General features: G+C 68.8%; 54 protein-coding genes and 3 pseudogenes. 24 read left to right on the plus strand and 33 right to left on the minus strand.

What is annotated here, in order from left to right; all coding sequences use genetic code 11:
- Together ACIPEK_RS12420 and ACIPEK_RS12425 are read right to left on the minus strand one after the other, a co-directional pair.
- Positions 1-825, minus strand: a pseudogene (locus ACIPEK_RS12420) (hypothetical protein); the annotation flags it as partial.
- Positions 826-1,043: 218 nt separating this feature from the next.
- Positions 1,044-1,637 carry a hypothetical protein gene (locus tag ACIPEK_RS12425; RefSeq protein ID WP_114249273.1) on the minus strand — a complete coding sequence of 198 codons (594 nt, stop codon included), beginning with the start codon at positions 1,635-1,637 and terminating at the stop codon, positions 1,044-1,046.
- A gap of 222 nt (positions 1,638-1,859) precedes the next feature.
- Between ACIPEK_RS12425 and ACIPEK_RS12430 the strand changes: the two genes are divergently transcribed.
- Positions 1,860-2,363 carry a DinB family protein gene (locus ACIPEK_RS12430; protein WP_401994207.1) on the plus strand — a complete coding sequence of 168 codons (504 nt, stop codon included), beginning with the start codon at positions 1,860-1,862 and terminating at the stop codon, positions 2,361-2,363.
- A gap of 76 nt (positions 2,364-2,439) precedes the next feature.
- Here the strand turns inward: ACIPEK_RS12430 and ACIPEK_RS12435 are convergent, their stop codons facing one another.
- The 4 genes from ACIPEK_RS12435 to ACIPEK_RS12450 all read right to left on the minus strand — a co-directional run bounded on the left by ACIPEK_RS12435 (position 2,440) and on the right by ACIPEK_RS12450 (position 5,123).
- Complete coding sequence (locus tag ACIPEK_RS12435) at positions 2,440-2,595, minus strand: hypothetical protein (protein ID WP_401994210.1); 156 nt, start codon at positions 2,593-2,595, stop codon at positions 2,440-2,442.
- Between the two features lie 67 nt (positions 2,596-2,662).
- Complete coding sequence (locus ACIPEK_RS12440) at positions 2,663-3,772, minus strand: PP2C family protein-serine/threonine phosphatase (RefSeq protein ID WP_401994213.1); 1,110 nt, start codon at positions 3,770-3,772, stop codon at positions 2,663-2,665.
- Positions 3,766-3,942 carry a hypothetical protein gene (locus tag ACIPEK_RS12445; protein ID WP_401994216.1) on the minus strand — a complete coding sequence of 59 codons (177 nt, stop codon included), beginning with the start codon at positions 3,940-3,942 and terminating at the stop codon, positions 3,766-3,768. The genes ACIPEK_RS12440 and ACIPEK_RS12445 overlap by 7 nt, the downstream gene beginning before the upstream one ends.
- A 311-nt stretch (positions 3,943-4,253) precedes the next feature.
- Positions 4,254-5,123, minus strand: coding sequence for an LLM class F420-dependent oxidoreductase (locus ACIPEK_RS12450; protein WP_401994219.1), 870 nt, complete (start codon positions 5,121-5,123; stop codon positions 4,254-4,256).
- A gap of 482 nt (positions 5,124-5,605) precedes the next feature.
- On the opposite strand from ACIPEK_RS12450, the gene ACIPEK_RS12455 reads away from it, so the two are divergent.
- Together ACIPEK_RS12455 and ACIPEK_RS12460 are read left to right on the plus strand one after the other, a co-directional pair.
- A complete protein-coding gene (locus tag ACIPEK_RS12455) occupies positions 5,606-6,163 on the plus strand; it encodes a hypothetical protein (protein ID WP_401994222.1) in 558 nt (185 codons plus the stop codon).
- Between the two features lie 241 nt (positions 6,164-6,404).
- Positions 6,405-7,220 (plus strand): GPP34 family phosphoprotein, encoded by an 816-nt coding sequence (locus tag ACIPEK_RS12460; RefSeq protein ID WP_401994224.1) that lies wholly within the window; start codon positions 6,405-6,407, stop codon positions 7,218-7,220.
- A 33-nt stretch (positions 7,221-7,253) separates the two neighbouring features.
- On the opposite strand, the pseudogene ACIPEK_RS12465 reads toward ACIPEK_RS12460, so the two are convergent.
- A pseudogene (locus tag ACIPEK_RS12465) lies at positions 7,254-7,355 on the minus strand (IS5/IS1182 family transposase); the annotation flags it as partial.
- Positions 7,356-7,509: 154 nt separating this feature from the next.
- Here ACIPEK_RS12465 and ACIPEK_RS12470 point away from each other — a divergent pair.
- The 6 genes and pseudogenes from ACIPEK_RS12470 to ACIPEK_RS12495 all read left to right on the plus strand — a co-directional run bounded on the left by ACIPEK_RS12470 (position 7,510) and on the right by ACIPEK_RS12495 (position 10,859).
- Entirely contained in the window at positions 7,510-8,262 is a 753-nt protein-coding gene (locus ACIPEK_RS12470; protein ID WP_401994227.1) for a serine/threonine-protein kinase, read from the plus strand.
- Positions 8,262-9,299, plus strand: a complete 1,038-nt coding sequence (locus tag ACIPEK_RS12475; protein ID WP_401994683.1) for a hypothetical protein — start codon at positions 8,262-8,264, stop codon at positions 9,297-9,299. Before ACIPEK_RS12470 ends, ACIPEK_RS12475 begins: the two co-directional genes overlap by 1 nt.
- Before the next feature lie 41 nt (positions 9,300-9,340).
- Positions 9,341-9,817, plus strand: a complete 477-nt coding sequence (locus tag ACIPEK_RS12480) for a hypothetical protein (RefSeq protein WP_401994230.1) — start codon at positions 9,341-9,343, stop codon at positions 9,815-9,817.
- On the plus strand, positions 9,793-10,209 hold the full coding sequence (locus ACIPEK_RS12485; RefSeq protein WP_401994232.1) for a type II toxin-antitoxin system VapC family toxin: 417 nt from the start codon (positions 9,793-9,795) through the stop codon (positions 10,207-10,209). Before ACIPEK_RS12480 ends, ACIPEK_RS12485 begins: the two co-directional genes overlap by 25 nt.
- A 171-nt stretch (positions 10,210-10,380) precedes the next feature.
- Positions 10,381-10,656 (plus strand): annotated as a pseudogene (locus ACIPEK_RS12490) (Scr1 family TA system antitoxin-like transcriptional regulator); the annotation flags it as partial.
- A gap of 11 nt (positions 10,657-10,667) precedes the next feature.
- A complete protein-coding gene (locus ACIPEK_RS12495) occupies positions 10,668-10,859 on the plus strand; it encodes a hypothetical protein (RefSeq protein WP_401994235.1) in 192 nt (63 codons plus the stop codon).
- Between the two features lie 225 nt (positions 10,860-11,084).
- On the opposite strand, the gene ACIPEK_RS12500 is transcribed toward ACIPEK_RS12495, so the two are convergent.
- The 3 genes from ACIPEK_RS12500 to ACIPEK_RS12510 form a co-directional block, all read right to left on the minus strand.
- The gene (locus ACIPEK_RS12500; RefSeq protein WP_401994238.1) at positions 11,085-11,654 is read right to left on the minus strand and encodes a hypothetical protein; all 570 of its coding nucleotides are present in this window, start codon (positions 11,652-11,654) and stop codon (positions 11,085-11,087) included.
- 19 nt (positions 11,655-11,673) lie between these two features.
- Complete coding sequence (locus ACIPEK_RS12505; RefSeq protein ID WP_401994241.1) at positions 11,674-12,405, minus strand: DUF6193 family natural product biosynthesis protein; 732 nt, start codon at positions 12,403-12,405, stop codon at positions 11,674-11,676.
- A 211-nt stretch (positions 12,406-12,616) separates the two neighbouring features.
- Positions 12,617-13,156: an ATP-binding protein gene (locus ACIPEK_RS12510; RefSeq protein WP_401994244.1), complete on the minus strand. Its 540-nt coding sequence runs from the start codon at positions 13,154-13,156 to the stop codon at positions 12,617-12,619.
- Between the two features lie 320 nt (positions 13,157-13,476).
- On the opposite strand from ACIPEK_RS12510, the gene ACIPEK_RS12515 reads away from it, so the two are divergent.
- The 4 genes from ACIPEK_RS12515 to ACIPEK_RS12530 all read left to right on the plus strand — a co-directional run bounded on the left by ACIPEK_RS12515 (position 13,477) and on the right by ACIPEK_RS12530 (position 16,352).
- The gene (locus tag ACIPEK_RS12515) at positions 13,477-14,328 is read left to right on the plus strand and encodes a DUF5753 domain-containing protein (RefSeq protein WP_401994246.1); all 852 of its coding nucleotides are present in this window, start codon (positions 13,477-13,479) and stop codon (positions 14,326-14,328) included.
- 11 nt (positions 14,329-14,339) lie between these two features.
- A complete protein-coding gene (locus ACIPEK_RS12520) occupies positions 14,340-14,531 on the plus strand; it encodes a hypothetical protein (RefSeq protein WP_401994249.1) in 192 nt (63 codons plus the stop codon).
- 321 nt (positions 14,532-14,852) lie between these two features.
- On the plus strand, positions 14,853-15,227 hold the full coding sequence (locus tag ACIPEK_RS12525; protein WP_401994252.1) for a hypothetical protein: 375 nt from the start codon (positions 14,853-14,855) through the stop codon (positions 15,225-15,227).
- A gap of 558 nt (positions 15,228-15,785) precedes the next feature.
- A complete protein-coding gene (locus ACIPEK_RS12530; RefSeq protein WP_138906991.1) occupies positions 15,786-16,352 on the plus strand; it encodes a dihydrofolate reductase family protein in 567 nt (188 codons plus the stop codon).
- Positions 16,353-16,634: 282 nt separating this feature from the next.
- Here the strand turns inward: ACIPEK_RS12530 and ACIPEK_RS12535 are convergent, their stop codons facing one another.
- The 14 genes from ACIPEK_RS12535 to ACIPEK_RS12600 form a co-directional block, all read right to left on the minus strand.
- Positions 16,635-17,285 (minus strand): OmpA family protein, encoded by a 651-nt coding sequence (locus ACIPEK_RS12535; protein ID WP_401994686.1) that lies wholly within the window; start codon positions 17,283-17,285, stop codon positions 16,635-16,637.
- Between the two features lie 8 nt (positions 17,286-17,293).
- Positions 17,294-17,911: a hypothetical protein gene (locus ACIPEK_RS12540; RefSeq protein WP_401994255.1), complete on the minus strand. Its 618-nt coding sequence runs from the start codon at positions 17,909-17,911 to the stop codon at positions 17,294-17,296.
- 31 nt (positions 17,912-17,942) lie between these two features.
- The gene (locus tag ACIPEK_RS12545) at positions 17,943-18,560 is read right to left on the minus strand and encodes a pilus assembly protein TadG-related protein (RefSeq protein ID WP_401994258.1); all 618 of its coding nucleotides are present in this window, start codon (positions 18,558-18,560) and stop codon (positions 17,943-17,945) included.
- Positions 18,560-18,790 (minus strand): hypothetical protein, encoded by a 231-nt coding sequence (locus ACIPEK_RS12550; RefSeq protein ID WP_401994261.1) that lies wholly within the window; start codon positions 18,788-18,790, stop codon positions 18,560-18,562. Before ACIPEK_RS12550 ends, ACIPEK_RS12545 begins: the two co-directional genes overlap by 1 nt.
- Positions 18,791-19,035: 245 nt before the next feature.
- Positions 19,036-20,145, minus strand: coding sequence for a response regulator (locus ACIPEK_RS12555; protein ID WP_401994264.1), 1,110 nt, complete (start codon positions 20,143-20,145; stop codon positions 19,036-19,038).
- A gap of 84 nt (positions 20,146-20,229) precedes the next feature.
- On the minus strand, positions 20,230-21,546 hold the full coding sequence (locus tag ACIPEK_RS12560) for a sensor histidine kinase (RefSeq protein ID WP_401994267.1): 1,317 nt from the start codon (positions 21,544-21,546) through the stop codon (positions 20,230-20,232).
- Between the two features lie 51 nt (positions 21,547-21,597).
- Positions 21,598-22,485 carry a DUF5936 domain-containing protein gene (locus ACIPEK_RS12565; protein ID WP_401994689.1) on the minus strand — a complete coding sequence of 296 codons (888 nt, stop codon included), beginning with the start codon at positions 22,483-22,485 and terminating at the stop codon, positions 21,598-21,600.
- A 14-nt stretch (positions 22,486-22,499) separates the two neighbouring features.
- Positions 22,500-23,438 (minus strand): type II secretion system F family protein, encoded by a 939-nt coding sequence (locus tag ACIPEK_RS12570; protein ID WP_401994270.1) that lies wholly within the window; start codon positions 23,436-23,438, stop codon positions 22,500-22,502.
- Between the two features lie 10 nt (positions 23,439-23,448).
- Positions 23,449-24,786 carry a CpaF family protein gene (locus ACIPEK_RS12575; RefSeq protein WP_401994273.1) on the minus strand — a complete coding sequence of 446 codons (1,338 nt, stop codon included), beginning with the start codon at positions 24,784-24,786 and terminating at the stop codon, positions 23,449-23,451.
- A 69-nt stretch (positions 24,787-24,855) separates the two neighbouring features.
- The gene (locus ACIPEK_RS12580) at positions 24,856-25,251 is read right to left on the minus strand and encodes a TadE/TadG family type IV pilus assembly protein (protein ID WP_401994276.1); all 396 of its coding nucleotides are present in this window, start codon (positions 25,249-25,251) and stop codon (positions 24,856-24,858) included.
- A gap of 3 nt (positions 25,252-25,254) precedes the next feature.
- On the minus strand, positions 25,255-25,716 hold the full coding sequence (locus ACIPEK_RS12585; protein ID WP_401994279.1) for a TadE family protein: 462 nt from the start codon (positions 25,714-25,716) through the stop codon (positions 25,255-25,257).
- A gap of 3 nt (positions 25,717-25,719) precedes the next feature.
- Positions 25,720-27,024: a CpaE family protein gene (locus ACIPEK_RS12590; protein WP_401994282.1), complete on the minus strand. Its 1,305-nt coding sequence runs from the start codon at positions 27,022-27,024 to the stop codon at positions 25,720-25,722.
- 7 nt (positions 27,025-27,031) lie between these two features.
- The gene (cpaB, locus tag ACIPEK_RS12595) at positions 27,032-27,739 is read right to left on the minus strand and encodes a Flp pilus assembly protein CpaB (RefSeq protein ID WP_401994285.1); all 708 of its coding nucleotides are present in this window, start codon (positions 27,737-27,739) and stop codon (positions 27,032-27,034) included.
- Between the two features lie 75 nt (positions 27,740-27,814).
- Positions 27,815-28,681, minus strand: coding sequence for a hypothetical protein (locus ACIPEK_RS12600; protein ID WP_401994288.1), 867 nt, complete (start codon positions 28,679-28,681; stop codon positions 27,815-27,817).
- Between the two features lie 764 nt (positions 28,682-29,445).
- Here ACIPEK_RS12600 and ACIPEK_RS12605 point away from each other — a divergent pair.
- From ACIPEK_RS12605 to ACIPEK_RS12625, 5 genes are all read left to right on the plus strand, one after another.
- On the plus strand, positions 29,446-31,113 hold the full coding sequence (locus ACIPEK_RS12605; RefSeq protein ID WP_401994692.1) for a chitinase: 1,668 nt from the start codon (positions 29,446-29,448) through the stop codon (positions 31,111-31,113).
- A gap of 552 nt (positions 31,114-31,665) precedes the next feature.
- Complete coding sequence (locus ACIPEK_RS12610) at positions 31,666-32,172, plus strand: SigE family RNA polymerase sigma factor (RefSeq protein WP_383075434.1); 507 nt, start codon at positions 31,666-31,668, stop codon at positions 32,170-32,172.
- An 11-nt stretch (positions 32,173-32,183) separates the two neighbouring features.
- The gene (locus tag ACIPEK_RS12615) at positions 32,184-32,684 is read left to right on the plus strand and encodes a hypothetical protein (protein ID WP_401994291.1); all 501 of its coding nucleotides are present in this window, start codon (positions 32,184-32,186) and stop codon (positions 32,682-32,684) included.
- 68 nt (positions 32,685-32,752) lie between these two features.
- Positions 32,753-33,976, plus strand: a complete 1,224-nt coding sequence (locus tag ACIPEK_RS12620) for a glycosyltransferase (RefSeq protein WP_401994294.1) — start codon at positions 32,753-32,755, stop codon at positions 33,974-33,976.
- Positions 33,973-35,253, plus strand: a complete 1,281-nt coding sequence (locus ACIPEK_RS12625) for a glycosyltransferase family 39 protein (RefSeq protein WP_401994297.1) — start codon at positions 33,973-33,975, stop codon at positions 35,251-35,253. Before ACIPEK_RS12620 ends, ACIPEK_RS12625 begins: the two co-directional genes overlap by 4 nt.
- A gap of 262 nt (positions 35,254-35,515) precedes the next feature.
- On the opposite strand, the gene ACIPEK_RS12630 is transcribed toward ACIPEK_RS12625, so the two are convergent.
- The 3 genes from ACIPEK_RS12630 to ACIPEK_RS12640 all read right to left on the minus strand — a co-directional run bounded on the left by ACIPEK_RS12630 (position 35,516) and on the right by ACIPEK_RS12640 (position 37,817).
- Positions 35,516-35,926 carry a RidA family protein gene (locus ACIPEK_RS12630; protein WP_093897317.1) on the minus strand — a complete coding sequence of 137 codons (411 nt, stop codon included), beginning with the start codon at positions 35,924-35,926 and terminating at the stop codon, positions 35,516-35,518.
- A gap of 6 nt (positions 35,927-35,932) precedes the next feature.
- Positions 35,933-36,691, minus strand: a complete 759-nt coding sequence (locus ACIPEK_RS12635) for an IclR family transcriptional regulator (protein ID WP_327273255.1) — start codon at positions 36,689-36,691, stop codon at positions 35,933-35,935.
- Between the two features lie 73 nt (positions 36,692-36,764).
- Entirely contained in the window at positions 36,765-37,817 is a 1,053-nt protein-coding gene (locus tag ACIPEK_RS12640; RefSeq protein WP_401994302.1) for a sugar kinase, read from the minus strand.
- 146 nt (positions 37,818-37,963) lie between these two features.
- Between ACIPEK_RS12640 and ACIPEK_RS12645 the strand changes: the two genes are divergently transcribed.
- The 3 genes from ACIPEK_RS12645 (at position 37,964) to ACIPEK_RS12655 (ending at position 42,767) form a co-directional block, all read left to right on the plus strand.
- Entirely contained in the window at positions 37,964-39,319 is a 1,356-nt protein-coding gene (locus ACIPEK_RS12645) for an amino acid deaminase (RefSeq protein ID WP_401994305.1), read from the plus strand.
- 96 nt (positions 39,320-39,415) lie between these two features.
- Positions 39,416-41,038: an amidohydrolase family protein gene (locus ACIPEK_RS12650; RefSeq protein WP_401994308.1), complete on the plus strand. Its 1,623-nt coding sequence runs from the start codon at positions 39,416-39,418 to the stop codon at positions 41,036-41,038.
- Positions 41,039-41,234: 196 nt separating this feature from the next.
- Positions 41,235-42,767 carry a S8 family serine peptidase gene (locus ACIPEK_RS12655; protein WP_401994311.1) on the plus strand — a complete coding sequence of 511 codons (1,533 nt, stop codon included), beginning with the start codon at positions 41,235-41,237 and terminating at the stop codon, positions 42,765-42,767.
- 265 nt (positions 42,768-43,032) lie between these two features.
- Here the strand turns inward: ACIPEK_RS12655 and ACIPEK_RS12660 are convergent, their stop codons facing one another.
- Positions 43,033-43,884: a siderophore-interacting protein gene (locus ACIPEK_RS12660; protein ID WP_401994314.1), complete on the minus strand. Its 852-nt coding sequence runs from the start codon at positions 43,882-43,884 to the stop codon at positions 43,033-43,035.
- 84 nt (positions 43,885-43,968) lie between these two features.
- On the opposite strand from ACIPEK_RS12660, the gene ACIPEK_RS12665 reads away from it, so the two are divergent.
- Complete coding sequence (locus tag ACIPEK_RS12665; protein WP_401994317.1) at positions 43,969-44,790, plus strand: TetR/AcrR family transcriptional regulator; 822 nt, start codon at positions 43,969-43,971, stop codon at positions 44,788-44,790.
- A 259-nt stretch (positions 44,791-45,049) separates the two neighbouring features.
- Here the strand turns inward: ACIPEK_RS12665 and ACIPEK_RS12670 are convergent, their stop codons facing one another.
- From ACIPEK_RS12670 to ACIPEK_RS12685, 4 genes are all read right to left on the minus strand, one after another.
- Positions 45,050-45,910 carry a serine protease gene (locus tag ACIPEK_RS12670; RefSeq protein WP_401994320.1) on the minus strand — a complete coding sequence of 287 codons (861 nt, stop codon included), beginning with the start codon at positions 45,908-45,910 and terminating at the stop codon, positions 45,050-45,052.
- A gap of 172 nt (positions 45,911-46,082) precedes the next feature.
- On the minus strand, positions 46,083-46,949 hold the full coding sequence (locus ACIPEK_RS12675) for a GyrI-like domain-containing protein (protein WP_401994323.1): 867 nt from the start codon (positions 46,947-46,949) through the stop codon (positions 46,083-46,085).
- A gap of 30 nt (positions 46,950-46,979) precedes the next feature.
- Positions 46,980-47,876: a DUF3626 domain-containing protein gene (locus ACIPEK_RS12680; protein ID WP_401994326.1), complete on the minus strand. Its 897-nt coding sequence runs from the start codon at positions 47,874-47,876 to the stop codon at positions 46,980-46,982.
- 60 nt (positions 47,877-47,936) lie between these two features.
- Positions 47,937-49,859, minus strand: a complete 1,923-nt coding sequence (locus ACIPEK_RS12685) for a SpoIIE family protein phosphatase (RefSeq protein WP_401994329.1) — start codon at positions 49,857-49,859, stop codon at positions 47,937-47,939.
- Positions 49,860-49,982: 123 nt separating this feature from the next.
- Between ACIPEK_RS12685 and ACIPEK_RS12690 the strand changes: the two genes are divergently transcribed.
- The gene (locus ACIPEK_RS12690; RefSeq protein ID WP_401994332.1) at positions 49,983-54,287 is read left to right on the plus strand and encodes a HAMP domain-containing protein; all 4,305 of its coding nucleotides are present in this window, start codon (positions 49,983-49,985) and stop codon (positions 54,285-54,287) included.
- Positions 54,284-55,012, plus strand: coding sequence for a response regulator (locus ACIPEK_RS12695; RefSeq protein ID WP_401994335.1), 729 nt, complete (start codon positions 54,284-54,286; stop codon positions 55,010-55,012). Before ACIPEK_RS12690 ends, ACIPEK_RS12695 begins: the two co-directional genes overlap by 4 nt.
- Before the next feature lie 22 nt (positions 55,013-55,034).
- Here the strand turns inward: ACIPEK_RS12695 and ACIPEK_RS12700 are convergent, their stop codons facing one another.
- A complete protein-coding gene (locus ACIPEK_RS12700) occupies positions 55,035-55,382 on the minus strand; it encodes a winged helix-turn-helix transcriptional regulator (RefSeq protein WP_401994338.1) in 348 nt (115 codons plus the stop codon).
- Positions 55,383-55,390: the final 8 nt, after the last annotated feature.

Raw genomic sequence — 55,390 nt, forward strand, 5'->3', positions numbered from 1 at the left:
ACCCGAATCCGTACCACCGGACGCAACCGCCCCACCCGAATCCGTACCACCGGACGCAACCGCCCCACCCGAATCCGTACCACCGGACGCAACCGCCCCACCCGAATCCGTACCACCGGACGCAACCGCGCCACCGGAGTCCGAGCCGCCCGAGCCCGAGCCGGGCCCGCCGGATTCCGTACCCCCGGAATGCTCCCCGTCCCCCGCCACCACATCGCCCCCGGGCGCAGGGCACGCGCTTCCGGTCAGCCGGCAGATCGCGTTCTGCATCTGGCCGGTCAGCTGGGCGCCGATCCCCGTGGCGATGAGTCCGCCGATGAGAGCCACGACCACCAGGACCATGCCCAGGTATTCCATCGCGGTCTGACCGCCGTCGTCGCGGCGCCATTTGATCATCCGCGCGATGCTGAACGGCCGGTGCGGCAAGCGCTGTTCGAGGGGAAGCTCGAACCAGTCGCGCGAGCTCGGCCGGAACAGCATGATGACAACGGCGACGGGCATCACCAGTTGCGTCACGCCTCGCCCGCCGCCGTCCCCGCCGAGGGTCGCCAGCGCGCCGAGGGTGAGCCAGACGTGTACGGCCAGGAGTCCGCGCCAGATCCAGATGCCACCGGTCCGCAGATACAGCGAGAGCACGAACGCGGTCACGCTCGGCAGCGCCGCGTACAGCAGCAGACCGAGCAGCTGGCCGTCGACCTCATTGACCGCCGACGCCACCGTCAGCACACCGGCGCCGCCCAGGACCGCGGCCGCGAAGAGGACCCGGACGAGGATCAGCACCGCCTGCAGCGGGCGCGGCAACGACTGCCTGCCCTGCTGAGCCACGGCAGCACCTCCACCGGCGCCGCCCGAAACCGCAAATCCGCCTATGCCAGACACGACGAGTCCCCCAGCTTGCCGGTGTGCAGCCACAGTTCAGCCACTCCACGCATCCGACCACATCGGCACCCTTCGGGCATGGGCCTCAGGACCCAATGCGAGGCTCAAAGTTGCTGATTCCACCCGGAGTTGCAGATACCCGGAAGGTCAGGGAACCGCCTCCGCTACCGGCTGGGGACCTCACTCCCGAACAGCATCCAAGGAGACTGGTCGAATGAAGCCACCCCGGACAACTGCGGTTGCATCGCGGCGATTTCATGCCGCACGGCAAGCGTGTCGGGCCAACTGTCGAAGAATGTCGTGCCGTTGATGACGACACCGCTCCAGTCGGTTGCCGCGGAAGCGCCCTCCCGGTCGACCACGAAGCCGATACAGAGCACGGAAGCCCTCCCTATCGCCTCCCTGATCGCCCGCGCGGCCACCTCCTGCTCGTCCCGCGTCAGCCGTCCGAATCCGAATTCGAGTGCGACGACTCCGTCCCCCATCCGCCGGATGCGCGCCGGAACTTCGGCTCCGCTGTTCACCCACAGCAGGAAGTCGACCCTGTCGAGCCGCTGCAGGCCGGCCAGGAGTACGAGCTGCTCCCTGGTCACCCACGACGGAGTGCCCCACGGGTCCGGTCCCGGGCCGAGGAGCGTGACCCGCCTCGTGACGGGATGTCTGAGCCGCAGTCCTGCCGCGTCGAGATCACCGAAGAGCGACTCGGCATCCGGGCGGCTCCAGCCGAGGTGGTACGAGTAGAAGAAACCGTCACTCATCGACACATCACCCCAAGAAGTGGTGGAACGTGAAGATCCAGGTGCGCATGGGCACGCCGGACAGGCGCTCATGCCGGGCGCCTGGTCAGGTGGGCTCATGGATGGTCGGGTACGAGCGTAATGAGCTCCGCCCGCCCGGGCTTGGGCCCACGGGCCCAGGGGCGGGCCCCAATGGAACAATGCGATGGACAGGGGGCAGGAGATCGCAGATCGTGTACGCCGATGACACGCACCGATACGCCTCCCGCCTGGGACGAGCGCACCCAGCTGGCCACCTTCCTCGACTACGCCCGCGACACCGCACGCGCAAAGTGCGAGGGCATCTCACCGGAAGATGCCCGCCGCGCCCCGCTCCCCGGCTCGCCCCTGATGACGGTCTCCGGGCTGATCAACCACCTCAGCTGGGTCGAGTACTACTGGTTCGAAGTGGCCTTCCTCGGCGGCGAGGACGAAGGGCCGTGGACGGACGAGGACCCCGACCGCGAGATGCGCATCGCGGTGGACATCCCGCTCGCCGATCTGCTGTCGGAGTACGAGGCGCGGACCGCCCGCTACCGCGAACTGGTCGCCTCCCACGACCTGGACACGCCGGCCAAGCGCCCGCAGAGAGATGACTGGCATCCCGATCTGCGCTGGATCGTGCTGCACCTGATCGAGGAGACCGCGCGGCACAACGGCCACCTCGACCTGATCCGGGAGATCGTCGACGGCACCACCGGCGCCTAGCCGGACAAGCCGCTCAGTCACAACGGCACGGTGTGCCGAGGCACCCTGGTTGTCATGCTGAATTGTGGTGGCCCGGTCAGCGGGTCCCGGAGAACAGCGCGTTGATTTCCGGGAAGGCGATGCCGCCGGTGAGGGAGCCGTAGTCACCGGTTGCGTTGGCGAGCGCGAGGGGTCCGGCGAGGGTGTGCAGGGAGCGGAAGAGGCGGGCTTTGTCCGGCTGCGTGGTGATCACGCGAGCAGTCAAACACTGGCCGTTGGCCGTCCGCTGGCGAGAATCCGACATCGGCGTCGACCTGGATCTACGTGCCGGCTCCGCCGGGGTGGTGCCGGTGGTGACCGTCGGTGGGACGGGGCGTGAGACGCGGCCGGTGAGAAGGCGTGCGTTCGATGACCAGGAGGGCGGCGTCGTCGGCCGGCTGGCCGCCGGTGTGGGCGAGCAGATCGCGGTGGATGTGGTGCAGCAGAGTATCGGGACTGGTGGCGGGGAAGGAGGCGACTCGTTCGGCGAGCGGGTAGAACGCTCCGGACGGCGAGCGGGCTTCGATGACACCGTCGGTGTAGAGGACGAGCATGTCACCGCCTGTGAAGGCGAACGGGTCGACGCGGTCGTCCTCGATCGATCGTTCGCACACGCCCAGCGGAGGCAGGGGCTGTCGGGCATACAGGACCGTGACCTGCTGATCGTGCACCAGCAGAGGCGGGGGATGTCCGCAATTGATCATCTCGGCGGCCGCCAGGCCGTCGTCGGGGATCTCCAGGACGAGGCAGGTGATGAAGTGCTCGCCGGCGTCGTGCTCGGTGTCCGCCACGTCCTCCAGGTTCCGGGAGACGCTGTCTTCGAGGGCGGTCACCAGCCCGGGGAGGGTGTCATACCGGTGAGCGCCCTCACGGAATGCCCCCAGCACCACCGAGGCCTCACCGATGGCGGCCAGCCCGTGGCCCCGGACATCGCCGATGACCACCCGGGTCGCGGCGTGCGTGGCGCGGGCGAACGCAAACAGATCGCCCCCGATCTCGGCCTCGTCCTCCGCGGACATATACAGCCATGCCACCTGCAACGGCCCGATCCGGCGTGGCGGAGGCCGAAGCAGAACCCGCTGAGCCGTCTCCGCCACAGAGCGTGCCCGGCTCAGCGCCCGGTCGCGCCGCTCCCGCACGAACCGCATGAAAACCGCCAAGGCGGAGAGCCCGGCCAGCGCGATGATCTGCGCTATGCGGTTGGTCGTGGTCAGTTCGCCGAGGAAGGCAGCGATGAGCACCTGGGCCGCCACTGCCAGGACCCCGGCGACAGCGGTGAGCCGTGGCCCGGCGAGGGAGGCGGTCAGAGCGGGCGCGATGACCAGCAGTGGACCCAGCTGGATATCGCGCCCGGTGAAGATATCCAGCGAGGTGATCGTCACAATCAGCACGAACGGGACCGCCACCAGCCCACCGCCGACTGGATGTTCCTGGAGGTGATCCCACAGACGTCGCGCACCCATATGACCCTCAGCACCTCCTGGGCGCCCACCACCGTGACCTCACCGGGCTCCGTACGGCGCTCGCCGTACTCCTGGCCGGCCGGCGAGGCAGACCGCATCCCGGGCAGGCCGGGCGGGGCAGGCCCTCAGTCCTCCAGTTCGGCGAGCCGGCGCAGGGCGCGCGCAGACCCGGCCGGAAGCAGTACTCACCGCCTCGGGTGACCACGAAGCCGGGCAGGTTCGCCCTCGTCTCCCATGATGACCGCGCCGCGCCGCACGCGCCTCACCAGCCCAAGGCATAAGGCATAAGGCAACCCACCCATCGCCCGCGTCAACAACACTGTGGTCAATACACCTGGTCGGGCGGTGCGGTGCCAGGGGCGCCGGGGTGGCGAACAACCCCGGCCACCCGGAGACCTTCCCTGTCCGGCTACCCCATCGCGGCAATGCCAGGTGCGATGTGCTCGGCGATCTGGTGGGTGAAGCTGACCGGGTGCCGGTCGGGCAGCACCTGGATCTCGCTGATGCCCAGGCTCGCGTACGCCTCCGCGTCCGCGAGAAACGCGTCCGGCCTGGCCAGCACCGGGCCGTTGTACATCACGGTCTTCGCGATGGCGTCGTAGTCACGGTCCTCCGCGGCGCAGTGGGCGCGCAGTACATCGAGCTTGTGGGCCACTTCATCCTGGTCGGTGGCGAACAGATTGCAGGCATCCGCGTAGCGGGCGGCCAGGAGCAGGGTCTTCTTCTCACCCCCGCCGCCGATCATGATCGGCGGGCGCTCGCCGATCGGCTCGGGCACGCACAGCGTCTCGGCGAGCTGGTAGTGACGGCCCCGGAACGGGCCGTTGTCGTCGCTCCACATCTGCAGGCAGATCAGGATCGTCTCCTCCAGCCGTTCGAACCGCTCGGCAACCGGAACCACCGGCACTCCGAGCCCGTACTGCTCCCGCTCGTACCAGGAGGCGCCGATGCCCAGCCTGGCCCTGCCGCGCGACAGCACATCGAGACTGGTGACGATCTTCGCCAGCAGCCCGGGGTGCCGGTACATCACACCCGTGACCATCAGGCCGAGTGTCATGCGCTCGCTCACCGCCGCCACGTAGCCGAGCGTGGTGTACCCCTCCAGCATCGGGTCGTCGGCGACGGTCTGCCCGGTCTCCATCTGGAAGTAGTGATCCATCACGGTGAACGACGAGATCCCCGCCTGTTCGGCGATCCTCACCGACTCCGCGAGCGTCGGCGCGATGAGCGCGGGGTCGGCCGGTGTCGAGTAGTTCCAGTAGTGCAAGCCGAGATTCACGTCCGACCTCCGCAGGTCAAGGGAGAGCGGGCCGGGACGGCGTCGCCGCCCCGGCCGAAGTGTTCAGGACGCGTGCTTGGCGTACTCGCTCTGCACCGCGTCGACGCTCACGTACTCGCGGTCGGGCAGGTTCCTCGCGACGGTGGCACGTTCCGTGAGCCCGTTCGCATCCATTCAATTACCCTGTGCAGTCACTCGTCACGTTACGCGAGGTCGGAGTCATCGGCATTTCGGTACGCCCGGCCGAGAGGACCCTGCGCTCGGCACGGGTGCGCCACGGACACCGTCGGGGTCGCCGGGGTGTGCGGCTCACGCGATACAGCACCGTTCCTGCCGCCCGACCGACGCATACGGGTCAAAGATGGGCCCTTCTCGGACACGGCTTCGCCTCGCTGCCGACGTCGACGTCGCAAAGGACATCTTCGAACCCGACCATTCATACGCCTCCGGGGAGGAAACACGTGCGCGCACGCGGATCACGTATGAGCGCCCTCGCCGCGGCACTGACTGCGGCAGCAATCGCGGGTGGCGTCACAGCATCGGCGAACTTCGCTCCCCGGACACCCGCAGCGGCAGACCGGGCGCGGCTGTCCCAGCTCGCTCAGAGCTACCTGCAACAACGCGCCGACCTGGTGACCCGGGCCGCCGCTCAGTCCCCCACCCCCGAACCACCGGCCGCGGCCACACCGTCGATGCGGACCGAGTTGCGGACGGAATTCGCCGCGCTGGTCCGTCAAGGGCGCGCCTACCGGCAGGCCGACGGCGGGTACATCCGCGCCACGGTCGATGTGACGGTGAACGACGCGGCCGAGGAGGGTGACACCGTGACACTGCACATCACGGAGGACACCCGTCTCTACCCCCCGTTCACTTCCGCTCAAGCAGCGGAAGGAGCCCCGGAGTGCGAGGAGTACTCACTCCCCCACACATTGGCCTTCACCCGTGGCCCTTCGGGGTCCTGGCTGCTCGCCTCGGACAGGGCCGAGCTGAACGACGGGCTCGCGCCGAGCACGCAAGTCGCCGCGTCCAGCCCGGCGTGAGCGTCTCCGCACTCAACATCGGAACGATCGCCGCAGAACAACATCGCACGCCGACTCCGAGGGGATGACCGATGCCGGACGCGACCTCAACGCCCGACGGCCCGATGTCCGGCCCGCACGCCGGCCATCCTTGCCGCGCGCCTGGGCTTCGAGGGCGCCTGATGGGGCCGGTCGCGGAAGCCGGCACGGAGGGTACGCGGAGGGCTCCCCTCCGCGTACGGCCGCGCATACCCTGGCACGTATGACCACGGGGGATGAACTGCTCCTGCTCGCGATAGTCCCGGGCAGGCGGCGAATCCGGATACGGGCCGAGGACCGGCTCCGGTTCGCCTTGCGGGCCTCGGAGTTGGCGGACCTGGGCCTGGCCGGACGGATCGTCCTCGGCCCCCGACGGATCGAGGTGATGGACCCCCGGCGCGTCGAGGACCGCCGCCTGAACAACGTCCTGCACAGTCTGGGCGCGACTGCGCCCCCGCCCAGCCTCAAGGACTGGCTGCGCCGGACACCGCGCTTCCTCGCCACCGAGTACCTCTCCCGACTGGAGGACCAGAGGGCGGTCCGGGTACGCCGGTGGCGCGACCCCAGCGGCCGTAAGCGCCACGACATTCTCTCCGTCGACCTGCCGCGCCGCCAGGCACTGCTGGCCCGCCTCGACAGCGTGGTCCGCTCCGGCTCCGCGACGTCCACCGCCGACCGCGACCTGACCCTCGCCGCCCTCGTCCAGGCCGCGGGCCTGGCCCCTGCCGTCTACCCCGGCCTGCGGGGCATCACCGACCGCCGCCGTTTGGCCGCCCTCACCGCGACCGGCCGCCTCGCACCCGCAACCGCCGGAGCGGCTCCGGCCGCCGACGAGGAACTCGCTGCGGCACTGACCACCGGCGCCGACGCCCTCACCCGACAACTCACCGACGAACTCAGCGACCTCTACGCCGACTTCACCACCGGCGGCCACGGCCTCGGTCACGACCTGGACCCGGGCAGCTGGTCCGAGGGTGGCGCAGGCGGCACCGGCCACCACGGCGGCGGTCACGGGGACAGCGGCCACAGCGGCTGGTGACACCGACAGCCGGGAGTCGCACACCCCTTGTTCCCCTGCGTCGTTCCGGCCCCGCAGCCGACGCCGGCACGTGATGCCCGACCCGAAGCCGAGTTCTCCGGGCAGGAACTCCCACTGGATGCCGGTGCGGAGCATGCGATCGGGTGCTGCTCGCCGTCACCACGGATCTCGAAGGTCACGGCCTGCCCTACCTCCTTGACCAGCACCGACTGCATGGCGTTGGCGCACCGCATCGATGATTCACCGTGATTCGACACCGGGGTCCGGGGCGCTCAACTACCTTGTTGCCGTGGACCAATTGATCACCGAGGATCCGATGTGCATCGGCCCGTATCGCCTGATAGCCCGTCTGGGCGCGGGCGGTATGGGCCTGGTGTACCTGGGCCGCTCGGAAGCCGGACGAACAGTTGCTGTGAAGGTGGTGCAGGCCGAGCACGCCCAGCACCCGGAATTCCGCAGGCGGTTCGCACGCGAGGTGGCGGCTGCCCGGCGGGTGGGCGGGACCTGGACGGCAGCCGTGCTCGACGCCGACACGGAGGCCCCGGTGCCCTGGGTGGCGACCCAGTACATCCCCGGGCCCGATCTGACCACCGTGGTCGCCAAGGATTTCGGGCCGTTGCCCGAGCACTCGGTCCGCACCCTCGCCAACCGCCTGGCAGTGGCTCTGCAGTCGGTCCACGGGGCGGGCCTGATCCACCGCGACCTGAAACCGTCCAATGTGCTGGTGACGGTGGACGGCCCGCGCGTGATCGACTTCGGTATCGCGCGGGCCATGGACAGCCTCGCCGGGGACAGTCTGCACACCCGCACCGGGATGCTCATCGGATCCCCCGGCTTCATGTCGCCCGAGCAGGTACGCGGCCTCGACCTCACCCCGGCCAGTGATGTGTTCTGCCTGGGTGCCGTCCTCGTCTACGCCGTCACCGGCCGCCTCCTCTTCGGCGCCACGGAAACCGGCTTGAACGCGCACCTCTTCCGGATCACTACGCGGCGATCGCCGGCGTCGGGACGGCTGTCGGCCTGTTCGCGGGCGCATGGCTGATCGATGCCCTGAGCTGGCGCTGGTGCCTGTACGCCGGCATCCCGATCGCCGTGACAGCCCTGATCGGTGCGGCCGCCCTGGTGCACGACACCCCGGTCCGCACCCCTGCCCGCCTCGACGCACTGGGCCTGCTGCTCGGCTCCGTCGGGCTTGCCGCCCTCGTCTACGGCTTCCGCCAGGCCGAGCCTCGCGGCTGGACCGATCTCCTGGTCGTGGTCCTCCTCGTGGGCGGACTCGCCCTGCTCCTGGTCTTCGCCTGGTGGCAGACCAGTACGACCAGCCCGCTCCTGCCGCCGTACGTCTTCCAGGACCGCAACCGCGTCGGCTCCTGCCTCGCCCTGACCTTCATCGGCATGGGCATGTTCGTCCAGCACCTGGTCCTGACCAGGTACCTGCAGTTTGCCCTCAGCTATACCCCGTTCCAGATCGGCGTGGCCCTGCTGCCCATGGCCGGTGCGGTCGTCATCGCCTCCACCCAGGTCTCCGCCCGCCTGTACCGCCGACTGGCGCCCCGCGGCATCATCGTGCCGGGCCTGGTGCTGGTGGCGATCGGCCTGGCGCTCCTGACCGGCCTCGACGCCCACAGTGCGTACGCCACCCAGGTGCTGCCCGGCACTCTCCTCATCGGCTTCGGTCTCGGCCTGGCCTTCATGCCGCTCTTCGCCACCGCGACCGGCGGGATCTCCCCGCAGGACTCCGGCGGGACCGCGGCGATGGTCAGCATGGCCCAGCAGTCGGGCGGCTGGGCCGCCTCGCCCCTGTTCGGCGGCATCCTCGCCTCGGCGGTCGCCGCCAGGCTGGACCACACATCAGGCGCTCCTGAGGGCTTCACCAAAGCAGCCGAACAAGGCGTCCTGTTCGGCCAACAGAAACTTCCGGCGGCACTGTCCGGGGTCGTGAGGGAGACGGACAGGGCGGTTCTAGGCGGCTACTCCGTCATCCTCTGGTGGGCGGTCGGCCTCACGCTGCTCGCGGGCCTGCTCGCCGGCCTGCTGGTCACGGTCAAGGCTCCGAGTGGTGACCCCGGCTCCCGGTAATCCTGCGGACCGGCCGATCCACCGGCCCGCGGGGTACGGCGATGATCCGCGACATCAAGGCCGGCAAAGCCGACCACCTGCTGCAGCAGGCCGCCGGTCGCCCACCGCCCTCAGAGCGCTCCCCCCGCGCGCGCGGGGCAGCAGACGCCCGGCGAGAGATTTACCACATCAATTGCTACCATCGGCTCATGGATACTCCTGCGGAATACGGACCCGACGAGGGCCCCGCCCAGAAGGTCAGCGTTTCCATGCCTGCCGGCCGGATCGCCGCTGTGAAGGCACGGGTCGGAGCCCGCGGCTTCTCGGCCTACATCAGTGCGGCCGTGGAGCGGCAGATACAGCGTGATCTGCTGGAGGAGCTGCTCCAGGCCAAGGAAGCAGAGATCGGCCCACCGAACCAGGAGATCCAGGATTGGGCTGCGGGAATCTTCCGGGAAGCCGAAGGCCTGTCGCTGCAGGAAAGCGTCGAGCCGACAGCGGAGGGAGAATCCAGGTGGGACGCCCACAAGGCCAGCTGAGCCACGGCGTCCTTCTCCTCGACTCCGAAGGGCTGAACCGGTTCGTCGACAATGATCCCCGGATCGTCGGGCTGGTCCGGGCTGCGCAGTCCAAGGACGCCTTGGTCGCTGTCAGCAACCTGACGCTGATCGAGACCTGGCATTCAAAGGTCCGAATGGACCGCTTTCGGTGGCACGTGTCCCGTCTCGAAGTGCTACCTGTGACCGAGACGATCACCTGGCAGGCCATCGACCTGCTTCGCAATGCGAACCTCCATGGACACAAGTACGCCATCGATTCCGTCGTGGCCGCAACGGCATTGAGTTACGCGGGTCCACGGGTCGTCGTCACATCGGACGTGGACGACATCAACAAACTCTGCGGAGACCGGGTGCGAACCGTGGGCGTCTGAGAAAGCGCATGCGAAAGGGTCGGGACCGCAGGAGTCAGGGTCCCGGCCCGTGGTCGGCCGGCCAGGAAAAGCTTCCGCGCGGGCCTGATCCACCGGAGCTGTACCTGCCCGACTCCTGGGCCGACGACCGCGAACGCTGCCGCGTGGCCGGGATCGGTGACGCCGTTCGGCCACTTGCCGATGAAGTCCGAGCAGACGAGTGTGACGCTGCTGGTCATCCCCTTTGAGGCAGGAGCTTTCCCCGGCGCCGGGGAGACCGTCCTGTATGCGGAAGGACCGGTGCCTCAGCTCGACACCGTGCAGATCGACAAGTCGCACGGACCCCTCTTCGTCCACACGCACGCGCAACTGGCCAAGTACCGAGCCCACTTGGACTGGATGGTGGGAATCGCGCTGTCGCCGGACAAGTCGCGCGACTTCATCCACAACATCGCACGCCAACTCTGAGGAGATGACCGATGTCGGACGTCAACTGGGAAGACTCATTCTGCAGAGAAGGTAACTCCTGCTTCCGGATCGGAACCGACGAACAGGGCAACAGCTACATCGCTGTCGCGGGTTCGGAGGAAAACTTCCTCACCGACAGCCGCGAAGCGCTTCAGCAGATGATCCGCGACATCAAGGCCGGCAAGGCCGACCACCTGCTGTAACAGCAAGGGCCCGGCCACCGCGACGCGCTCGCGGTGGCCGGGCCCGTATGACCTCGTGACCTCACCAGGCGTCTCGGCGCCTCGGGACCGCATGCGACGAGATCCGCAGACTGCGCGGCACCTGCCACACCTCTGAGGAACAGGCTTCTGACGGCCGTTGACCGGCGGCAAAGAAGGTAGGGCTCAACAGCTGGCCCACCACTCCGGTTTGACAGTCGGTCCGCCTCAGTCGAGCACCATCAACGCCATCAGGACTCCTGCCAACTCCACCAGCAACACGAGTGATCCGTATCCGAGGATCTGGCCAACAGACCGAACCGGGTGACCGGCGTCCTCACGCAAAACCGTTCTGTGCGCGGCCAGCACGGCCGGTATGGAGATGCAGTAGAGGGCTGACGCGTACAGCAACCAGTCGAGGATGTCCTGCCATGAACTGAACACAGGTCCTCGTCCGTAGAAGGCCACGACCAGCGGCAGGCCCACTACGGGCACCAGTACCAACACGGCAGCGGTCACCACCCACCACCAACGCCTTCCGCTGCCCCAACGCTCCCCCATCCAATGGCCGAGGGCAACGGAAGGCAGTACGTACGCGGCAGATACCAACGAGCCGATAAAGAGAAGAGCCAGCAGAACCAGGGGCAGCACAAAGACTGACCTCGCCTCTGGCACTACTCCGAAGAGCGGCATCGCCAGAAGCAGACCAAAGCCCTCCACCCAGAGCACAGCCATCGAGACCGACGACGGCGCGGCCCCCTGTTTCTGCCGAATGCCCCCACGCAACAGTTGCGTCATCTCGCCCCCTGTCCGGCACTCATCGTCGAGGTGGTTCGGAAGTTCCCGCGACGGCGGGCCCAAGACCAGCGGGGAGGTGAGCAACCGCGAGGGCGATTGCCTCCTCCACGGTGACGGCTTCGGCGATGACACCGCCGTGAGGGAACTTCTGGACTCGATAGGGGAGGCCCTCGCACGACGGAGCGATGGCGACCTCGGGTGGGCAGGGTATACCGGTGCGGGCATTGAAGCCGAGCGTCCAGTGGCTGGAGAACGGGTACAGCTGTCGCAACCGCGGTTCCACATGAGCCGCCTCCACGAGCAGGCCGAACTCAGGAAAGTCCGGCGCGTCAGCCGCCTCTTCCCGAATCAGACGCCACCGCACCTCGACCGCCGCGGCCGGCCCGCGTTCGTGGGCCTCGGCGAGCTCACTGAAATGCACGAACGGCAGCAACTCATGCAGTGCCCGCAGGCTCCTTCCTTCTCCCCACGCCACGCCTGCCCGCACGACATCTTCGAGGGCTGATGTCGCTCCGGTAATGAGCTCGACCCCTCGGCTCCAGCCGGAGAAGCCGAACCAGCGGTACTCGGCCCCGATGTGCACGGACAGCGGCTCTCGCTCAGGAACCGAGGCAGCGATGCCCGCCGAAACCGCTGATCCCCAGCCGCCGGGCACCGTCACGAGATCCACACCGAGATCGGCCGCCGCCCGCTCCAGCGCGGAGGCCAGGCTGCCCACAGCAGCAAGATCGGGATAGAGGTTGGAGTCCACTTCCGCAGTGTGCCGAACAACGCCACGAATGGAAACAGCAGACGATGCACCAGTCCAGTAAGGCGGCGCTACAGGGATGGATGAAGATGCGGCAGGGGCGGCCCTTCGTGTTCGCCGCTTACTGCCCAGGCAGCACAACTGAGCGCCGGTGGGCACCGTGAGCGGGGAAACTCTGGCAGCTTGGGCGGGGCACAGTGTCCCGATCGGACGGTCAACAGGGCAACAGAACCCATGACTTGATGCCCAGCTGCGGCGGTGAAGCTTCGCAGGCACCCCACTCACCGCCCCAGTCGTCGACCACAGCCGCGAGCAGCCAGAGCGCCCGCCGACGCCGCGTCTCGCAGAGTGTGGCCACGTCCGGTTCGGAGTGCTGGGGGTGCTGGTCCCAGACGAGGAGGCGGAGCGCGTCGTCCCGGTGGCGCAGGGATACGTAGAGCTCCTTGCCCGGGCTCATCCTGGCGGTGACAGTGATGAGTTCGGTCGCTGCGAGTGTGGTCGGCCAGACGTACGGGGCGAGCGCGTGCGCTTTCAGCGCGGCGGCGATCGCCGTACGGCCGATGAGCGCGCTGCGGACGTCGCCGGGCAGCGTGAAGCTCATCGCGAGCCCACGGCCGGAGCGGCCCTTGGAGCGCAGATATGGCTGTGGGTACTGCTGGGTGTTGGGATGCGGGCTGCCGGGATACGGATACGGGACCGGCGTACGCGTCTCGGCGACGGCCGGACAGAGTGCGGTGAGTGGAGATGAGTGCATGGCTGACTCCCCTGATACGGGTGGTGAGTTGACGCTGTCTCTCTTTCGCGTGGGTGCGCACGAGGGGCTCACGCGGTTGCGTTGTGGACGAGCAGTGGCTTGTCTCCCTGGCGCGGGACCGCCCCTCCCAGGGAAGGAGGTTGCGGGCAGGACCGCGCGATGCACTTCCGGCTCGTCGTCGCTGTGTGAGCGGTGCGTGACCCAACGTAGCGCAGCTATGGCACTCATGTCGTTGGATTGGAGGCAATTGCCTCCTGCTTGTTGGACTGGGCACCCCCGCGGCGGCAGACTGTGCCCACAGTCCGTGGAAGAGAGGGCACATGCCGAGCAGTTCCACTCCGACAGAGCGCCAGAAGCGGCTCGGTGCCGAACTGCGCAAGATGCGCGTCGCAGCCGAGGCAACCACCGCTTACGCGGCCGGCTTGCTGGGCATCGACCGGACGAAGATCTCCAACATGGAGGTCGGCGTCCGCCCGATCGCGCCTGCCCGCGTCCGCACGTTGGCCTGCAACTATGCCTGTGCCGATGCTCTTTACGTCGACTCACTCGTGGAGATGGCCGAGCAGCGCGAACGTGGATGGTGGGAGCAGTACAGGGGCACGCTCCCGTCAGGCCTGCTGGATATCGCCGAACTTGAATGGCACGCAGCTCGCATCCGTACAGCGCAGACCGTCCATCTTCCTGGCCTGCTCCATACCGACGGATACGCCCGCGCGGTGTTCGGCGCTGTCCTGCCCGAGCTGTCTCGTCTGGAGATCGAGTTGCGGGTGGCGCACCGGATGGAAAGACAACAGGTACTCGACCGCGAATCCGCCATCGACTACGTGGGCTACGTCCACGAGGCCGCCCTGCGCATGCAGTTCGGCGGCCGAAGCGTCACACAGGAACAGCTGCTCCATCTGTGCGAGATGTCGGAACGCGACCACATCGAAGTACGGGTGATTCCGGTCGACCGAGGCGCGTTCCCCGGCGCCGGGCACGCACTCCTCTATGCACACGGCGCCGTACCTCAACTCGACACCGTGCAGCTCGATTCAGCTCACGGACCCGAGTTCATGCACGCGGAAGCGCAGCTGACCAAGTACCGAGCGCACCTGGACTGGATGGAGGGCGCCTCGCTTCCTTCCGCCGAGTCCCGGGACTTCATTCACGCTGTCTCACGCCAACTTTAAGGAAGTTCAGGATGCCCGAGATCAACTGGGAAGAGCCCTACTGCGGTGAGGGAAACAACTGCTTCAGGCTCGGCACAGACACAGAAGGCAACAGCTTCATCGCCGTCCGGGGCGAGGAGGATCGTTACCTCACCGACAGCCGCGAGGCGCTTCAGCAGATGATCCGTGACATCAAGGCCGGCAAGGCCGACCACCTGCTGTAACAGCAAGGGCCCGGCACCACGAGCGCGTCGCGGTGCCGGTCCCGTAGGATCTCGCCGCCTGTGGCATAGCCCGATGCTTCTACCTGCGGATTTTCGCGGTGTCTCACGACCGTTGGCATGCCTTCTGTCTCACGGGCATGTCATTTCCTCGGGCACTGACCACGGTTCCGCAACTAGCGCCCCGGGGTGGCTTGACGATTCGGCGTCGGGTGATGCTTGACGTCTGACCTGGGCGATCCCGTCCCGCAGGGCGGCTTCGTCTCGCCGTTCGAAAGTCCCTGCCCCGTTCGGCGGTCCTCGAAGTGACAGTAGGGTTCCCGCATGGCAGAGGCGGAGATGGCCCGACGGGCGCCCAGACAGCTCACCGAGATGCGCGACGTGTACGACCTCCTGGAGGAGGTGCGACTACGCCCGGGGATGTGGGTGCGAGGTAGTTCGCTGCAGCATCTGGATTCCATGCTGTTCGGCTATCACGTGGCTTTGAGGGTTCACGGCGCCAAGGAAGAGCTTGACTTCCGGCAGGGCGGCCCGTTCGCCAACTGGCTGTGGCCGCGGCTGGGGTATGAGTACGGAAGCTCGCTGGGCTGGGCGGTGGAGATCGAGCGGGCGGCCGAGGCCACGGACCGACCCGCGATCGAGCTGTTTTTTGAGCTGCTCGATGAGTTCCGTGCCGAACCTGGCCAGCCGGGGGCCTAGTCGGTGGCCGGCCAGTCTCAGAATCGTGTCCTATAGGACTTCACTTGGGCAGGGGTGACTGGCAGGAGCTTTTCATGTGGAACAACATCGGCTTGCAGTTCGAAGCCGGAGAGGCTCCGCAGCTCGGCTGATCAGGTCACCCTTCCGGGAGCCGCTCCTCGCGTGGAGCGGTCGCTCCTTACGCCACTCGGAAGAGTGAACACTCCGAGCTGCGAGTCTCACGATGGCTGCATAAATGCCATCCATGTGCAGCTGGCCCTGAGATTATGAAGCTGGATTTGAGACCCTGCAAGCCGTGTGGGGTCTCGCCGCTCGTGACATGTCGATCTTGCGTGACCTGGGCGTTCTTGGCTGTCTCACGGCCTTGTCACCCATGATCAGTCTCAAATCCGTGGCATTTCCTCGCGAGGGCGAGGTCAGGCGGCTTGCCCGTGTCGGCCGAGTACACCACGCTGAGCCCCGAGCACGAGGACTACCGGCGAGCCCAGATCGCGCACCGATGAGTTTCCCGCGCCGCGCTGGTCTATCGCCGGACACCCACGGACGGAAGGCTGGGCCATGCGGAAACTGATCTACGGCATGAACCTGACTCTGGACGGCTACATCGCCGCGGCCGGCGACGACATCGGCTGGAGCGGACCGCCGAGCCACGAGCTGTTCCAGTGGTGGCTCGACCACGAGCAGGCGAGTGGCCTGTCGCTGTATGGGCGCAAGCTATGGGAGACGATGAGCTCCTACTGGCCGACCGGCGACCAGCAGCCCAACGCCACCCCGGCGGAGATCGAGTTCGCGCGGAACTGGCGGGACACGCCGAAGGTGGTGTTCTCCTCGACGATCGACAAGGTCGACTGGAACACCCGCCTGGTCACCGGCGACGCGATCGCCGAGATTACCCGGCTCAAGGCCGAGGACGGCGGCCCAATGAACATCGGCGGCGCAACGCTCGCCGGGGCGGCCATGCGCGCCGGGCTGATCGACGAGTACGTGATCGCCGCCCATCCGGTCCTGGTGGGCGGCGGAACGCCGTTCTTCACCGCGCTGGACAGCTGGGTGAACCTGAACCTGGTGGAGACGCGGACGTTTCCCGGCGGCGTGGTCCTGACCAGGTACGAGACGAGGCGCTGAGCAGCTTCCCGCTGTCTCACGGCTTGGATGGGTGTTTCCTCTCACCGTCGCGGCGATCTCCCCCACCGCACACCCCCAAGCCCACGAGCGATGCCCCGTGAGCCCACGGTGTCAGCGGGCTTCTACCAGGGCACCAGCATCAGAGCCCAATCACCCATACGAGTGGGCGGCTTGACCTGCCAGTCTCAGATTCGTGTCAGATATGCCATCGCTTGGCCATCGCTCGTGAGATTTGACCACGAAATCTGAGACCCTGCAGGCCCCCTGTATGGGCGCAGTGCCTCAGGAAGAGGTACCTCGCGGGAAGGAGACCTCCACGCGGCGGTTCTTCTTGCGGCCCTCTTCCGTGCTGTTGTCGGCGATCGGGTACTGCTCGCCGTAACCACGGATATCGAAGGTGATGTTCGAGCCCAACTGCTTGACCAGCACCGACTGCACGGCGTTGGCGCGCTGCTTGGACAGCACGTCGCCGTGGGCCGAGGAACCGAGATTGTCGGTGAAGCCGAAGACGCGCACCTTGGTGGCGTTCTGCTTCTTGATCTCGGTGGCGATAGCCGCGATACGCGCGTTGGCGGCGGAGCTCAGCTTGGCGCTGTCCTTACCGAAGAGCACCTCGGCCTGGAGCGCGAACTTGATGTTCGCGTTGCTGTCCTCGCGACGCTCTTCGCCGCCCTCGTCCTCGATCACCTGGACGATGTCGAGAACCTTGGCAGGGGCGAGCGTGCCGCCTTCGGGCATCTTCAGGTCGGGGTCGTTGGGGTCGAGCTTCACCGGAGGCACTGACGTCGCCTCGGTGCCGGGGGGCACGCTCGGGCCGTCGTCAGCCACGGCGCTCGACGCACCGAGAACGGTGACACTTGCCATCAGCAGTGCGGCCACGATGGCGTGGCCCGCGAGGTGCGGTGGCCTACGGCGTGTACGGGTGTGGGTCATGTCGGCCGTCACCCAGAGATCTTCAGCGAAGTGGTGGCGAAGGTCGGCAGCATGAAGTCGACCTCGGTCGTGGAGACGGGGGGTGCTGGGAACTGCATGAAGACAGCAGTCGACTTGCCAGGCTGGAGCGGAAGGATTCCGGTGGTGCACAGGCAACGACTGTCAGTGTCCCTCAGAATGTAATAACGCTTCTTCCCGGTCTTGTCGATCAAGGCCGCTCCTGCGACCGAGTTGGGGTTCTTTGCCACAAGAGCGATGTCGGTGCCGGCCCAGCCTGCGGTGGGCTGGGTCGCGTCACCCTCGTTCTTCACTTCCCCCTGCACTGTGATAAATCCGCCAGAGTCACGCTTGACTTGATTGATCGTCAGCTTCAGACCGCCGGACCCTTGGGTCTCGGCAAGCTTCACATTCGGGTCCACGTTGTCCCCGGCAGCAGTGTCCTCCTGCTTCGCCCCTTTGTCCCCGTCGGAAGGCTGGGAAGGCTCGGAGGACGGCGACGAACCAGCGTCGTTCGTCTTCTTGCCACCACCGTCAGTGCCGCAACCTGTGATGGCCAGGGCCAGCGCCGCCGTCAGCGAGACGGCTGCCACTGCCCTTCGGGACTTGGTGGAGCGCCGAATGCTCATGGGTTCGGATTCCTTTACTCGTCGTTCGCTGTCAATTGTCGACCAAGTGCACGTCGTAGAGAATCTTGCTCACCTCGGACCAGGGCGGGGGACTGCTCGGCGCGATTTTGAGCACCTCGCCGTCCCCGCACGGGAAGATGTACAAGTCCTGGACACCGTCATCGTCGAAGTCCAAGGCCCTCCACCCGACGCAACGGAACTCGACAATGGCAGTGGCCTTGGCCTTCGCGAGCTTTCTCTCCGTGCCGGGAATCACCGACGAGTCCACCGGTTTACGGCCCTTGACCTTGACCGTGATCCGGTCTCGATAGCCTGCAGCACGTACCGACTGACAGCCGCGGCGGACGACGTCAGCCTGATTCGCTGCGGCAAGTCCCTGAGCCGCAGGACACCCGGTAACCTCGCGGCCCTGAAGGAACTGCTCCAGCATGTTCCCGGGGAGCGACGCGAGGAACGGGGCCCCAAAGTCCTCACGAGTCTGTTGAGCGGCAGCCAGTGCAGCAGCATCCGCCGCGCCCTGGGCCCCATTCCGCAGGGCCGAGGCCTTGCCGACGGCAAAGAATGCGAACACGAGGAAGAGCAGGCCCGCCACCATCACTACGTAGATGGGGAAGGCCTGCCCTGCATCGCGGCGTTGGGGCGCAAACATCAGGCCGCGGTGATGGTGCCCACGAGGTTGGAGATCCGGTTCGAGATCGAGCTGCCGATACCCGTAGCCACGATCGCACCGATGATCGCCACGACCACCAGGATGATGCCCAGGTACTCGAACGCCGTCTGGCCGCGGTCCTTGGCCTCGTAACGCTTCTGGATCGCGCTGACGGCGGTGTTGGCCCAGCCATTGACGCGGACGGCGGTCTTCAGGGTGATGTTCGACATGGTGTTCCCCTCCGGATTCGGCCGACCGGTAGCCGGCCGACTCACACGTCTCTTGGGTGCCGCCAGCGGTTCCGGCTTCCTCCTGGCCGGAACCGTCGGCGACATGAGAAACATACGGCGGTACACCCTGCCCGCCGGAGGGTCCCAGGGCCCATTCACGGGCCCAAAGGGTCGGTTGGGCCTGTCCCGCCGGTACGGGCTGAGCCCCACGCCCCGCACGTACCACCGCAGCGCCGCTCTCCCGCTCAGCCACGATGCCCACCGGCCCCGCGCACCCCTGGTCCCGCCGCGGGGGCCGTACCGAGCCAGCGGGCGATGGCCTCGCTGCGGCTAGTGCTGTGCAGCTTGGTGAAGATGCGGTTGATGTGGTTCTTGACCGTCTTCTCGCTGATGAAGCAGGTGGCGGCGATCTGCTGATTACTCATGCCGGACGCGATCAGCTCCATGACCTCCACCTCTCGTGAACTCAGCCCGTACTGCCGCCTGTTGAGAGCCACGCCCGGGCCCCCGGTCTTGGAAGACTGTGCCACAACTGGTTGCAGATGCGAAAGACCCTGTGATGGTTGGATCGGTCGCGCCGCAGGTGGAGCCGGTTCGGGCTTGGGGGCATGTGCAGGCGCACTGTATTGCTGGGCCGGACTCGGGTCGTGGCTGTCGTAGCCGGACCCCTGGTACGGAACGCCCGTGGTCAGGGCCGCGCCGAGGCCCTCCGGGAGCGGTCGCCCCTGTGGTCCGGGGCCCTGGCGCATGTGGGCGAGAAGGGCGTTGGCCGCAGTGGCCGTGAAGTGGGCCCGGCCGTCCTTCGTGTCGCGTACCGCCTGCACCAGCTGGTCGGCCGTGAACTCGCCATGGACCAGATAGCCGCCCGCACCCAGGCGCAGGGCCTCGTGGACGATCTCGCTCTCGCGGCTGTAGGTCAGCATCATGACCGGTGCGACCTGAACGAGGTGGGGCAGGGCGGAGATGCCGTCGACGCCGGGCATGCGGACGTCGAGCAGGACGACGTCCGGGCGGTGCAGTACGGCCATGTCGTAGGCCTGGCGGCCGTCTGCGGCCTCCGCGACGACTTCGATGTCAGCGCGGCCGGAGAGCAGTACTCCCAGGCCGGCCCGGACCACTGGGTTGTCGTCGGCGACGACGACCCGCAGGACACCGGGGACGGGCGCGGGCGGCCCGGCGGGGAAGGGAGGCATGGACTCGGATGCCGCGGACTGCTGGGGGACGGAGGCGGGGACAGGGAACGCCTTGGAGCTGGGCTCCGAGTTGAGCGGGGTGACGTGCGAGGACGTGTTCTGGGAGGCATGGTTCTGTGTTGCCCAGTTATGGCCCGACGCGCGGGAGACGTCGTCCGGCATCTGCGACCTCCTCTCAAGGTCTTATGGGGGGTGAGGGTGGAGTTGGAGCTGTTCACTTCGTTTGCTGTTCAGTTGAGTTGTTGTTCAGTTGAGTTGCTTTACATCTGGAGCGGTGGTGAGAGCGGCGATCGGGAGTTCCAGGCGTACTTCGGTTCCCTTGGTCGCCTGGCCTTTTCCGATGCGGATGCGGGCGCCGATGGATGCGGCGCGTTCGACCATGCCGACGAGGCCGAAGTGCCCGGCATGCCGGAGGTCGTCGAGCGTCGTGCCTGCGGGCAGGCCGCGCCCGTCGTCGTACACGCTGACGCGCAGGACATCGCCCGTCACGCCTGCCAGCACGACGAGGTAGGTGGGTTCGGCATGACGGTGGGCATTCTCCATCGCTTCGGAGGCAACGGTGAGCAACTGACGTGCGACGGCGTGGGGGACGTTCGGGACCGGGTTCTCGTTGAGCAGGCGGAAGGTGGCTGCGAGGCCGTGACGCCGCGTGAAGTCGTCCGCTCGGGCGCGGAGTTCGCGTACGACGTCCACGCCGCCGTCCAGTCCGGACTCGCGGCGCAGGTCCGAGAGGAGCTCCCGGGATTCGGCCGCGGCACGGCGGGCGGCGCGGGCGACCAGTTCGGCCTGGTGCTTGACGGTGAGCGGGTCCATGCGGTCGGACGAGCCGGCCAGGCCGTCGGCGGCCAGGGCCAGGCCGTGCAGGGTCTTGGCGACCGAGTCGTGCATTTCTCGGGCGAGGCGGGTGCGCTCACCCTCCACGGCCTCATTGACGGCGAGGCGCGCCCTGGTCTCGGTGAGGGCCTGGCTGGCCGTCCCGAAGCGGAGCAGCAGATTACGCAGGGTGACTCCGACCGCGCCCGCGATGATGCAGAAGCCAGGGAGGAGGACCGCCGTGGCGTCGGCGGGTTGCAGCTTCGGGTCGGTGTTGTACACGCCGAGGACGATGACGGTCTGAAGTGCGGCGAAGACCGCCGCGCCGCGCCAGCCGTAGACGAGGCCGGCCAGCAGGGGGGTGCACACGGTGACGTAGGCGAGGGTGGACTCGGGGGAGGCGGTGATCAGCAGCAGGGCACCGAAGAAGGCGTCTATGCCGAGCAGCCAGGGGTGGCGCAGGAGGACGGGGCCGAAGCTTTCCCAGTCGCGGAAAAGGACGTACGAGCCCATGAAGGTGACGAGGATGGCCGAGCCGATCAGCCAGGTGGCCGGTCCCTTCGCGGTGTGACCGATCGCGAACGGTGTGGCTATGGCGATCATCGCGAGCCGGAAGCCGAAAACCTGCCGGCACATCGCCTGGAGGGCGTTGAGCTGGATCGCGAACGCCGGGCGCGATCCGGGGTCGGTGATCGCCCGACGTACCTCCGCATTCAGTCCGGTCTGGATGCCGCCGAGTTGGAAAGACATGAGCCTGTCACCTCCCTCTGATCGTCCTGCCCGCCGTCCGCGTCGTTCACGTCATCCGCCCGTGAGGAAGCCGAGGTCGACGTTGGCTCCGTAGACGAAGCCGACCGTCAGCAGCACAAGGGTTCCGGGGAGGAGGAAGGTGGTGACCGCGAAGGTCGCCTTGGGGACGGCCCTGGCCGCCTTTCGGCGGGCGTTCTGGGCGTCGGTGCGGCGCATGTCGTTGGCGATCTGGATCAGCGTCTCGACGATCGGCGCACCGAGCTCCTCGCCCTGCTGAAGCGTGGTCACGAACATCGCGACCTGCTCCGAGTCATTGCGCTTGCGCAGCTGCTCGAAGGCCTCGCGGCGGCTGACGCCCATGTCCATCTGGCGCAGGGTGATGCGGAGTTCGTCGGCCCAGGGTCCCTCGTACTTCTCGGCGACGCGTCCCAGCGCCTGACGGAAGCCGAGGCCCGCCGATACGACGACGGCCAGGACGTCCAGGAAGTCGGGGAGGGTCCGGTCGATGTGGTCGCGGCGGACGCGGACCGCCGACCAGATGCCGACTTCGACCCAGAAGATGCCGAACGCGATCAGCAACAGGGCCAGGAAGATCTGGCCGCGCATGAGCATCGTGAAGGCGCCGAGCGCGCCGAGCCCGCCGTAGACGGCGCGGCGGGCGGCGTAGCGGTCGAGGGTGAGACCGCCCGGGTTTCCCGCCAGGTCGATCTGGCGGCGCTTCTTGTTGACGGCCTTGGGCCCCATCATCCGCAGGACCGCAGGGGCCCAGCGCATGCCGAGCCGGTCGATACCGGAACCGACCGCGCTGGTGCGGGTGGAGCCGACCTCCAGGGCGATCGCGAGATCGCTGGGGAGCTTTGCGTCGCGCCGGTACATGCGGATACCGGCGATGACTCCGTACACCGCGAGACCCATGACGCCGGCGAGCAGCAGGCCCATGTGCGCCCCGCCCATCAGACGTCGATCCGGGACATGCGGCGGATCACGATAAATCCGATCGCGTACAGAACGATGGAGACGATCACCGCGACCTGGCCGATGAAGGCGCCGGTCATGCGGTCCAGTGCGCCGGGCATCACCGCGTTCATCAAGAGCATGGCGCCCAAGCCGAAGATGGGGACGGCATAGGCGGTGACGGTGACCTGGGAGAGCTGGGTCTTGACCTCACGCCGGGTCTCCTTTCGTTCCTCAAGCGTCTCGGTGAGGTTGCGCAGGGAGCTGACGACCGTACCGCCGGCCCGGTTGGACAGAACGAGGGTCGTGACGAGGACGACGAGTTCGCGGGAGGGCAGTCGGTCGGTCAGCTCGCTCATCGCGTCTTCGAGGGATTCGCCGACCGCGAGGCGTCGGGAGACCCGGGCCAGTTCCTCACCGGCCGGGTCCTCCAGCTCGTCGGCCGCCATGCCGATGGACGTACGCAGCGCGAGTCCGGCCTGCGTGGCGTTGGCGAGGATGCGGGCGAGTTCGGGAAGCTGGTTGATGAAGCGTTCGGTGCGTTTGGTCCGCTGCCAGTTCAGGAAGGCGTTGGTGCCCCAGAGGCCGATGAGGGCGGCGACCGGGCCGAAGAAGCTGGCGAGCATGGACGAGGCAATCAACCAGAGGCCGGCCATGGCGGCGAGCGCGTAGACGAAGAACTCGCCCGGTGTGATGTCGAGGCCGGTGGTGGCCAGCTTCTGTTCGAGTTTCCGGCCCAGGCCGGTCTTGCGCAGCCTGCTGTCGAGTCCTCGGAAGCGGCGATGGCGCCCGGTCTCCGGGATGTGGCCGGTGTGCGAGAGACGGTCCACCAGGGCGTCCCGGTCGGCCTTGCCGCCGGAGTAGGCGTGCAGGCCCGCGACGCCCGTGACTCCGGCGAGCAGGGTCACGCCGATCGTGAGAAGAGGGAGATTCGTCATGGCACGGTACCTAGTTGGCCTCTCGGGTGGCGAGCTGTTCGGCGGATGCGGCGACCCCGAAGGCCTGCGGGACGGGCTGGCTGGCCATGTAGAGACGCTCGGCGATCTTGCGCGGGATCGGGAGGTACCTGAACTCGCCGTTGATCCGCCCCTCGGCGTCCATCGGCTGGGCGTCGAACCGGGCGACGGTCACGATGCGGTAGGGATCGCGGCCGTGCGAGTCGAGGACGGCGATCTCGGTGATCTTGCGGGAGCCGTCGGCGTGCCGGGTGAGCTGGACGATGACGTCGACGGCGCTGTTGATCTGGTCGTGCAGCGCCTCGAACGGGATCTTGATCTCGGACATCGAGGCCAGGGTCTGCAGACGCATGAGCGCGTCCTCGGCGTTGTTGGCGTGGACGGTGGCGAGCGAGCCGTCGTGACCGGTCGACATCGCCTGGAGCATGTCGAGCGATTCGCCGCCACGGACCTCACCGACGACGATGCGGTCGGGTCGCATACGCAGGGAGTTTCGGACCAGGTCACGAATGGTGATCTGGCCCTTCCCCTCGACGTTCGCCGGACGGGACTCCAACCGGATCACATGGCTCTGCTGGAGCTGGAGCTCGGCGGAGTCCTCGATGGTGACGATGCGCTCGCTGTCGGGGATGAGGCCGGAGAGCGCGTTGAGGAGCGTCGTCTTTCCGGTACCGGTGGCGCCGGAGACGATAACGTTGAGCTTGGCCTGGACGAGTCCGGAGAGCAGGATCAGCATCTGCTCGTCGAGTGAGCCGACGTTGATCATTTCCTGGAGCGTGAAGGCCCTCGGGAAACGTCGGATGGTGAGCGTCGCACCGGTCAGCGACAGCGGCGGGATGATCACGTTGACACGCTCACCACTGGGTAGACGCGCGTCAACCATGGGGTTCTGCTCGTCGACGCGGCGGTTGACGGTCGACACGATGCGCTCGATGGTCTGCATCAGCTGCTCGTGCGAGCTGAAGCGCATCGGGAGCTGTTCGACCTTGCCGCTGCGCTCGACGAAGATCTGGTCCGGTCCGTTCACCATGATTTCGGTGATGGACGCGTCTTCGAGGAGCGGTTCCAGAATGCCGAGACCGAGGGCCTCGTCGACGACCCGGCGGATCAGCTGGGTGCGTTCGACGGTCGAGAGGACCGGGCCTTCGCGGCTGATGATGTGGCTGAGTACGCGCTCCAGCCGGGCCCGCCGGTCTGCGGCGGCGAGCGAGGACATCTCCGCCAGGTCGATCTCTTCGAGCAGCTTGGCGCGGTAGGTGGCCACCATGTGGCTGTCCTCCCGCGCCCCGCCGTTCTTCTCGGGGGCGGTCATGCGTGCCCGCAGACTCATTCCGTAACTCCTCGTTCCCACTTGCTTGTTGAGCCGCTGGTGAGGCAGCAGTGTGGTGCGCCGCGGGGGTCAGGTGCGGGGCATCGTGGCACTGCGTTCGGCCGGACCCCAGATATGGACGCCCGGGATGATGTCGGGCACGTCGACACTGACGGTGCAGGTGACCTCGTCGAAGGAGGGGGAGGAGGGCAAGATATCGGCCCGGTCGGCGGTCCAGCCGCTCATCGCGTCCTTGGCTGCCTGCCCGTCGCAGTCGCCCGTCGACATGCTGGCCATACGGGCTCCCGCCCGGGCCCCGGTCCCCGCCTGGTTGGCGGCGTACGCGGCGAGGCCCGCCTGGATCGCGAGGAGGCCGACCAGGAGCAGCAGGGGGATGAAGCCCAGATACTCGATGGCGACCTGGCCGCGCTCACGGCGAGCTGTGGTAGCGGCCGTCCGGCCGGGTGTGCGCGTGCGCTTGCTCATCGCTCAGCCCTCCAGCGGGAACGCGGCGTTGCCGGTGACCGGGAACTTCCAGTTGAGAACACCGGGCACCAGGACGGGCACCTGCAGCTTGACCTCGGCCTTGTACATGCCGGACTTGGAACGGCACGTCGTCTGCTTCATCGACTTCCGCCAGGCCTTCGGCAGGTGCTCCTTGGCCGCTTGCCGACATTCCTGCACCCGCAGGCCCTCCGTGATGGCCCCCTGGTGCGCCGCCTTGTCCGCCGCGTTCCCCGCCAGGGAGAAGGTGTAGCCGATCAGCGCGCACTGCCAGAGCGCGATCATCAGCAGGATGATCAGCGGTGTGACGCCGAGGAACTCGATCGCGGTCTGGCCGCGGTCGCGCCCCCGGCCGAAGAGGCGGACGCGGATTCCACCCCGCGCCGGGGCGGCGTCACCGTAACGCCTTCCCCGTATCTCCGTGTCTGTCGTCTCGGTAAGTGCCATTGGTCAACTTGCCCCCTTGGTCGTCGCCCGGTTCCGGGCGTCGCCGTCGCGTCGGCCGACGCGTGGGCGCCCGATCGAGCCCCGGTCGTTCTTGAACATTCCGCCGCTCTTCGCGCCGCTCTTCTCCGCCTTCTCAGGAACCTTCACGATGCCCAGCTCGCCCGCAAGGGCCCAGAGGGCCTGTTTGACGGTGCTCTTGGAATCGAGCTCGTGCAGCCGGCCCGCGTCGACGACGCTCTGGAGTTCCTTGAAGTTCGCGGGAACGGCCGTGTTGGCCGTCCGGGTCCCGGTGATCTTCTCGATCAGCTGCGGCTGGATCTCGGTGTTGCGGATGAACCGGTTGACGACGGTGACCGTCTCCTCCGCCTTGCGGATCTGGAGCCGTTCCCACATCCGTACGAGGCGCTTGGCACCGCGCACCGCGATCACATCCGGTGTGGTGACCAGCAGCGCCGTGTCGGCCATCTCGATGGCCGCGGCGCTGGCTCCCTGCAGTTGGCTGCCGCAGTCGATGACCACGACCTCATAGCGTGAACGCAGGGCGCTGACGATCTGCCGGGCCGAGCGGTCGCTGACCTCCTCGGCACTCTCGCCCTCACCGGGCGCCAGGAGCAGCGCGAGGCCGGAGCCGTGGCTGAACACGGCGTCGGACAAGACGCGCGGCGAGATGTCGGTGATGGTCGACAGGTCGACGATGGAGCGCCGGAACTGCACATCGAGGTACGAGCCGATATCGCCGGCCTGGAGGTCCATGTCGACGAGGGCCACGGTACGTCCGGACGCCTGGGCCGCCAGAGCGAGTTGTACGGCGGTGACGGTGGCGCCGACCCCGCCCTTCGCTCCGCTGACCGTGATGACCGTACCGCCGGGGCCGGTGAAGACATCGGCTCCGGTGCTCAGGTGGCGGCGGACGCCGACGGACCACTGGGCGGCGGACTGGATCCGGCTCGCCAGTTCCTCGTAACTCAGGGGCAGGGTGATGACACCTCGCGCACCCGACTCCATCGCGGAGGCGAACAGGCCGGGGGTGACATCGGCGGTGATCAGCACGACCCCGATGGCGGGGAAGCGCAGGGAGACCTCCCGGATCAGTTCCAGCGCAGGCACCGGACCGATCCGCTCGTGGACCAGCACCACCTCGGGCAGCTCGTCGAGCGATTCGCCCGCGAGCCGGGCGAGGGTGTCGATGAGCTGGGTCGAGTCGGTGACCGGAGTGGCCGGTTCCGCGTCCGGGAGCTGGCTGAGCAGGGTGGTGACGGATCTGGCCGCGTCGACGTCACCGACGGCCGGGAGGATCCTTGTGGTCATTCGATCCTCACTTGTCCTTGTCGAGCGTGTAGGAGCGGTCGCCCGGACGGATGGTGCTGTCGCTTCCGGAGGCCAGAAGAGCGAGGCGTACGTGCTCCGCGAAGGACTCGGCGTAGGCGATGCGCTGGGTGTCGAGCGTGTTGAGCGCGAAGGTGATCGGGACGGCCTCGGTGCCCATGTTGGACTTGCCGTCCCGGTTCGGCTCCAGGGCGGTCAGCTTGCCGACGTCCAGCACCTTGGCGTTGGAGACGATGACCTTCGACTGGGAGGGGTCGCCGTCGCGCTCACCGGCGAAGGTGGCGTAGATGTTGACCGTGGCACCGGGGGTGATCTTGCCCGCGACGCCGGTCGCGGCGTCGATCATGATGGCGATCTCCTGCTCCCCGGGCTGCAGTTCGGGGCGCTTCTGCATCATGTCGGACTGGAGCAGCGAGCCCTTGCGCAGCTGGGTGACGGCGATCTTGCCGTTCACCTCGGAGAGGTCGGTCACCGCGTTGGTGGAGAGCCAGCGCTTCGGCATCGAGATCTTCTCGAACTGGCCGGACGACAGGGCGGTATAGGGCGCCACATCGGACCTCAGCTGGTAGGCCGAGACCTCGGGGCCGACCTTGGTGTTGACATCGCTGATCACCGAGAGCACGCCGGCGAAGGCGCCGAAGGCGCACAGAACCGACAAAAGCAGGAGTATCACGCCGCGGCGCTGGCGGGAGTTCATGGGCCGGACAACCTCGTTCGAATCGGATGCGTGGGGCAGCGGACAGAAGGGCGTCTACGGAGGAAAGCGGAAGCGCTAGGACTGCGGTGGTGCGGGCGCTCCATGGCTGAGGACACCGGCAGGGTGCATTCGGCTCTCGGCTGCGGGTAGCGGGGAGGAGCAGAACCCGCAGCGGTCACCGATGAGGTCCATTCCGCACCAGTGACAGCTCTCGCGACGCACGGAGGAGACCAGTTGGTACAGGACGGAGATGTCTGGAAGATAGGCAGCGAATTCAACCAGCTTTCCGGTTCCCCACCATGCCGGGGATTCGGAAGGAAGCGCGGCCTCGTGAATGGACTGGACCTGCCACGCGGGTGCCAGGGTCTGCTTCACCCACTCGGACTGTGACTGCCCTTTGGCGATCACCAGATCCGTGGCGAATTCCGGGCCGGTCGGTGGGTCCGCCTTCGGGCCGACCTTGACGAGCTGCGGGTCCGGCCCCGCGACCACGGCGAACTGGGAGCCCGGCACCCAGGACTTGGCATGCGTCCTGAGGTCGACCGGGACCCGGTCGAACTTGGTGACGGAGTTCAGCAGGGCGCCCGCGTGGATGTAGTGGGACAGCAGCCGGGCGGCGGAGGCGACCACTCCCGGGCTGAAGTCACAGATGGACAACTGGCGGAGTTGCCTTACGAGTACGGCGACGCCCAAGGGGGGGAGGTCCACCTTGAGCAGGGCGATGCGGTCGCTCTCCAGAACGGACCGTACGGAGTAGAGCCGGCGTTCATGGGCGGGCGCGATGCCGGTCGGGTAGACGGCGACGACGTAGCCGTGCTGTTCGAGCAGCACGTGCATGTCACCGATGGCCATCTCCAACGCCTGGGCGTCGGGAGCCTGCAGCAGGGCTGCTGTCGGTGTCTGCTGGTCGGTCGGAGGTAGTACCAAATCAGCACTGGTCACTGCTATTGCGGTCGGCACGCTGTTCCCCGTTTCGGCTCCGGCCAAACGACGGTCATGACGTCGGCCGCAATCGCTCCTGCTCCGCGGTTCTGCCTCAGCACTTTATCCACGTCCTACCTGGCAGAGAACACTTTTCGGAGGTCAGTACGACAACCTGTGCGAGCCGCCTGCACAACATCTCCATGCTAAATCGGATCAAATCGAAAACCGTTAACTCCTGTACCACTGCGGAGTGTTACGAATCCACCTTCCGATTACCTGCGGCCCGAAATTCATCTCCGCACGTCAGGCCGGATGCGAAACCTGTCACACAGGGCTCCGGCGGTGGCGGATCGTCACCGTCCGGGCATCTGGGCCGCGTCACCCGCACGGGGGGCGAGCATGCTCAACAAATCGTCAATTCTTTGGCGGCCCACAGCCGTTGCGGAACCTCTGAACGGCCGTTCGCGGGTGGCCGGCGGGGCAGCCTCGGAGCGCTCCGGCGAGCACGGACCGAACAGTCGGCAGCGCCAGAGGTCTTGACAACTCGATTGGTCTGGACCAGCTTATCGGCCAGCGGTGACCACCGTCGTTCAACTGCACTCCCCCTTCATCTCCACGCCACCCCCCGGACGGCCCGGGTACCGCCGGTCGACCCCGCCGGCTCATCCCAGGTACCCGGCCCGGCATCCCCAACTCCCCCACGGAGGCAGCAAGTGGAACCTTCCCCCGTCAGCGGCCACAGAATCCGCAGGCGTCACACCCGGCCGCTCCTCGGCGCAGCCATGGCCGTCCTCGCAGCCGGCGCGCTGACCGCCACCGGTCTCGTCAGTAACGCCGAGGCCGCCGATGTCAACGTCGCCAAGAACGCGGGCTTCGAGTCGGGGCTCGCCAACTGGACCTGTTCCGGCGGCAGCGGCACCACCGTCTCCTCCCCCGTGCACGGTGGCACCGCCGCCCTCAAGGCCACCCCGGCCGGCCAGGACAACGCGAAGTGCACCCAGACCGTGGCCGTGAAGCCCGACTCGACGTACACGCTCAGCTCCTGGGTGCAGGGCGGGTACGCGTACCTCGGCGCGAGCGGTACCGGAACCACCGACGTATCGACCTGGTCCCCCGGCTCCAGCAGCTGGACCCAGCTCACGACCAGCTTCAGAACCGGCCCGAGCACCACCTCGGTCACGGTGTACACGCACGGCTGGTACGGGCGGGCCGCCTACCTGGCGGACGACATCTCGGTCAGCGGCCCCGACGGCGGTGGCGGCACCGACCCCACTCCGGAGATCCCCGCGGCGCCCGCCGGTCTCACCGTCGGCGCGACCACGCCCTCCTCCATCGCCCTGTCCTGGAACGCGGTGTCCGGTGCGACCGGCTACACCGTCTACAAGGACGGCGCGAAGGCCACCACGGCCACCGGGACCTCCGCCACGATCACGGGTCTGACCGCCGACACGGCGTACCGGTTCGCGGTGAGCGCCACCAACGCGGCCGGTGAGTCCGTCAAGTCCGCCACGGTCGGCGGCCGTACGGCCAAGGACGGCGGCGGCAACCCCAACCCCGGCACCTCGGTGCCCAAGCACGCGGTGACCGGGTACTGGCAGAACTTCAACAACGGCGCGACCGTGCAGAAGCTCAGCGACGTGCCCGCGAACTACGACATCATCGCGGTCTCCTTCGCCGACGCCACGACCACACCGGGTGCCGTCACCTTCAACCTGGACACGGCGGGCCTGAACGGCTACACCGTCGACCAGTTCAAGGCCGACATCAAGGCGAAGCAGGCGGCCGGGAAGAACGTCATCATCTCGGTCGGCGGTGAGAAGGGGTCCGTCTCGGTCAACAGCGACGCCTCCGCGACCAACTTCGCCAACTCGCTCTACTCGCTCATCCAGGAGTACGGCTTCAACGGCGTCGACATCGACCTGGAGAACGGCCTCAACTCCACTTACATGACGAAGGCGTTGCGCTCGCTGTCGCAGAAGGCGGGCTCCGGCCTCGTCATCACGATGGCGCCGCAGACCATCGACATGCAGTCCACCTCGGGTGAGTACTTCAAGACGGCCCTCGGCATCAAGGACATCCTGACCGTCGTCAACATGCAGTACTACAACAGCGGTTCGATGCTCGGCTGCGACGGCAAGGTCTACTCGCAGGGCTCGGTGGACTTCCTCACCGCGCTCGCCTGCATCCAGCTGGAGGGCGGCCTCGACCCGTCCCAGGTCGGCCTCGGCGTCCCCGCCTCCACCAGCGGCGCGGGCAGCGGCTACGTCTCTCCGTCGATCGTGAACGCGGCCCTGGACTGCCTGGCCGTCGGCACCAACTGCGGCACGTTCAAGCCCGCGAAGACCTATCCGGGTCTCCGCGGCGCGATGACCTGGTCGACCAACTGGGACGCCAAGTCGGGCAACGCCTGGTCGAACGCGGTGGCCCCGCACGTACACGGCCTGCCGTAACCACCGTCCGGCATCAGTGACCAGCAGCGCCGCCGCTCCCCCGGCGGCGCTGCTGCATGCGTCCCGGGCCTGTCCCGGATCCGGGCGCGTCGTCCGGGACAGGACCGGCCCATGGCCTCGTGGGCGCCCGCGTGCCACCGTGGTGGGGGCGCGATGGTGCGACAGGGGGAGTGAAGGGCCGGCCCTGGCTGTGACGATCGAGACGGCTGTCCATCCGCGATCCGAACCTGGCGTGGCAGTGCCGCCCGAGCTCGCCTCGGGTTTCGTGCAGAGGACCTCGCGGACCTGCTCCGCGGCGCGGAAGATGTTCTCGCTGCGACCACCCCGTCTCCGCTCAGCACGCTGAAGTCCACGTCGAGGCGGGCGTCGTAGTCGTCCGAGGACGGGGCGGGGCGGGGCTGGACGGGACGGGACGGGACGGGACGGAGGAGCGTCTCGCGCTTGTCGTCGACATGCCACGTGATTCAGATCACAGGTCGCAGGTGCATCGTGGGCCGCATGCCAGTGCCTTCTAAAGGGTGTAGGCGACCGGCGAGAACAGGGACAGTGTGGATGGAGCAGAGTCGAGCCCGTGCGTTCGACGAGTTCGTGGCTGCCCGCTGGTCGGTGCTGCTCCACCTGGCCCGTCTGCTCGTCGGAGGCGATCGGCATCGGGCCGAGGACTTGTTGCAGGAGTCCTTGGTCAAGCTCTGGTTCGTCTGGCCCAAGGTCGCGGATGACGCACCGGAGCCATACGTCCGCAAGGTGATGACGCGTGCGGCGGCACGCTCGGGACAGCGGCGTTGGTGGGGTGAACGCCCCGTCGAACAGCTGCCCGAGGCGGCGGTGGTCGGCGATGTGTCCGCGGACGTGGTGGAGCGTTCCCGGCTGGAGGCAGCGCTGGCCCAGCTGTCGCCGAAGCAGAGGGTGGCGGTGGTGCTGCGCTACTACCAGGACCTGCCCGAGGGGCAGGTGGCGGAGGTGCTCGGGTGCCCGGTGGGCACGGCTCGGTCCCATGCCGCACGCGGAGTGGCGCGACTGAGGCAGCTCCTGGGCAATGTGAACGAGCCGGTGCGGTGAAGGAGAACCCCATGGATCACTTCGAGCGGCAGCTGGCACAGATGATGCGCGACACCGAGGCGCCCGCACCGTTCGAGCCGAAGCACCGGGAACGTCTCCGGGCAGGGGTGCGTGTCCGCAGCCGGAGACGGGCCGCGCAGAGGGCAGTCGGCTCCGTCCTGGCCGTCGTCGGCCTCAGCGTCGGGCTGCTCCTGCTGCCCGGCCATGCGACCCGGGTCGAGCCCAGCCACCCCGGCCCACAGCCCGCGACGAGCCCCTCGCCCTCCGCCTCGCCCGCGACACCCGGCGCGTCCCCGAGCGCGCCCTCCTCCTCGGGCAACTCCACCGCCCCCGCGTCCCCGGACGGGACCGCCGCAATCACGCCGCCGGCCACGACCGGGAGTACGGCCACCGAGACCCTGCCGGGGAGCACAGAGGGCGCATCGCCTCCCTCGACCTCGGCCCCGCCTTCGGGTACGGCGACCGCGCGGAACCAGCCGTCGACCACCTCGTCCTCGCTCGTCACTCCGTAACGCCGGAGCACACCGTCGCCCCGAGTGTCTTCGGCCTGCCCCGTACCAGATCACAGAAAAGACAAAACATGAGAAACCAAGGGTCACTTGCCCTGAAGGACCTGAGCCGACTGCCGCAACGCGCACCGGTGGCGACGCACCACCCGGAGCCCGTCCTGGACGTGGTCGTCCCCGTGTTCAATGAGGAGAGAGATCTGGAGCCGAGCGTGCGGCGGCTCCACGCGCACCTGTGCGAGACCTTCCCCTATCCGTTCCGTATCACCATCGCCGACAACGCCAGCACGGACAGCACCCCGCGGATCGCCGCTCGGCTGGCGGACGAACTGCCCGAAACAGAGTGGCTTCGGCTGGCCGAGAAGGGGCGCGGCCGGGCGCTGCGTACCGCCTGGTCGCTCTCGTCGGCCCCCGTACTCGCGTACATGGACGTGGACCTGTCCACGGAACTGACGGCGTTGCTGCCGCTCGTGGCCCCGCTGCTCTCCGGCCACTCCGATATCGCCATCGGCACCCGCCTGGCCCCCGGTTCCCGGGTGGTGCGCGGCCCCAAGCGAGAGATCACCTCTCGTTGCTACAACGCCCTCCTGCGCTCCGTCCTCGCCGTGGGCTTCTCCGACGCGCAGTGCGGATTCAAGGCGGTGCGGCGTGATGTGGCCGAGCGACTGCTGCCCCTCATACAGGACTCGGAGTGGTTCTTCGACACCGAACTCCTGGTGATCGCCGAGCGTGCCGGGCTGCGCATCCATGAGGTGCCGGTCGACTGGGTGGACGATCCCGACACCCGGGTCGACATCCTCGCCACGGCACTGGCCGACCTGCGCGGCATCGTCAGGATCGGCGGGGCACTGGCGCGGGGCGCGCTGCCGCCGGGCGGGTCGCTCCGCGACGGTGGCGCCGACGCACCGGGCAGGCTCGCCACCCAACTCGTGTGCTTCGCCGCCGTTGGAGCCGTCAGCACCCTCGCATACCTGCTCCTCTACGCGGCGCTGCGCCCGGTGGCCGGATCCCAGGCCGCCAACGCACTCGCGCTGCTGGTCTGCGCCGTCGCCAACACGGCCGTGAACAGGCGGCTCACCTTCGGCCTCCGTGGCCGCGGCGGTGTGCTGCGCCACCAGGGCAGGGGCCTGGTCGTCCTCCTGGTCGGCCTGGCGTTCACCGGCGGATCGCTCGCCGCCCTGCACCACACGGTGCCCTCGGCCGGGCAGGCCACCGAACTCGCCGTACTTCTCGCCGCCAACCTGGGCGCGACGCTGCTGCGGTTCCTGTTCTTCCGAGCGTGGGTGTTCCGCGCATGATCAGGACCACCGCCCGTACGACCGCGACCACCACCCCGAGCTGGAACGCGAGGCTTTCGCAGCAGCCCGCCACCACGGGCCCCGACCGCCGGCGCCGGTTGCGCCGCACAGCCGAGCGCTACGGCCCCGTACTGGCCGTCTACGGCACGCTCAAGTTCATCGGCTTCGCCGCCTTCATGTGGCTGCTGCACTCCGCCGGGGACTACCGCACGAAGAACCCGCGCTTCGGCGGCGGCGCCCGCCCGTGGGACGTCCTGGCCAGCTGGGACGGCTGGTGGTACCAGCAGATCGCCGTGCACGGGTACGACCCTCGGCTGGTCCCGATCCCCGGCGCCACCGGCCCGATCACCCTCGAAGGGAACTCGGCGGCGTTCTTCCCGCTCTACCCGGCGCTGATGCGGCTGGTCTCCGAGCTCACCGGCCTCGGCGTGTACGGCGCCGGCCTGCTGGTCTCCATCGTCGCTTCCTTGGCCGCCGCCCTGGGCATCTACGCCATCACCGAACGCCTCGGCGGCAGGCGGGCCGGGCTGGCCGCGGCCGGACTCTGGGCCGTCTGGCCCGGTTCCGGCGTGGAGTGGGCGGTCTACTCCGACTCCCTCTACGTGGCCCTGGCCGTCTGGGCCTGCCATGCCGTCCTGAGCCGCCGCTGGCTCACCGCCGGCCTCCTCACCTGCATGGCAGGGCTCAACCGGCCCACCGCCGTGGCGCTGATCGCCGCCGTCGTCGTCGCGGCCCTGCTTGCGCTCCACCGTCGCCGGGACGGCATCCTGCGTCCGGTGGCCGCGATGGCCGTCGCCCCGCTCGGCCTCCTCACCTATCTCGGCTGGGTGGGTCACCAAATGGGGGACTACGGCGGCTACTTCAGGCTTCAGTCCGATGCCTGGGCCCACGAGTGGGACTACGGCCGGCACACCCTCGACGTCCTCACGTCCGTCCCGGTGGGCCACTTCGACTATCTCTCCGCCTGGCCCTTCGCGGACCTGATCGGCGTCGGTGTCGTCCTGCTCGCGCTCGCACTGCTCTCGCTGCTGATCCGGCTGCGTCCCCCGGCCGTCCTGATGGTCTACACCGTCCTCACCCTCGTCCTCGTCCTGGGCAGCCAGCAGATATTCGGCAACGTCTCCCGCTATCTGCTCCCCCTCTTCCCGCTCTTTCTCCCGCTCGCCCTCGCCCTGCGCCGACTCAGCCCGACCCACCAGCTCATGCTCCTCGGCGTCGCGGCCCTGGCTTCCGGCTCGTACGCGGGCTACGGCCTTTTCGAACTCGGCGTCCCGTAACGACCTCACCCAGGAATGGATGCCCGATGACCACGACCCTGCCCACCGCCGTGTGGGGTGGTGTCTCGGCCGGGGGTGGGGTGGCGGCGAGCAGCACGGGTAACTCCGTTGCCGGAGAGGGATTTTGGGTAGGGGGAGCGCGGCACGGCGCTCCCGTGGTGCGGGGCGCCGTGCCGTGCGCGGTGGTGCGGTGCCGTGCGCGGTGGTGCCGTGCCGTGCGCGGTGGTGCGGTGGAGCGGGTGCGGCAAGTGGATCAGCTGGTTCAGCCGAGGACCGCGAGCGCGTCGATCTCGATCAGCAGGCCCTTGGGGAGGCCGACGTAGACCGTCGTGCGGGCGGCCGGGGCCGCCTTGAGGTTCTGCTCGCCGAAGTAGGCGTTGTAGATCTCGTTCATCTCGGCGAAGTGGTCCACGTCCGTGAGGTAGACGCGCATCATCATCACGTCGTCCCAGCTCGCGCCGCCCTCCTCCAGGATCGCCTTGACGTTGGCGAAGGTCTGGAGGGTCTGCTCGCGCAGCGTCGGACCGGCGGGGGTCGGGGCCTGGCCCTCAACGGCGGGGAGGAAGCCGACCTGGCCGGCGACCTGGAGGATGTTCCCCTTCTTCACGCCGTGCGAGAACTTCGCGGGCGGCGTGGTGTGGGTGCTCGGGGTGAGGGCGATCTTCTCGGTCATGGCTGTTCAGGCTTTCTTGGGTTGGTTGGTGCCGGAGTACTCCCGGCTGATGGTGTCGGCGGTGCGGCGCACCAGGGGGAGCAGGGTGAGGAGTTCCTCGGCCGTGACGACGACATTGGGTGCGGAGACCGACATCGCGGCGACGACCCGCCCGTCCGCACCCCGGATGGGGGCGCCGATGCAGTTGATGGACTCCTCGTGGCCGCCGAGGTCGGTGGCCCAGCCCTGTTCGCGGACGACGGCGAGCTCCTTGAGGAAGGCACCGGCGTTCGGGATCGAACGGGACGTGTACATGGGGTAGTCGAGCTTCTCGGCGATGGCGCGCCGCTCGGGCTCGGTGAGATCGGCGAGGAGCAGCTTCGCGACGGCGGCGACGGTGATCGCGACGGGCTTGCCGATCCGCGAGTACATCCGGACCGGGTAGCGGCTCTCGACCTTGTCGATGTAGAGGACCTCGTGCTCCTCGTACACCGCGAGATGCACGGTGTGGCCGCAGCTCTCGTTGAGTTCGACGAGGTGGGGGTGGGCGATCTCCCGTACGTCGAGGTTCTCGACGGCCTCCTGCGCGAGCGCGAAGAGGCGGGCGCCGAGGCGGTAGCGCTGGTCCTGCTGGCGGTAGACGAGTCCGTGCTCGTGGAGCGTACGGAGCAGGCGCAGCGCGGTGGACTTGTGGACGCCGAGCCGCTCGGCGACCTGCCCGAGGTCGGCGGGCCCCTGCGCGAGCAGCGGCAGGATGCTCAGCGCCCGGTCGACGGTCTGACTCATACGCGTGCCTCGCTGCCCTCGGCCCGGTCTTCGCCCGGGACGCCCCTCTTGTCTGTTCGCTCGCTGCGCCCGCTCACGTCGTACGTACCTCCTGGTCGTCCCCCGTCCACCCGGGGCCGAGACGAAGTCTCCCCCAGGCCTCGGCGTCCAGTGCGGCAAGGGCGTCGGCGTGAGCGCGGGCCGGAGGGTCGGTGAGGTCGCCGGGGACGGTGAGGACTGCGGCGGCCATGAGGTGGCCGTGCCGGACGCGGTCGCGTAGGGGGAGGTCGCGGAGGGTGGCGGAGAGGAACCCGGCGGCGAAGGCGTCACCGGCGCCGACGGGGGCGACGATGTCGACCCGGAGGGCGGGGACGGTGGTGACGTCGTCGGCCTCGCCCGTGTCCGAGAAGACCGTCGCCCCGTCGGACCCGCGCTTCACGACCAGCACCCCCGGCTCCGGCAATGCCGCGCGAATCGCCTCCGCGCCCTTCACGCCCCACGCCTCCTCCGCCTCGTCCTCGCCGACGAAGACCAGGTCGGAGCGGCGGGCCAGGTCCAGGAGCACCTCGGGGGCCGCGTCGGCGTCGCGCCACAGGCCCGGCCGGTGGTTGACGTCGAAGGAGATCAGCGGGCGTCCGGGCCGGGGGGCGGTCAGGTCGTGGAGCAGGGCCAGGCAGTCGGCGGAGAGCGCCGCCGTGATGCCGGACAGATGCAGGACGCGGCCCGCGAACAGCGCCTCGTACGGGACGTTGTCCGGGGACATCGCGGAGGCGGCGGACCCGGCCCGGTAGTACGCCACCTCGTGCACATCGGCGGCCCGGTCCGTCGCCGTACGGAAGTAGATCCCGGTGGGCCGCGCCGGATCGCGCTGCACGGCGGAGGTGTCGACCCCGTAGCCGGCGACCGCCTCGACGAGATGGTCCCCGAACCCGTCCGCACCGACCCTGCTGACCCAGGCCGCCCGGTGCCCGGCGGCGGCGAGCGCGCAGGCGACATTGGACTCGGCGCCGCCGATACCGCGGCCGAAGGAGGGTACGTCGGCGAGGCGTCCGGGCCGCGACGGCAGGAACGTCACCATGGACTCGCCGAGGCACACGACTTCGGCGGCCGGGGCGGCATCGGCGGTCCTGGCCGGGGTTCCGGACACTCGGGGCTCCTCGCGGGGTCGGCTGGTTCGTGAATCGGCGGATACGGCGGGTGCGTCGGGGCAGTGGTTCGGGGTGGTGCGGCGCCGGCTGCCGGCTCTCGGCATTGACCCGGCGTCGGCTCGGATGTTAGACAGCGTTAAGCGATATGCGCAATGGGTGTTGCACATGCTGCAACGACACTTCGATTGAGGAGGCCCCCTTGGCCGCCGACCGTCCCGTGGCCGAACTTGCGGCCGGACTTGCCGACGAGCTGGTCGACCACCGCTTCAAGGCGCTCCCGCCCGACGCGGAGGGCCTGACCGTCGGCGCCCTCGCCGCCGAGCGGCGCAATCTCTTCACGGGCGGTTTCACCACCCCGGTGCTCGCCCTGTCCGCCGAGTCGGTCGAGCACAATCTCGCCCTTCTGGAGACCTACGCACAGCGCCACGGGCTCGCCTTCGCCCCGCACGGCAAGACCTCCATGTCCCCGCAGCTCTTCGCCCGCCAGCTGGAGCACGGCGCCTGGGGCATCACCGCGGCCGTGCCGCACCAGGCGCGGGTCTACCGGGCGTACGGAATCCGGCGGATCTTCCTCGCCAACGAGCTCGTCGACGACGTGGCCCTGCGCTGGCTCGCCGGCGAGCTGGACTCCGACCCGGACTTCCGCTTCATCTGTTACGTCGACTCGGTGCGCGGCGTGGAGCTGATGGACCAGGCGCTGCGGGCGGCGGGCGCCTCCCGCCCGGTCGACGTCGTCGTGGAGCTGGGCGCGGGCGAGGGTGCGCGTACAGGTGTCCGTACCGAGGCCGAGTGCGTGGCGGTCGCCGACGCGGTGGCCGCGACCTCGACGCTGCGTCTGGTGGGCGTGGCCGGTTACGAGGGCGAGGTGCCGGACGCGTCCGGCGAGCGGGTACGGGAGTGGCTGCGCCGGCTCGTCGCGCTGGCCGTCGGCTTCGACCGCGCGGGCCGGTTCGCGGCGTCGGCGGCCGACGAGGGGATCGTGATCAGCGCGGGTGGCAGTGCGTGGTTCGACGCGGTGGCGGACGTGTTCGCACAGATCCCGGAACTCTCCGGTCCGGTGCTCAAACTGCTGCGCTCGGGGGCGTACGTCTCGCACGACGACGGTCGCTACCGCCACGTCACCCCGTTCAACCGCATCCCGGAGGAGGGGGCCCTGCAGCCCGCCTTCCGGCTCTGGGCCCAGGTTGTCTCCCGGCCCTCCCCCGAACAGGCGTTCCTCAACGCGGGCAAGCGGGATGCGGCGTACGACCTCGACCTCCCGCAGGCGCAGGTCGTACGGTCCGGCCGCGACGGCTCGGTCCGGCCCGCGAAGGGGGTCGCGGTCAGCGGCCTGTCGGACCAGCACACGTGGGTGCGTACGGAGCCGGGCGCGGAGCTGGAGGTGGGTGACTGGGTGGGGATGGGTCTGTCGCACCCGTGCACGAGCTTCGACAAGTGGCAGCTGATTCCGCTGGTGGAGGCGGACGGCACGGTCACGGATTACATCCGCACGTTCTTCTGACCTGCCCGTCCCTCCCCGTGTCCGGGGGCTGAGCCCCCGGACACCCGCTCCTCGATCGCCGGAGGGGCTTGATCCCGGCGAAAGGCGGCCCACCCCATGGACCTGGTCATCCGTAACGCACACGTCATCGACGGCACCGGCACCCCCGCCCACCGAGCAGACGTGGCCATCGGCGACGGCCGGATCACCGAGATCCACCCCGAACACGCCCCCGGCCCGCGCCCCACCGGCCGCCGCACCCTCGACGCCGACGGACTCGCCCTCTCCCCCGGCTTCATCGACATGCACGCGCACAGCGATCTCGCGCTGCTCCGCGACCCCGACCACAGCGCCAAGGCCGCACAGGGCGTCACACTCGAAGTCCTCGGCCAGGACGGCCTGTCGTACGCCCCGGTCGACGACCGCACGCTCGCCGAGGTACGCAAGACGATCACCGGCTGGAACGGCGACGGTTCGGACCTCGACTTCGACTGGCGCACGGTCGGCGAGTACCTGGACCGCCTGGACCGCAACTTCGACGGCCGGGGCATCGCGGTCAACGCCGCCTACCTCATCCCGCAGGGCACGGTCCGGATGTACGCGATGGGCTGGGAGGACCGCCCGGCCACCGACGCCGAGCTGACCCGGATGAAGGAGCTCGTCGCCCAGGGCATGGCGGACGGCGCCGTCGGCATGTCCTCCGGCCTCACGTACACACCCGGCATGTACGCGAACGACGCCGAACTCACCGAACTGTGCCGGGTGGTGGCCGGGTACGGCGGCTACTACTGCCCGCACCACCGCTCCTACGGGGCGGGCGCGCTCGGCGCGTACGAGGAGATGGTGCAGCTCACCAGGAACGCGGGCTGCGCCCTCCACCTCGCCCACGCCACCATGAACTTCGGCGTGAACAAGGGCAGGGCACCGGACCTCCTCGCCCTGCTCGACCACGCCCTCGACGCGGGCGCGGACATCTCCCTCGACACCTACCCGTACACGCCGGGCTGCACGACCCTCGTCGCTATGCTGCCGAGCTGGGCGAGCGAGGGCGGGCCCGAGTCGGTCCTCACCCGTCTCGCGGACGACAGGGCGGCGGAGCGGATCCGGCACCACATGGAGGTGCTGGGCTCGGACGGCTGCCACGGCGTACCGATCGAGTGGGACACGATCGAGATCTCGGGCGTCAGCGCCCCCGGCCTCGCCGGCCATGTCGGCCGTACGGTGGCCGAGTCCGCCCGCCTGCGCGGCGAGGCCCCCTGGGTGACCGCACGCCGGCTGCTCATCGAGGACCGGCTCGGCTCCACGATCCTCCAGCATGTGGGCCACGAGGAGAACGTCCGGCAGATCATGCGCCACCGTGTGCACACCGGCGGCAGCGACGGCATTCTCCAGGGCGACAAGCCGCACCCGCGCGCGTACGGCACGTTCCCGCAGTATCTCGGCCGGTACGTACGGGAGTTGGGCATCCTGTCACTGGAGGAGTGCGTCGCCCACCTCACCTCCCGCCCGGCGCGACGACTGCGCCTGACCGACCGGGGGTACGTACGCGAGGGCTACCGCGCGGACCTGGTCCTCTTCGACCCGGCGACGGTGGCGGCCGGCTCCACGTTCGAGGAACCGCGTACGTTGCCGGTCGGCATCCCGCACGTCCTGATCGACGGCCGCTTCGTCATCGAGGACGGCCACCGGACCCAGGAACTGGCGGGCCGAGCGGTACGGGGAGCGGGCCGCACCCGCTGATCCGGGCCGAAGAACCCCTACGACCACAACCGCGACGGGGTCGTGGACGCGACCTGCACGGGTGGCGAGCGCGTGAACGGGTTCCATGGCTCGGCATCGTCAACGCCCTGCGAACAGTCAAGTGACCCCGTCGATCAACTTGTTGAGTCTCCACACGCGTCATACCACCCGTACCGCGAACCAACTGGAGACCTCTATGACAGCGCCGCGCACGTACTCCCGTCGCCTCGTCGCCCTTCCGCTGGGGATGGTCACGGCGACCGCCCTCGCAATCCTGCCCAACGTCACGGCGTCGGCGGCCGAGGCGGCCCCGACGGCCACGGCGGCCACGACGGCCGACGCGACCTCCCTCAGCTACATCGTCAACGTCGCCACCGGACAAGGCCCGTCCACGACGGTGAAGAAGGCCATCGCCGACGCGGGCGGCACCATCCTGATCTCGTACGACCGGATCGGCGTGATCGTCGTCCACTCCTCGAACCGCGACTTCGCCCGGACCGTCCGCAGGGTTCCGGGCGTGCAGTCGGCCGGCGTCACCCGCAACGCGCCCCTTGCCGCGCAGTCGACGACCGAGGTCGGCGCGACGCGGGTGCTCAGCGCCAAGGAGGTCGCGAGCGCTCAGTCGGCCGAAGGCCAGGACCCCCTGGAGTCGTCGCAGTGGGACTTGCCCGCCATCAAGGCGGACAAGGCGCACGAGAAGACGCTAGGCAGCCGCGACGTCACGGTCGCCGTCATCGACACCGGCGTGGACGACACCCATCCCGACCTCGCCCCGAACTTCAACCGCGAGGCGTCCGTCAACTGCGCCTCGGGCAAGCCGAACACCGCAGACGGGGCCTGGCGGCCGAGCGCGTCGGAGGACGCCGCCCACGGTACGCATGTCGCGGGTGTGATCGCGGCAGCCAAGAACGGCATCGGCATGACCGGCGTCGCGCCCGGCGTGCGGGTCGCCGGCATCAAGGTGTCCACCCCGGCGGGCTACATCTACACCGAGGCCGTGGTCTGCGGCTTCGTCTGGGCGGCCGAACACCACGTGGACGTCACCAACAACAGCTATTACACCGACCCCTGGAACTTCAACTGCCTCGACGACCCGGACCAGAGGGCACTCGTCGACGCCACCACGCGGGCCTCGCGGTACGCGGAGCGCAAGGGCACGGTCAACGTCGCGGCCGCGGGCAACGAGCGCCGCGACCTGGACGCGGACTCCCTCACCGACCCCGCCTCCCCGAACGACGACACGCCGGACGACCGCGTGATCGACCCGCACAAGTGCTTGGTCCTACCGCCCCAGCTGCCCGGTGTGGTGACCGTGGCCGCGACCGGCGCGAAGGGCATCAAGTCGTCGTTCTCCAACTACGGTCTGAACGTCATGGACATCGCCGCGCCCGGAGGCGACTCCATCCTCTATCAGCCCCCGGCCGCGCCGGCCGGCGATGCTGGGATCCTCGGCACGATGCCCGGCGGCAAGTGGGCCTTCAAGTCGGGCACGTCGATGGCGTCCCCGCACGTCGCGGGGGTGGCCGCCCTCATCAAGTCGACGCATGCGCACGCCACCGCCGGCCAGGTGAAGGCCCTGCTGTACTCCGAGGCCGACGCCACGCCGTGCACGAATCCGTACGACATCGACTCCGACGGCAAGATCGACGCCGTGTGCAAGGGGCCGAAGAACCACAACGGGTTCTACGGGCGGGGGATCGTGAACGCGTTGAACGCTGTGACGAAGTGAGGGCGCGTCTCCGGACACACACGGGTTTACGCCACGGTAGTGCAGACCTCGGCGCCTGCTCGGCGCAACGTCATCCCAGGTCAGCAGCTCCTAGCACACGTCGCAGGCGCAGAAACGGAATCGGCGTGTCATTGATCTACAGGCCGTAAGCGGCTTCCACGCGCAAGGGGCCGGGCCGTCGACTCCGCCGGTCGATGGCGGCCCCTTCGTGAGGCCCGTCGCCGTCGGCGGGCCTCAGTGTTTCGAAGCGGGAGCCGCGGGAGCACTAGGACGGGTCCCGGTCCTCCGCCGCCCGCTCCTTCGCCCAGGCCAGGTCCTCCTCGGTCGGGGCGTCGTCCTGGGTGAGGCTCGCCCGCCAGTATCCGCTGAACTCCACGGCGGCCCTGGGCAGTCCGCGCTCCTCGACCAGGTGGCGGCGCAGGGCCCGCACCGCCCCGGCCTCGCCGGCCAGCCACGCCGCACCGGACCCGGCGGGCAGTCCGGCGCCCCTCACCGCGTCCGTCAACGTCTCGCCCCGGTCCCGGTGCACCCAGTGGACGGTCACCTCGCCGGGCGAGTCGAACACCTGCTCCTCCGCCTCGTCGGCCACCTCGGCGTACACCACCGCCCGTGCCCCGGCCGGGAGGGATTCCAGGAGCGTCCCGATCGCCGGGAGCGCCGTCTCGTCCCCGGCCAGCAGCAGCCAGTCGGCGTCGGGCAGCGGCCGGGCGTACATCGACGACGGGCCGACCATGCCGAGGACGTCCCCGGGGCGCGCGTCCCGGCCCCATCGGGCGGCGGGTCCTTCGTCGCCATGGAGCACGAAGTCGACGGCCATCAGGCCGAGCCGTCGGTCGTACGCGCGAACCGTGAAGCTCCGCATCAGCGGACGTTCGGGCTCGGGGATCGCGAGGTACGCCTCGTACCACCGCATGCCGTACGTGTCGTCGGCGTCCGGCTCCGGCAGCCGGGGCACCTGCTGCCCCTCCCCCGGGAAGCAGAGCTTCATCTGCTGGTCGGGCCGGTCCTCCATGAGCTCTGCCAGCGCGTCCCCGGCGAAGGTGATGCGTGCCGTCCGCGGGGTGATCCGCTCCACGCCCACGACCCGTACGTACGACACGGGCAATGCCTGCCCCATCGCGGCACCCACTCTCTGCGACTGATAGTTTATGCCGTAAGGAATTACCTCGGCGAAGTTACTTTATGGCGTAAGGAGTCGCAAGTGGTGGTCTTTGCCGGACAGGGCGACGCCCGCCGTTCGATGTCCCTGCTGTGGCGCGCCGAGCAGCCGGCGCAGCCGCGCCCCGGCCCCGGGCCGGGCCCGAGGCCGGGGCTGAGCGTGGATGCGATCGTGACCGCCGCGATCGCCGTCGCCGACGAGGACGGCATGGCCGCGCTCTCGATGCGCGCGGTGGGCGAGCGGCTGGGCCGTACGGCGATGGCGCTCTACACCTACGTCCCCAGCAAGAGCGAGCTGCTGGACCTGATGTATGACGCCGTCCACGCCGAGTTGCCCACCCAGTACGCCGGCATCGACAACTGGCGTACGGGACTGACCGATTGGGCGCGGGACACGCTCGCGTTCCTCCTCCGCCATCCCTGGGTGCTCCAGGTCTCCCAGGCCCGCCCGGTCCTCGGCCCGCACGAGTACGCCGGCCTGGACACGCTCGTACGCCTGCTGAACGGAACCGGGCTCGACGCCCCGCTCCTGCGGCGGCTGGTCGGCACGCTGACCCACTTCGTCCGCGGCTGCGCCGGGACGGTCGCCGAGGCGCGGCAGGCCGCGGCGGTGACGGGCGAGTCGGACGAGGAGTGGTGGTTCGCCCGCTCGGCGCTGCTGGGCGAGGTGGCGCCCGACTTCACGGACCGTTATCCGAGCCTGAGCGCGATGGAGAGCGAGGGCACCCCGCAGCAGCCGCCCACCATCCCCGGCGAGGAGGCGATGCCGTACCTGGAACGCGAGGCGCGGGAGACGTTCACCGTCGGACTCGATGTGCTGCTCGACGGGATCGAGGCGTCGATCCGGCGTACGGGCGCGCCGTGAGCCCACGAGCGCGCGTCGCCGCCGCGGTGCCCGGTCGGCATCGCGGCGGCGGCGTGGCTCACCAGGACCGACCGGCACATGGGGGGTGGGAGAAGGAGCGGGGCTGGGCGCGTGCAGCTGCAAGGCGCAGGAGGGAGGCAACGCGAAGGGGGTCCCCCCATGCCTTCAGGGCTATGGGGGAGTTGTTGACCGACGACAACGCCGCAGGTGTGCGTGCCCAGCCCCGCGACGCCGCCCCCCATGTGCCGGTCGGTCTAACTCACGGCTTGGGCAGGGCACATCCCGGCCGGTTGAGGTCGAACTTGTTGCCGGCGCCGATGCACGGCACGATGCCGTAGGTCTCCTGGGCGTAGTTGATGCCCTGGCGCACCGTCACATTGCCGCTCTCGTCGACCTCGCACGGGTTGTTGTCCGTGCACTGCTGCCCGTCCTCGTTGCCGGTGTTGTTGACGGCGACGACCTTGCCGGTCGCGTTGTCGATCACCGGGGAGCCGGATGTACCGCCGATGGTCTGGCAGGCGGAGGTGTAGCGGACCGAGTCCTTCCAGGTCCACTCGCCCTCCTTGAGGCGGTAGACGAAACCGTCCACATTGCAGGCGTACGTGCGCTTCCAGTAGCCGGAGACCACCGTGATCGCGGTGCCCTGGACCGGGTGCGCGGTGTTGAGCTCCAGCGCCTTGATGCCGTAGCTGCTCTCGATCTGGGCATAGGTGCGGGTGAGTTGGTACACCGATATGTCGGTGTCGGTCATCGTCCCGTATGCGATCTTGCTCGCCCGCAGGGTGCCGACTCCGCTGCCCGAGGCGTTCAGCAGGGTGAAGCTACGGGTGGACGGCTGGTCGAACACGACCTCTCCCGGCCCCGGGAATCCCGACTCCATGCAGTGCCCGTTGGAGAGCACGAGCGCGGGGTCGGTGGGCTGGGAGCCGGGCGTACGGACGACGGAGCCGGAACAGTTGCTGAGCGCGACGGTCCCGGCGAAGTTGACCGCCTTGGGCGTGAGCTTCGTCTTGACGGTGCCGGCCGCTGCCACGTCGTGGCCGGCAACCGCGGTCGCGGGTGCGATTCCCGCCCCGAGCAGCAGAACGGTGAAGAGCGCGCCGACGAGAGGCTTCTTCATGTGGGGGTCCCCTCCAGTGACCTGTGCAGGGCCCAAGCGGCCCCTGCTACCGAAGTTCCTTCGGTTTGACATGCGCATGTTGGCGCACGGCAGGGGCCCCCACAAGGGGCGGTTTCAAGCCATCGGGTCTCAGGCCCCTCGGCCTCAAGGCGTCCGGGCCGAGCCCCCGGCCTCAGGCCGTGGTCCGCTCCACCGGGATCCAGAGCTCCGCTTCGGCCTGCGCGGCGCCCTGCGACACCCGGGTGCGCAGGATCTCGGGACCGGGCCTGCTCCGGTACGGATTGGACGGGAACCACCGGGTGAACACATCCCGCCACAGGTACTGAAGTGCCTGCGGAAAGGGCCCGGAGTTCTCGAAGACGGCCCAGGTGCCCGCCGGGACCACCAGTGCGTCCAGGTCCTCGGGCACGGCCCCGCCGGTCACCACGGCGTGGTAGTAGTCGAGTTCGGTCCCCTCCGCCCGGCTGTCGGCGAGGTTGTCGCTCACCGAGACGATCCCCTCCGGTTCCTGGTCGGACAGTTCCGCGATGCGCCGCACCGTCTCCTGTCCGATGCCCCGGATGAACTCGGCGATGGCCGGGTTCACCCCCTCGTGCACAAGCGGAACCCGCGCCTTCTTCCCGACCACACGGAACTCCTCCTTCTCCACGATCCGGTACCGCATGCTGCTGCTCCCTTCGACCACGAGGTGGAAGGACATCCGGGGCTGGGACCGCAGAGCCGCACCGGTCCGTCTGGCCTCGCCGGGGCCGACGCCGTGCATGGCCCGAAACGCCCGCGCGAACGCCTCCCCCGAGGTGTAGCCGTAGCGCACCGCGATCTCCAGCAGCGTCCGCTCCCCTGCCAGCACCTCGGCACCCGCGAGCGTCAGCCGCCGGCGCCGGATGTATTCCGACAGGGGCATCCCGGCCAACGCCGAGAACATCCGCCGGAAGTGGTACTCCGACGTCAGCGCGATCCGCGCCGGCCCGGCCGCGTCGATCCGCTGGTCGAGGCGGCACTCGATGTGCTCCATGGCCTGGTTCAGCCGTTCCAGCACCCCGGACTCCTTCCCTTACGAGCACTCACGTTAGGAAGCACGCACCCCGGCGGACCCGACATTCTGTGCCCGGATCGGTCGGGTCGGATGCGGCGGTGCGCCGAAGCGGGCCAGGCAGTGCCAGACCATCTTGAGCGACTGCAGTTCGTACCGGCCGGTGCGGGCGGCATCTCCGACGATGCGGGGGTCGAGCATGCCGTCCTGTGCGATCTCGGCGCCGAGATCGACGGACTCCGCACCCCGGTAGCCGGGGTGGCGCCGCAACTGCTCGACGGTCAGCCGGAATCCGGCGTGCCACTCCGTACGGCAGGGGAGCCGGCGAGCCGCCGCCTCGACGGGTGTGAACCGGTAGCTGGGGTCCAGCACCAGGGCTTCGACATGGCGGTCGAGGACGACCGGGCCATGGATCTGCGCCTCGATGTAGTCGTCGATCGCGTCCCGGTCGTCGGCCTCGGCCAGCTCGATGAGGTGCATACCGGACGCGACGCCGAAGTCCGTCGGCTCGGCAGCGCTGTCCGGGTAGCAGAACGTGGCACGCGGGAGTGTCTCCGCGGTCAGCCGGAAGTGCGAGGACCCGAACCTCGGTGCCGCGCCGACGGCTCTGCGTCGGAAGTTCAACGCCCCGTACACCGGCCGCTGTTCGGCGGGAGCGCCGTCATACGCGCCGTCGAAGATCCGGCTCTCCCAGCGCCACCGGTCACCGCCCGGATGCGCGGTCAGCCCGCCGTTGCTGGTGCCTGTGACGAACTGCGAGCGGTAGACACCGTCCTCGGCCAGCCGGACCAGGATCGGCCGGCCGCCCGCCATTCGGTCGGGATGGAAGTTCAGCGTCAGGGGCAGGGTGGGGTCGAGCGGCCTGCCCGCGGACCGGGACCCGACATGGCTCAGGGCCCGCACCTGCGGCGACGGGTATGGGGCTGCGTTCACCAGCGCAGTGTGCCGGAGCGCGGTTCGCCGCCGCACCCGGATTGCGTCCGGCCGCCGGTATCAGGCCTTGTCCGCCCGGGTCGACGTTCGAGTCCGCCGCTCACCGAAGTCCCCCGCCACCGCTTGCAGCACCATGACCGAGAGGTCGTCCTCGACCGGCCCCACCCCGAAGTCGTGCGCCGCGCGCCGTACGTGCTCCGCAAGTGCCTTCGCGCCCAGCCCCATACCTTGCCGGAGCACGTCGGCCAGGCCATCGTTGTCGTCCAACTGCCAGTTGCCGCAGCGGCGTTCGGTGACGCCGTCGGTCACACACAACAATGTCTCGCCGGGCGCGAGGCGGAAGGTGCCGGCCCGGAATTCGGCGCCCTCATCGATGCCGAGCAGCATCTGGGGTTCGGAGGCCGGTTCCACCCTGCCGTCGGCGAACATGTGCAGCGGCGGGGGATGACCTGCGCTGGCGACCGTGCAGCGGGCTCCGGCCACGCCCGGGTCGACCATCAACTCCCCGTACAGCAGGCTCAGGAAGCGGGAGCCCGTCTGCTCGGCGCCGAGGGCGAATGCCTCGGCGCTGTCTTCCGCCATGGCGACGTTCAGCCGGCCGAGCACCGACTCAACGCCATGGCCCTCGCGCGCCAGCAGCCTCACCAGGTGCCGGGCCAGGCCGGTGACGGACATCGCCTCCGGGTCCTTTCCCTGCACGTCCCCGAGCAGGAAGCACCAGCGGTCCTCACCCATCGGGAAGATGTCGTAGAAGTCGCCGCCGACGGTCTGGCCCTCGCCGTGCGGCTCGTAGACGATCGCCGTGTCGACGCCGGCGATCCTGGCCAGCGTCGCCGGCAGCTGCCTGCGCTGGAGCGCGGTGCTGATCCTGCGCTGCCGGGTGTACTGGCGGGCGGTGAACACGGCCTGCGCGACCCGGCGGGCCACGTCCTGCACCATCCGCACCACGGTGTCGGTCATCTGCGGCTGCCCGGCCCGGCCGAGCAGCAGTACGCCCTGGTCGGTGTCGCGGACGACAAGCGGGAAGGCGAACGCCGACCCGCCCGCACGGTCGGCGCCGGCACTCTCCGGCCACGGCCAGGGGGTACCCCCGCTACGGAGCGCGGCGGGCGGCGGAATCCGTTCCAGTTCCTCGCGGAGCGGAGCGATGCGCTGCTCGTCGGCGTGCCAGACCCGGGACAGTTGCAGGCCCCTCCCCGGCGTGCTGAGCCAGATGCCGCACCAGTCCGCGAGACGGGGTACGAGCATCTGGGCCGCGAGCGCGGTGACCATGGCCTCGTCGAGCTGGCCCGCCAGGAGTTCGCTGGTCTCGGCGAGGAACGACGGGCCGCCGCGGTCGGCCCACTCGGGGGCGTACCCGTGGGCATGCGCCGGATGTGCGGGGGTCCCTGCGTCATGGGACCGTGCGTCGCTGCCGGGCTCGGTGGTACCGGGCCCGGAGGAGGCCGGATCTGTCGCAGGTGTCTGTCTCTCCGCGACCTCCAGCCGGAACCAGACCCTCTTCTCCGCCCGCCGGTAGGTCACCCCCCAGGACTCCGAGAGCGCGTTCACCAGCTGGAGGCCGTAGCCGGGCTCGCCGTGCCGGGTGTCCACTCCGCCGCGTACCCCTCTGGAGGGGTGACGGTCCACGACCTCCACGACGACACCCACCCGGGTGGCCGGGTTCCGCTCCAGGCGGCAGACCACGTCGATATCGGTGCCGGCGTACATGACGGCATTGGTGACCAGTTCGCTGACGAGCAGGACGGCGTCGTCGACGAGCCCCTCGATCTCCTCGGGGACCGGCACCGGAGCAGGGACCGCGCCCGCGTCGGGAGCCGCATCGGTGGGCGACGCCTCTCCCCCGTGCCCGTCCGCGAGGTCCGTCGTCCACCCATGGAGCGCCGCACACACGAATTCCCGCGCCCGGGCGGCCGCCAGCTGGTTCGCCGGCAGCCCCTTCCTGGACACGGACTGGCTCGCGTGTACGGACAACGGGATCACTATTCCTCCCGTATGCACCAAATACGCACGAGAAAGAGTACTTTCGTGCGCTTTATACTATGACATGCGTGACCACATGAACCTCTGGTGAGCACCGATGGATCTTGGGCGGAGGGTGTTTCCATGGCACTGACCCCGGCCCGGCCCGGCACGGAAGAAGACGGACAGTGGGTTCGTACGAGTGATCTGCGCCCGTTGCTCGCCGCGATGAAGGCCCTGTGCGACGGTGACTTCACGGCGCGAGTGGAGGACTCGGAGGGACGGGGCGGAGCCACCCTGCCGGACGGGGTGCCGGCCGAAATGGCCGGGGTGTTCCAGCAGATCGTCGCGCGGAACGCGCATCTCGCCTCGGAGCTCCAGCGGGTACGCCACGAGATCATCCGGCAGGGACGGCTGGACGAGCGGATCTCGGCGAGTCCCGGCTCGGGGACCTGGACGACGAACATCGAGGCCGCCAATACGGTGCTCGAAGCGCTGGTGGTGCCCGTCGCGAAGGCCACCCGGGTGCTCGACGCCGTCGCGGACGGCGATCTGACCCAGCACGTCGATCTGCACGACGGAAGCCGCCAGCTCCGCGGCGACCTGCGGCGCCTGGGCATCGGTGTGAACCGCATGGTGGACCAGCTCTCCCTCTTCACCGGTGAGGTGACCCGGGTCGCCCGCGAGGTCGGCACCGAGGGCCGTCTCGGCGGCCGGGCGAAGGCGCAGGGACTGTCGGGCGACTGGCTCCATGTGACCGAGGCGGTCAATACGATGGCGTCCCGGCTTACGGCGCAGGTGCGGGACATCGCGGTCGTGACGACGGCGGTGGCGCGCGGCGACCTGACACAGCAGGTGACGGTCGAAGCCACCGGCGAGCTGCTGGAGCTGAAGCTCACGGTCAACACCATGGTCGACCAGCTGCGGGCGTTCGCCGACGAGGTGACCAGGGTCGCCCGCGAGGTCGGCACCGAGGGCCAGCTCGGCGGCCGTGCCCAGGTCAGGGGCGTGTCCGGGGTCTGGAAGGACCTCACCGACAACGTCAACTTCATGGCGTCCAACCTGACGTCCCAGGTCCGCAACATCGCCCAGGTGACCACCGCGGTCGCCAACGGCGACCTCAGTCAGAAGATCACCGTGGACGCGCGGGGCGAGATCCTGCAGCTGAAGTCGACGATCAACACCATGGTCGACCAGCTCTCCGCCTTCGCCGACGAGGTCACCCGGGTCGCCCGCGAGGTCGGCACCGAGGGCCAGCTCGGCGGCCGCGCCCACGTCAGGGGCGTGTCCGGGGTCTGGAAGGACCTCACCGACAACGTCAACTTCATGGCCGACAACCTCACCTCCCAGGTCCGCAACATCGCCCAGGTCGCCACCGCCGTCGCCGAGGGCGACCTCGGCAAGACGATCACCGTGGAGGCCAAGGGGGAGATCCTGGAGCTGAAGTCGACGATCAACACCATGGTCGACCAGCTCTCCGCCTTCGCCGACGAGGTCACCCGGGTCGCCCGCGAGGTCGGCACCGAGGGCAACCTGGGCGGTCAGGCGCAGGTCAGGGGCGCTTCCGGGGTCTGGAAGGACCTCACGGACAACGTCAACCGCATGGCGCTCAATCTGACCTCTCAGGTCCGCAACATCGCCCAGGTGACCACCGCCGTCGCCAACGGCGACCTGTCGAAGAAGATCGACGTCGACGCGCGCGGCGAGATCCTGGAGCTGAAGGACACCGTCAACACGATGGTCCAGCAGCTGCGGGCGTTCGCGGACGAGGTGACCAGGGTGGCCCGCGAGGTCGGCACCGAGGGGCGACTCGGCGGCCAGGCCCAGGTCCACGGCGTCTCGGGGGTCTGGAAGAACCTCACCGACAACGTCAACTTCATGGCCGACAACCTCACCTCCCAGGTCCGCAACATCGCCCAGGTCGCCACCGCCGTCGCGGAGGGTGACCTGTCGAAGAAGATCGACGTCGACGCGCGCGGCGAGATCCTGGAACTCAAGTCCACGATCAACACGATGGTCGACACGCTCTCCGCGTTCGCCTCCGAGGTGACACGAGTGGCCCGCGAGGTGGGCAGCGAGGGGCAGCTGGGCGGCCAGGCCCGGGTGGAGGGCGTCTACGGGACATGGAAGGGCCTGACCACCAGCGTCAATGAGCTGGCACTGAACCTGACCACCCAGGTGCGCGCGATCGCCGAGGTCGCCAGCGCCGTCACGCAGGGTGACATGTCCGGCTCCATCTCGGTGGAGGCCCAGGGCGAGGTCGCCGCCCTGAAGAACAACATCAACCTCATGGTGGCGAACCTCCGTGAGACCACCCGCGCCAAGGACTGGCTGGAGTCCAACCTGACCCGTATCGCCGGACTCATGCAGGGCCACCGCGACCTGGTCGAGGTCGCCGACCTGATCCTGCGCGAGCTGACCCCTCTGGTGAACGCCCAGTACGGCGCGTTCTTCCTGGCCCAGGCTGGTGCGGCATCCGACGAGGACCTCGAGCTCCTGGCCGGTTACGGCACCGGACAGCCCGAAGGCCGCCGCCGGCGCACCCGGATGAGCCTCGACACCCCTGGCTGGGGTCTGATCACCCAGGCCGCCACGGAGAAACGGCGGATCCTCATCGAGGCGGTTCCCACGGAATACATCACCATCAGTTCCGGCCTCGGCGCCGCGCCCCCGGCCAGCGTCGTCATCCTGCCGATCCTCTTCGAGGACCGGGTGCTCGGAGTCATCGAACTGGCCTCGTTCAGCCGCTTCAGCGAGGTCCACCTCGCTTTTGTCGACCAGTTCGTGAACACCATCGGTGTCTCCATCAACACCATCATCGCCAACTCCCGTACCGAGTCGCTCCTCTCGGAATCCCAGCGCCTCACCGCCGAACTGCGCAAGCGCTCCGACGAGTTGCAGCTCACCAACGCCGAGCTGGAGGAGAAGGCGGCACTGCTGGCCACGTCCTCCCAGTACAAGTCGGAATTCCTGGCAAACATGTCGCACGAGTTGCGCACCCCTCTCAACTCGCTCCTCGTGCTGTCCCGGCTGCTCGCCGACAACCCCGACGGCCACCTCTCCCCACAGGAGGTGGAGTTCGCCGTCACCATCCACCGGGCGGGCTCCGACCTGCTGCAACTGATCAACGACATCCTCGATCTGTCGAAGATCGAAGCAGGCCGGATGGATGTGCATCCCAAGACGCTGCCGCTGATCAAGCTGCTCGACTACGTACGGGCGACGTTCCAGCCGCTCTCCCGGGACCGCGGCCTGTCCTTCGACATCGAGGTAGGCGAGGACGTACCCCTCGAACTCTTCTCCGACGAGCAGCGTCTCCAGCAGATCCTCCGCAACCTCCTCTCCAACGCGATGAAGTTCACCTCGTCCGGCGGAGTGCAACTGCTCGTCGAACGCGCGACGCCCTCGGACTTCGAGGAGGAGACGCTGCGCAACGCCGACGCCGTCATCGCCATGAGCGTCAAGGACACCGGAATCGGTATCCCGCCGGAGAAGCTCGACGCGATCTTCGAGGCGTTCCAGCAGTCCGACGGCACCACCAACCGCAAATACGGCGGCACCGGGCTCGGCCTCTCCATCAGCCGGGAAATGGCGGGCCTGCTCGGCGGCCGGATCATCGCCGAGAGCGAGCCGGACGTCGGCTCCACCTTCACCCTCTTCGTCCCCGCGCACTACACAAGTCCGCCCTCCGACGCCGTCCCCGCGGTCGAACCGCGTCCCGCGAGCGGCGCCCCCCGGGCCATCGCCGGACCCACCCGCCTGGTCGGCAGGCCCGCGGCCCGGCCCGGAGCCGAGCAGGCCGATGCGCTCAGCACCCAGGATTCCTTGTCCGGCACCGGAACCCGGCCCGACAGCGGCGACGACGGCGTCAGCTGGCCGGAGACGACCCGGCTCAAGGACTGGCTGAGCGGCCGCGCCGCCGGCGTGCTGGCCGGCCGTCGCATCCTCATCGTCGACGACGACATCCGGAACGTCTTCGCACTGACGCATGTGCTGGGCCGCGTCGGCATCAGCGTCAAGTACGCGGAGAACGGCCGTGAGGGCCTTGAGGTCCTCGACCGGACACCTGACGTATCACTGGTGCTGATGGACATCATGATGCCCGAAATGGATGGGTACGAGATGATCGCGGCGATCCGCCGCACACCTCGTTTCGCGGACCTGCCGGTCATCGCGCTCACCGCGAAGGCCATGCCCGGTGACCGCGAGAAAGCCATCGAGAGCGGCGCGAACGACTACGTCCCCAAGCCGGTGGACGTCGACCGCCTGCTGTCCGTGATCTGCCGGCTCCTCGACCCGCAGTGCACTTCGCCGGAGCCGCGGCCCGGCCCCTCCGACAACACCCGCTCCACGGACCGGGACCGGAGCGACATCCTCCCCGACCAGGACGACGACAGCACCCCCACCGACAGGGACGACGACAACGACGCGACAGGGCGGCCATCATGACGGCGACACGGGACGAAGCGTCGGAGACCTCCAGCATCCTCATCGTCGACGACATGGAGGAGAATCTGGTCGCCCTCGAAGCCGTGCTCGGCTCGCTGGCCCAAGTGGTCCGCGCACAATCGGGCGAGGAAGCCCTCAAGGCGATGCTGCGCCAGGAGTTCGCGGTCGTGCTCATCGACGTGATGATGCCGGGCATGAACGGCTTCGAGACCGCCGCCAACATCAAGGGACTCGACCAGACGAAGGACGTCCCGATCATCCTGCTGACCGGTGCCGCAGTCGATCCGAACTACGCCTACCGCGGCTACACGGTCGGCGCCGCCGATTTCCTGATCAAGCCGTTCGACCCCTGGCTGCTGCGGACCAAGGTCAACGTCTTCCTCGACCTGCACCGCAAGAAACGCCAACTCGTCGACCAGGCCGAGCAGTTGAAGCGCCTCCTGACGGCCGACGGCGGCCGGCCCGGGATCCCGTCGACCGCTCCCGACCCGGCTCGCGCATCCACCGAGCCGTCGTACGGTACGACCCACGCGGACCCTGCGGACTCCGCGGAACACCCGGCACCTCCAAAAGCGCCCGACCGGCTCGCCGAGGTCGCCGGCCAACTCGCCCAGGCGGAACTCCTGCTACGAGACGCCGACAGCCCCGGCCGGGCCGACCTCGCCGACCGCATCGTCGAACTGGAACAGGCCGTGGAACGGCTGATGGCGGCCCGCGAGACATAGGGACGCGCCCGGGCCTGATTCATCACGGCCGGGGCGGCGCCGCGGCCTGAAGGATGTTCTCCCTTCCCCACGCGCCGAGCGGCCCCAGCGCCTCGTTGAGTCCGACACCCAGCGGGGTCAGCGAATACTCGACGCGTGGAGGCACCTCCGCATGCACCGCGCGGTGCACGATGCCGTCCTCCTCCAGCTCCCGCAGGTGTGACGTGAGCACCTTCTCCGTCACCCCGGGGACCATCCTGCGCAGCTCGCCGAAGCGGCACACCTGTTCATTGAGCGCCCAGAGGATCAGCACCTTCCACTTGCCGCCGATCACATCCATCGCCGCGTCGATCCCGCAGACGTACGCCCCCGGCCTCCGTACGGTACCCATGGCCCACC

This window comes from Streptomyces sp. NPDC088246 (assembly GCF_044741025.1).
Classification (GTDB): Bacteria; Actinomycetota; Actinomycetes; order Streptomycetales; family Streptomycetaceae; genus Streptomyces.

What these genes read in the sequence shown, in the direction of transcription:
- ACIPEK_RS12655 (WP_401994311.1), top strand. Translation starts at nt 41,235, where the DNA reads ATGACAGCGCCGCGCACGTACTCCCGTCGCCTCGTCGCCCTTCCGCTG.
- ACIPEK_RS12430 (WP_401994207.1), top strand. Translation starts at nt 1,860, where the DNA reads ATGACACGCACCGATACGCCTCCCGCCTGGGACGAGCGCACCCAGCTG.
- ACIPEK_RS12630 (WP_093897317.1), bottom strand. Translation starts at nt 35,926, where the DNA reads ATGACCGAGAAGATCGCCCTCACCCCGAGCACCCACACCACGCCGCCC.
- ACIPEK_RS12495 (WP_401994235.1), top strand. Translation starts at nt 10,668, where the DNA reads ATGTCGGACGTCAACTGGGAAGACTCATTCTGCAGAGAAGGTAACTCC.
- ACIPEK_RS12610 (WP_383075434.1), top strand. Translation starts at nt 31,666, where the DNA reads ATGGAGCAGAGTCGAGCCCGTGCGTTCGACGAGTTCGTGGCTGCCCGC.
- ACIPEK_RS12660 (WP_401994314.1), bottom strand. Translation starts at nt 43,884, where the DNA reads ATGGGGCAGGCATTGCCCGTGTCGTACGTACGGGTCGTGGGCGTGGAG.
- ACIPEK_RS12555 (WP_401994264.1), bottom strand. Translation starts at nt 20,145, where the DNA reads ATGCCGGACGACGTCTCCCGCGCGTCGGGCCATAACTGGGCAACACAG.
- cpaB (WP_401994285.1), bottom strand. Translation starts at nt 27,739, where the DNA reads ATGAACTCCCGCCAGCGCCGCGGCGTGATACTCCTGCTTTTGTCGGTT.
- ACIPEK_RS12575 (WP_401994273.1), bottom strand. Translation starts at nt 24,786, where the DNA reads ATGAGTCTGCGGGCACGCATGACCGCCCCCGAGAAGAACGGCGGGGCG.
- ACIPEK_RS12650 (WP_401994308.1), top strand. Translation starts at nt 39,416, where the DNA reads ATGGACCTGGTCATCCGTAACGCACACGTCATCGACGGCACCGGCACC.
- ACIPEK_RS12455 (WP_401994222.1), top strand. Translation starts at nt 5,606, where the DNA reads ATGAGCGCCCTCGCCGCGGCACTGACTGCGGCAGCAATCGCGGGTGGC.
- ACIPEK_RS12545 (WP_401994258.1), bottom strand. Translation starts at nt 18,560, where the DNA reads ATGTTTGCGCCCCAACGCCGCGATGCAGGGCAGGCCTTCCCCATCTAC.
- ACIPEK_RS12635 (WP_327273255.1), bottom strand. Translation starts at nt 36,691, where the DNA reads ATGAGTCAGACCGTCGACCGGGCGCTGAGCATCCTGCCGCTGCTCGCG.
- ACIPEK_RS12445 (WP_401994216.1), bottom strand. Translation starts at nt 3,942, where the DNA reads ATGCGGTCTGCCTCGCCGGCCGGCCAGGAGTACGGCGAGCGCCGTACG.
- ACIPEK_RS12625 (WP_401994297.1), top strand. Translation starts at nt 33,973, where the DNA reads ATGATCAGGACCACCGCCCGTACGACCGCGACCACCACCCCGAGCTGG.
- ACIPEK_RS12570 (WP_401994270.1), bottom strand. Translation starts at nt 23,438, where the DNA reads ATGACGAATCTCCCTCTTCTCACGATCGGCGTGACCCTGCTCGCCGGA.
- ACIPEK_RS12425 (WP_114249273.1), bottom strand. Translation starts at nt 1,637, where the DNA reads ATGAGTGACGGTTTCTTCTACTCGTACCACCTCGGCTGGAGCCGCCCG.
- ACIPEK_RS12525 (WP_401994252.1), top strand. Translation starts at nt 14,853, where the DNA reads ATGGCAGAGGCGGAGATGGCCCGACGGGCGCCCAGACAGCTCACCGAG.
- ACIPEK_RS12700 (WP_401994338.1), bottom strand. Translation starts at nt 55,382, where the DNA reads ATGGGTACCGTACGGAGGCCGGGGGCGTACGTCTGCGGGATCGACGCG.
- ACIPEK_RS12620 (WP_401994294.1), top strand. Translation starts at nt 32,753, where the DNA reads ATGAGAAACCAAGGGTCACTTGCCCTGAAGGACCTGAGCCGACTGCCG.
- ACIPEK_RS12520 (WP_401994249.1), top strand. Translation starts at nt 14,340, where the DNA reads ATGCCCGAGATCAACTGGGAAGAGCCCTACTGCGGTGAGGGAAACAAC.
- ACIPEK_RS12695 (WP_401994335.1), top strand. Translation starts at nt 54,284, where the DNA reads ATGACGGCGACACGGGACGAAGCGTCGGAGACCTCCAGCATCCTCATC.
- ACIPEK_RS12515 (WP_401994246.1), top strand. Translation starts at nt 13,477, where the DNA reads ATGCCGAGCAGTTCCACTCCGACAGAGCGCCAGAAGCGGCTCGGTGCC.
- ACIPEK_RS12510 (WP_401994244.1), bottom strand. Translation starts at nt 13,156, where the DNA reads ATGCACTCATCTCCACTCACCGCACTCTGTCCGGCCGTCGCCGAGACG.
- ACIPEK_RS12500 (WP_401994238.1), bottom strand. Translation starts at nt 11,654, where the DNA reads ATGACGCAACTGTTGCGTGGGGGCATTCGGCAGAAACAGGGGGCCGCG.
- ACIPEK_RS12535 (WP_401994686.1), bottom strand. Translation starts at nt 17,285, where the DNA reads ATGACCCACACCCGTACACGCCGTAGGCCACCGCACCTCGCGGGCCAC.
- ACIPEK_RS12565 (WP_401994689.1), bottom strand. Translation starts at nt 22,485, where the DNA reads ATGGGCCTGCTGCTCGCCGGCGTCATGGGTCTCGCGGTGTACGGAGTC.
- ACIPEK_RS12615 (WP_401994291.1), top strand. Translation starts at nt 32,184, where the DNA reads ATGGATCACTTCGAGCGGCAGCTGGCACAGATGATGCGCGACACCGAG.
- ACIPEK_RS12550 (WP_401994261.1), bottom strand. Translation starts at nt 18,790, where the DNA reads ATGTCGAACATCACCCTGAAGACCGCCGTCCGCGTCAATGGCTGGGCC.
- ACIPEK_RS12590 (WP_401994282.1), bottom strand. Translation starts at nt 27,024, where the DNA reads ATGACCACAAGGATCCTCCCGGCCGTCGGTGACGTCGACGCGGCCAGA.
- ACIPEK_RS12530 (WP_138906991.1), top strand. Translation starts at nt 15,786, where the DNA reads ATGCGGAAACTGATCTACGGCATGAACCTGACTCTGGACGGCTACATC.
- ACIPEK_RS12645 (WP_401994305.1), top strand. Translation starts at nt 37,964, where the DNA reads ATGCGCAATGGGTGTTGCACATGCTGCAACGACACTTCGATTGAGGAG.
- ACIPEK_RS12585 (WP_401994279.1), bottom strand. Translation starts at nt 25,716, where the DNA reads ATGGCACTTACCGAGACGACAGACACGGAGATACGGGGAAGGCGTTAC.
- ACIPEK_RS12460 (WP_401994224.1), top strand. Translation starts at nt 6,405, where the DNA reads ATGACCACGGGGGATGAACTGCTCCTGCTCGCGATAGTCCCGGGCAGG.
- ACIPEK_RS12480 (WP_401994230.1), top strand. Translation starts at nt 9,341, where the DNA reads ATGATCCGCGACATCAAGGCCGGCAAAGCCGACCACCTGCTGCAGCAG.
- ACIPEK_RS12690 (WP_401994332.1), top strand. Translation starts at nt 49,983, where the DNA reads ATGGCACTGACCCCGGCCCGGCCCGGCACGGAAGAAGACGGACAGTGG.
- ACIPEK_RS12560 (WP_401994267.1), bottom strand. Translation starts at nt 21,546, where the DNA reads ATGTCTTTCCAACTCGGCGGCATCCAGACCGGACTGAATGCGGAGGTA.
- ACIPEK_RS12580 (WP_401994276.1), bottom strand. Translation starts at nt 25,251, where the DNA reads ATGAGCAAGCGCACGCGCACACCCGGCCGGACGGCCGCTACCACAGCT.
- ACIPEK_RS12605 (WP_401994692.1), top strand. Translation starts at nt 29,446, where the DNA reads ATGGCCGTCCTCGCAGCCGGCGCGCTGACCGCCACCGGTCTCGTCAGT.
- ACIPEK_RS12670 (WP_401994320.1), bottom strand. Translation starts at nt 45,910, where the DNA reads ATGAAGAAGCCTCTCGTCGGCGCGCTCTTCACCGTTCTGCTGCTCGGG.
- ACIPEK_RS12540 (WP_401994255.1), bottom strand. Translation starts at nt 17,911, where the DNA reads ATGAGCATTCGGCGCTCCACCAAGTCCCGAAGGGCAGTGGCAGCCGTC.